The sequence below is a fragment of the Alienimonas sp. DA493 genome (assembly GCF_043951915.1).
Classification (GTDB): Bacteria; Planctomycetota; Planctomycetia; order Planctomycetales; family Planctomycetaceae; genus Alienimonas.
In genome coordinates this window covers 1-57,442 of the sequence record NZ_JBINJD010000002.1, presented here as the reverse complement: position 1 = coordinate 57,442, position 57,442 = coordinate 1, and the positions used below count along the sequence as shown (strand labels likewise).

Below are 57,442 nucleotides of genomic sequence, written 5' to 3'. Positions count from 1 at the left end.
GACGGGCTGCGGGACCTGGCCCGCACGGACCTCTGGCACGGAACGATCGTGTGTTAGCCGCTCTCTTGAACGGAGCGGCTCACCGTCGCGCCTAGACGTCCTCCGCGTCTAGTCTTCGTCGCTGCCGATGACCTGTTCGATCGTGATGCCGAGGCCGCGGATCTTGTTCCGCAGGCTGCCGCGGGTGATGCCCAGCAGCTTGGCGGCCCGGCTCTGGTTGCCGCCGGTGCGGTCGAGGATCCGGGTGACGACGTACCGCTCCATCAATTCGAGGCTGTCAGCGTAGATGTCCTCGGAGTTCTCCGCCAGCGCCGCGTCCAGCAGCGGCCGCAGATCGCTGGGCGGGCCAGTCTCCTTCGGCGGCTCCGGGGCGGGCGTTGGTTGCGGGGACGCTTCGCCGGTCGGCTGACCGTTCGCGGAGGCGGCCGCGGCGTCGGGGGCCGGCGGCGCCGGGGAGGCGGCGGCGTCCGGCGGCGGCGGGGCGGCCGGGGTCTCCGCCGGCCGCTCGGCGGGGCGGCCCGTCGCGGGCGGACCGCTCAACGGGGAGGCCGGTCCGACGGCGCGCCGGTCGCCCCGCACCTCCGCCGGCAGGTCCTTCGGCACGATGACCGGGCCGGTGCTGTGCAGAATTGCCTTCCGCAGGACGCTCTGGAGCTCCCGCACGTTGCCCGGCCAGGCGTAGTTCCGCAGCAGCTCGACGGCCTCCGGGGCGATCCCCTCCAGTTCGGTCTGCCCGAGATCGCGTTTGAAGCGGCTGAGGAAGAACTCGACCAACAGCAGCACGTCCTCGCCGCGCTCCCGCAGCGGAGGGATGTCGATGCTGAACTCGTTGAGCCGGAAGAACAGGTCGCCGCGGAACTGCCCCTCGTCGACCATCTTCTCCAACGGGCGGTTCGTCGCGGCGATCACGCGGACGTCCGTCTTGATGGTCGTGTTCCCGCCGACCCGCTCGAACCGCTGTTCCTGCAACAGGCGGAGCATCTTCGCCTGCATCGGCAACGTGGTGTCGCCGATCTCGTCGAGAAAAATCGTGCCGCCGCTGCACTGCTCGAACTTACCGATCCGCTGCCGGTCGGCGCCGGTGAAAGCGCCCTTCTCGTGACCGAACAGCTCGCTCTCCAGCAGGGCGTCCGGGATGGCGGCGCAGTTGATCGCCATGAACGGCTTATCCTGCCGCTTGCCGTGGTGGTAGATCGCCCGGGCGACCAGCTCCTTGCCGGTGCCGCTCTCCCCGCGGACCAGCACCGTCACGTCCTGGGCGGCGACCAGGCCGATGCTCTTGTAAACCTGCACGGCGCTTTCGGTGCGGCCGACGAACAGGTCCGTCGGCATCTTGTCGCCGGACTGGGCGCTCAGGCCGACCTTGGTGCTCATCAACCGCCGGCTCTCCAGGGCCGTGGTGAGCAGGTCCCGCAACTTGGGCAGGTCCAGCGGCTTGAGCAGGTAGTCGAAGGCTCCCTGCTTCATCGCCTCGATGGCGGTGTCGCTGGTGCCGCCGGCGGTCATGAACAGCACCGGCCGCTTCGGGTCGTCCGCGTGCAGACTGGAGAACAGCTCCGACCCCCGCACGCCCGGCAGCACGAGGTCCAGCAGCACGACGTCCGGCTGTTCGCTTTTCGCGAGGTGCATGCCCTCGCGGGCCGTCAGGGCCGCGGAGACCTCGACCGGCTCTCCGCCGATTTCCAATCCGCTCACCGCTTTCCGCACGAGCAGGGGGACGGTGCGGTCGTCGTCGATGACGAGAAGGCGGGGCACTGGCGGCGGATCGCGGCGGGCGGAAGGGGAACGGGTCGACGATACCCATTTTTGCGGTCGCCCGGCGATCCTGATGATCGCCGAACGGCCAACGTGGTCGATTCCCGGTATCCCCCGACCTCACAGCCGGGCGTTCCACCGCCACCCGCGCCGCCTTCGTACGGGGCGGTCGGCCTGGACCGCCCTCGGCCGGAGTTTTCCCGATTCTAGGAGTCGGACGTCGGCGCCCGACTGTGGTACGGCCGGCACGAACCCCTATGATCCGGTGCGGGCCGTTCCCCACGGGGAGCCGCGGCGTATCCACAGTCCTTTTACATTCCTTTCGCCCGTGGGCGTTTCCAGCATCTCCTCCGAGGGTCCGGCCAATGGCCTGTCCCGCATCTACATCGCGGACGACCATCCCGTTGTCCGGGACGGCTATTCGATGCTGATCCGCCGGGAGCCGGACCTCGACGTGGTCGGGGAGTCCGGCGAAGGGGCCGAAATCCTCCGGCAGATCGACTCCCTTCGGCCGGATCTCTGCCTGCTCGACCTGTCGCTGAAGAGCGGCAACGGGCTGGAACTGTGCAAGCAGATTCGCAGCCGGTTCCCGAACGTGAAGGTGCTCGTCGTCTCCATGCACGACGAAACCCTCTACGCCGAGCGCGTGCTCCGCAGCGGGGCTGGCGGGTACATCTCCAAGGCGGAGGCGACCCACAAGCTGATCTCCGCCGTGCGGCAGGTGCTCTCCGGGGAGGTCTATCTCTCCCAGCGGATGCGGGAACGCACGCTGGCCCGCTCCGCCGGCGACCTCGCCTCGGAAGGCTCGCTGCTGGACAAGCTCTCCGACCGCGAACTGGAAGTCTTCGAGCAGATCGGCCAAGGCCGCACCACCCGCGAGATCGCCGAGAAGCTGAACCTCTCGCCGAAGACGATCGAGAGCTACCGCGAGAACCTCAAGGCGAAGCTGAACCTCGCCAACAGCACCGAACTGACCCGCCACGCCGTCCACTGGGTGCTGGAACGCACCAAGGGCGGCGGCACCACCGACTGACCCGGCGCCCAAGGTCTTCTCGCCGTGAGAGCGGCTTCCCGGCAGGCGTAGCGTCTCGGCCCCTCCAAGGGTCCGGGACGCGGGCGTTTCGTACCGCCACGGCACGCGCGAGCACGTCCCCGTCGGTTCCTGCCGTTACAGCGTGAAGTAGAACGTGGCGAGCATCACCAGCCACGAGACGTCCAGAAACGTCCAGTAGCGTGCGGTGAGCAGCAGGCCGGCGTGATATTCGTGGTCGTACCGGCCGGCGAAGGTGCGGGCGGCGGCGACGAACAGCACGAGCAGCCCGCCGAGGAAGTGGGCCCCGTGCAGAGCCACGAGGATCGTGATCAGCCCGGCCATCGGCAGGGCGACCTGGGCGTTCGGATCGAGATAACTCCCGCCGCCGGGGGCCGCGATCGAGGGGCGTGCGACCGGGCGGTAGTTCTCCAGCAATTGCCCCACCCCGATCGTCTGGGCGACGCCGAACGCCACGCCGCAGACCAGCGCAAACGCGACCAACCCGCGAGCCCACCCGCGCCGCTCCCGCCGCACCGCGTGCACGGCCCCCCGCAGAGAGAACCCGCCGATCAGCACCACAACCGTGCTCACCCAGAACGCCGGCGGCACCGACTCGGCCGGTCGCAGGTCTCGCCCCAGGGCGGCGAACAGATAGAGGATCAGGACCGAGAGGAAGGTGAACCCGAGGTAGCCGAACAGCAATAGGTTCAGCCCCATTCGCGTCCGCCGCTGGGCGGGTCCGGAGGAAGGGACGAAGCTCCAATCCTTCCACCGTAGGCCGGCGAAGCGGTCGCTCACGGGATCGGACCGAAAAAAGGGCGGGACGAACGACAAACCGGCGCCGTCGGCGCCGGTTCACCCGCGAACGCGGCCGCGTGCGGACGGACGGGTCAGCTGGCGGAGGCCGCCGCCTGGTTCGCCCGCCACTCGTCGACTTCGCCGCGGTAGCTCTGCGTGTCGAGGATCGACAGTCCGATGAACAGCGCCACGAAGATCATGCTGAACAGCAGGATCGCCGTGTTCAACGGGTTGTCGTACTTCAGGTGCATGAAGAACGTCGCCACCAGCACGGCCTTGATCGTGGCGATCGTCATCGCCACCAGCACCTCGTAGCTGCCCAACTCAAACGAGCCGAAGTACACCGTCAGCGCCGTCAGGACCAGCAGGGCGGAGAACACCGCGATCAGCATCCACTTCGGCATGACGTGGGCGATCGGGTTGTGCTCGCCGGCGTGCCCGCTGACGAGGTGCGGGTCCAGCGGCTCGGGCGGGGCGTGGGAGGCCATCGGAACGGTGCGGGCGGGACGGGTGCGGGCGGAACGGCGGACGGGCCGGGGGCGAACGGAGCGACGCGGCGGCGCGTCGGTCAGCCGATCAGGTACAGGAGCGGGAACAGGTAGATCCACACGAGGTCGACCAGGTGCCAATACAGGCCCACGAAGTCGACCGGGCCGAAGTAGTCCGGCGTGAAGTCGCCGCGGAAGGCCCGGATCATCAGCCAGGTGAGCACGACCATCCCCGCGAGGATGTGGATCGCGTGCAGACCGGTCATCGCGTAGTAGATGCTGAAGAACTGGCCGATGCCCTCCGGGGCGACCTCTTCCTCGGCCTCCGCCGCGAGCATCTCGTCGGCGGTCTGCACGTGACCGTCGTGATCGTCGCCCGCTTCGTGGTGGCTCTCGGTCTCATGCGAGCCGTGCATGGCGTGGGCGAGGATCAACGACCCTTCCGCCCCGATCAGGAGGCCGACGGCGCACAGCACCCCCGCCGCGAGCCCCACCATCCAGCCGACCGCCTTCAGCTTCCAGCACAGGACCGCCCCGACCAACAGCACGAGCGCCACGATCGCGGAGCCGACGCTGATCTTCCGCAAGGTCACGTCCGTGGCCTCCAGCGCCTCGGCTTCCCGCTCCTCCAGGGTCTTGGGCGACTCCGCCTCCAAGGCGACCTGCTCGGTCACGTCGACGAGCGGCTCCTGATAGCGGGTACCGCTCATCAGCGGCTCCTCGGTCGCCCCGGCCCAGAGGATCTGGAGGTGGGCCTTCTCCGTGTACTCGAAGCTCTTCACCCCGAGGAACAGCGCCGCACAGAACAAGGTCGCGGCGATGCAGCCGGTCAGTCCGATCCGCTGGCCCAGCATCGCGCATCGCACGCCCCAAGCCATCGTCAGACTGCTGAACAGCAGGACGGCGGTGTTGAAGGCGCCGTGCGGCACGCTGAGGTAGCGGTCCGCGTACTCCCAGACTTCCGGGTGCAGCGAGCGATAGACCGCGTACAGGCAGAACAGGCCGCTGAAGAACAGCACTTCCTGCGCGAGGAACAGCCACATGCCGAGCTTGCCGGCGTCGAACTGCTGCCGCCAGCTCTCGAAGTGGTGGGCGTGCCCGTGCGGCGAATGCGGGTCGTGCACGTGGGCGTGGTCCCCGTGGCCGTGGTCGCCGTGCGGATCGGCGTGGGCGGGGTCCAGACCGGGCTCGCCGGTCGGCGGGGCGGGGGCGGCGGCGCTCATGGGCGGATCATAAGAAAGCGGCCCGGCTGCGGAAGCCGCGGCCGGGCCGGAAGGGGCGTCACCCCGCCGCACCCGCGGCGGGGGCTTCGCAAACCGTCAAAACCTCACACCTTCGCGGTTTGCTGCGGCGGACCGTCGTTGGAGAAGTCCTCGATCTGCCGGTAGCTGCGGGTGTCCGGGTCGTAGACCACGCGGTTCAGCGCGTACGGATCGCCGACGGTCGGCGGTTCGTCGAAGTTGTTGTGCGGCGGGGGCGAAGAGCACTGCCACTCGAGCGTCGCGGCGCCCCACGGGTTTGCGGGGGCCTTCGCGCCGCGGAACAGGCTGTGCAGCAACACGCCGGCGGCGATCAGCAGTCCGCCGCCCAGCAGGAAGGCGCCGGCGGTGCTCACCTGGTGCCAGAACTGGAACTCCGGCACGTAGTTGTAGTAGCGCCGCGGCATCCCCTTCGTTCCCAGAATGAACTGCGGGAAGAAGGTCAGGTTGAAGGCCAGGAACACCACCAGGGCGCTGACGCGGCCCCAGAAGTCGTTGTACATCCGCCCCGTCATCTTCGGCCACCAGTAGAACAGGCCGCCGAGGAACGCCACCAGCGTCCCGCCGACCATCACGTAGTGGAAGTGGGAGACGACGAAGTAGCTGTCGTGCAGGTGGATGTCCGTGGCGAGGGCGCCCAAGTGCAGCCCCGTCAGACCGCCGATCGTGAACAGGAAGATGAAGCTCAGGGCGTAGCACATCGGCGTCGCCAGCCAAATGTTCCCCTTGTACATCGTCGCCAGCCAGTTGAAGACCTTGATGGCCGACGGGATCGACACGCTGAAGGTCAGCAGACTGAACACGAAGGCCGCCACAGTGCTCATCCCGGAGGTGAACATATGGTGGCCCCACACGAGGAAGCCGAACAGGGCGATCGCAATCGAGCTGTAGGCGATGAACCGGTAGCCGAAGATGTGCTTGCGGCTGAAGGTGGAGATCAGCTCGCTGATGATCCCGAAGCCCGGCAGGATCATGATGTAAACGGCCGGGTGGCTGTAGAACCAGAAGAAGTGCTGGAACAGCACCGGGTCCCCGCCGTGAGCCGGGTCGAACACGCCGATGCCGAACACCCGCTCGACCAGCACGAGCAACAGCGTGACCGCCAGCACCGGGGTCGCCAGCACCTGGATGATGCTGGTCGCGTAGATCGCCCACAGGAACAGGGGCATCTTGAACCACTCCATCCCCGGCGGCCGCATCGTGTGAACCGTCACGATGAAGTTCAGCCCGGTGAAGATGGAGCTGAACCCGAGGATGAACACCCCCATCAGGGCGGTGATGACGGCGGTGTCCGTCGAGGTCGAATAGGGCACGTAAAACGTCCAGCCCGTATCAAGCGACCCGCTCATCAACGTGATTAGGAAGAAGGTCGCCCCGGCGCACCACAGATAGAAGCTGCCCAGGTTCATCCGGGGGAAGGCGACGTCCTTCGCCCCCAGCATGATCGGCAGGACGAAGTTCCCCATCGCCGCCGGCACCGACGGAATAATGAACAGGAACACCATGATCGCCCCGTGCAGGGTGAAGAAGCGATTATAGGTGTCCGCGTCGACGATCGTCCGAGCCGGCGTCCACAGCTCCGCCCGTACCAGCAGGGCGAAGATGCCGCCCAGCAGGAACGCGCTGAGCACGCCGATCAGGTACATCACCCCGATCCGCTTGTGGTCCAGCGTGACCAGCCAGCTCAGCAGGCCGCGGGAGTGCGTGATGTAGTTGTCTTCCGCGTACCCCGGCGGGCCGGCGGCCGCACGACGCTCCGGCGCAGCGGCCGCGTCGCCGGCGGCGTAATCAGTGGGGGTTTCGACGGCCATGGTCGCGGGGAGGTTGGAAGCGGGGGGTGTGCGGCGGAAGTGGGGGCGGACTATTCGGCGGCCGGCGGGGCGGTCCCGCCCGGGGCGTCGCCGGCGGCGGCGTCGTCCGGGCCGGCGACGTCGTCGAGGTACTTCGCCAGTTCCGCCTGCCCCTTCTCGCTGACGGAGCGGATGTAGGCGGTCAGGGCCATAATCTCGATCTCCTCCAGCTGCCCGCGATAGGCCGGCATCACGTTCTGGTAGCCCTTCACGACGCGGGAGTCCGGCTGGAGGATCGACTCGCGGATGTAGTCGTCGTCGGCGACGGTGGAGGTGCCGTCGGTGAACTCACGCTCCGTGCCCCACAGGTCCTTCCAGGTCGGGCAGTTCAGGTTCACTCCGGTGACGGTGTGACAGGCCGAGCAACCGGCGTCCTTGTAGATCGCCTCGCCGGCGGCCAGCGGGTCTTCCTTGATACTCTCCAGCGCGATGAGCCGTTCCTCGCGCAGCCGGTCCTCGAACTCCTCCAGCGGGACGGCGACCACGCCGCCTTCCTTGATCATGTCGCTGTGGCCTTTGCCGCAGTACTCAGTGCATTCGTAAAGGTACTCGCCCGGTTCGGTGCAGGTGAACCAGACGATGCTGTCGCGGCCGGGGACGATGTCCCACTTCGCGCGAAACGCCGGCACCCAGAAGCTGTGCAGCACGTCCTGCGAGACCATCCGCAGCCGCACCGGCCGGTCCACCGGCACGTACAGCGTGCTGCTCTTAAAGTTCGCGTCCGGGTAGACGAACAGGAAGTTCCACTTCTTGGCGATCACCCGCACCTCGTAGGCGTCGACCGGCGGGGTCCGCTGGTCGAGGTAGCCGGTGAAGCCGAAGCCGAAGATCACGATCACCAGCAGCGTCGGGATGACCGTCCAGGTCAGCTCCAACGGCAGGTTGTGGCTGGGCGTATCGGGGGAAAACGTCTCCACCGGGCGGTGGCGGTAACGCCACATGAACCAGCCCATCGCCCCCACCACCAGGACGAAGAACACGATGCTGATCCACGTGATCAGCCAGAACAGGGAGTCCGTATTTTCCGCGAAAGTCGACGCCTGCGGGCGGAACAACACTCCGTCGCCGGAGTCGTCGGCGAGCGGCGGGAAGAACGGCATCAGCGGGGGTCCGAGACGAAAGGTTTTCGACGGCGACGGGGCGTCAGGGCCGGGCGGGCGGCCCCGGGTGTTATACGGCGGCGGGAGCGTTCACGGGCCCCCCGCTTCGCGCGTCCTCTCGACGCACGCGGGAGTTTTCGCCCGATCCGCCCTCACGATCGCTGGACGCGGCCCGGCTCCGCCGCCACTGCCAGGACAGCCAACCGCCGAAGCCGACGACGAACAGGAAACCGGCGCCCGCCATCAGCATCTCCGCGACGCGGGGCACGTACGCCGCCCGCTCCGGGTCGTAGCGGTAGCAGATCAGCGGGAAGTATTCGGAGGTCGTGCCGAGCGTGCCCTCGCCGGTTTCGATCAGGCCGAGCTTCAGCGTCTCGGGGTCGAAGTCGAGGCGGTGGTGATAGCGGCCGACGCGGCCGGTGGGCGTCAGCAGGATCGCCACGGGGGCGTGGTGATACTCTTTGGTGCTCGGTTCGTACTTGTAGCGGAACCCCACCGCCCGCGCGAGGCGGGCGATCGAGGCGGGCGTTCCGGTCAGGAACGACCAGTTCCCCTTCCCCATCAGCCGCACGTAGCCCCGCCGCCGGCTCTCCGCCACCTCCGGCCCCTCGGAAGGATCGATGCTGACGGTGACGACGCGGTAGTCGTCCCCGGCGGTCACGTCCAATTCGCCCAGCGTTCGCGCCAGGTTCTGCAACTGCATGTCGCAGATCTTGGGACAGCGGGAATAGTTCAGCGTGAGAATGACCGGCCGCGTGCCGTCAAAATAGTCGCCCAACCGCACCCGGTTGCCGGTGTGATCGCGGAAGAGGAGGTCCGCCGGCACCTGATCGCCGAGCTTCTCGTCCACGCCGACCTCGCGCACCTCGAAGGGCACGACGTTCGGGTCCGGCTTGTCCGGCCGGACCGCCTGCGCCGACGCGAGCGCCGGGCAGAGCAGGCCGCACAGGGCGGCGACGGCGAGGGCGAGTGGCCGCGTCAAGCCTCGGCCCCCACGTCGGTCGGTTCGGTTTCGTCGTTCACGCCGGCCCCCTCCAGGGCGCCGTCCCCCTCGGCGGCGGCGTCGCCTGCCGGGGCCTCGTCCGGCGCGGCGTCGTCCGGTACGACGGCGCCGGTGCCGACCCGCGGCTCGCCGGCCTCGTCCGGCACGGTGGGAAGGCTGTGCAGTTCGTCGGCGACCGGTTCGCCGGACAGCTCCTCGACCAGCTCCGTCATCGCCACATCGATCGGCATCGCGGCGGAGTCCGTGGTCGGGTTCCAGCCGTAGCGGTCGATCGCCGCCCGCTGTTCCTGCAGTTCCGCGTCCACGCTCGCCAGCGGAACGTTGATCTGTTTCTCCTGGTATTCGCCGGCCTGCCACTTCTGATACAGGACGCGAGCCCCGGTGATGATCACGAACAGACCGACCGCCGACAGCAGCCCGACCAGAAAGATCGTGCGGATGTTCAGGTCGTTGTAGGCCTGCTTGTCGCCGATGGGGTCGGACATGGTCGATGAACCGCGTGGTCGCGGCGGGTTTCACCCCGCGAGCGGGGCAATCGGGAACTGGGGGAGTGTTCGGGACGGCGCCGGCCGGGTCGAGACGCCCGGATGACGCGGGCGCCCCGGACGGCGATCTGGCGGATCAGGTGTTGTGGAAGGCGAGGGCCTCGTGCAGCCGCGGGTCGCGGTGCGGCACGAGGGCCACGCCGGCGGCCGCCGTCAGCAGCGTGGCGCCGGCGAAGCCGCCCACGCCCACGAAGCAGGCCAGGTCGATCAGGCTCAGCGGCACGCCGATCGCGGCGAGCTGCTCCGCCGAGGCGCCGGCCGCCTCCGCGGCGTGCACCGCGTCGTGCGTCAGCCGGGGCATGATGTAGATGTAAAGGTCCACGGCGTGCATGAACAGGACCCACACGCACCAGAACATCAGAGTGGAGTCCCGCCGCTTCACGTGCCGGCTCATCAGGCCCAGGAACGGGATGATGAAGTGCCCGGTCAGCAGCATCGCCATGAAGAACGACCAGCCGTGCTCGAACCGCACGAGGTAGTACTCCGTCTCCTCGGGGATGTCCGCGTACCAGATCAGCAGGAACTGGCTGAAGCTGACGTAGGCCCAGAACACGATGAACCCGAACAGCAGCTTGCCGAGGTCCTGCTGGTGCTCGACCGTCACGGCCTCCGTCAGCACGCCCCGCTTGCGGAGCAGCAGTACGAAGATCGCCAGGGTGGCGTGCACGCTGACCGCACAGCCGGCGATGATCACCACGCCGTAAATCGTGCTGTACCAGGTCGGCGTCAGGCTCATCAGGAAGTCGATCGCCGCGAACGTGACCGTCAGGAAGGTCAGCGGCAGCCCGGCGACGCTCCAGTTGTGCATCGTTTGCGTCAGACTGACGTCGCCGGTTTCGTCCTGCTTGCGACTCAGCGAGGCCACCTTCCAGCCGAAGAAGCTCCAGACCGCCAGGTAGATCGCGCAGCGGATGAGGAAGAACGTCTTGTTGAGGTAGGGCGACTTGTGTTGCAGCAGTTCGGCGTTCGGGCCGTGCTCCACCAGTTCCGGGTTCGCCCACTCCCACACCCCGGAGCCGTTGAACAGCACGCCGAGCAGCAGCGGGATCGACAGCGGGGCGAACACCCACAGGTTCGCCGCCAGGAACTCCGCCAGTCGCCGGACCGTCACGCTCCAGCCGGCCCGGGTGACGTGCTGGACCATCACGAAGAACAGCCCGCCGAGGCTGATCGTCAGGAAGAACCAGTAGGCCCAGAGGTAGCCGAACAGGAACCGCTTCACCGCGTCCCCGCCGTGCAGCAGGCTGAGCAGCGCCGCCGCCAGCAGACCGACGGCCCCGGCGATCAGCAGCGGCACGCGAAGCTTGCCGGTCAGGTCGCCGAGCCCTTCCCGCAGCTTGGCGGGGTCGACGGCGGGGGCGTGGTGGGCCATGCGGGACGCGGGAGCGAGCGGGGAATACGGGGGTGACGGAGCGCCGCGGGACCGCGGCGGATGGGCTCAGTTGGACTCGGACTCGTCGCCAGCGGGTTCGTCGCCAGCGGACTCTTCGGCGGCGGCTTCCTCGGGGGTCTCGGCGACGGGACTTTCGCTCTCGTTGCGGCCGTCGACGTCCGGCGAGGCCTTGCCGGGGTCCGTCGGGGCCGCGGAACTGCTCGTCTCCGGCACGCCGGCGCTGGCGCCGCGGGGCACGATCGCATCGTCGGCGCCGCCGTCGGTTTCCTTCGAGCCGCCGGAGGCGGCGGTCTCGCCGCCGCCGGCTTCCGCCTCAAGGCGGGCGGCTTCCTTCGCGGCCCGGGCTTCCGCCCGCACGCGGTCGCGGTCCGCCTCGGGCATGTCGGCGATCTGCGCGGCCTGGCTCTTCTGAAGCGCCCGCAGGTACAGGACGACGTTCCAGCGGTCCTTCACGTCGATCTGCGACCCGTACGCCGGCATCTTGCGGACGCCGTTGGCGATCGCGTCGTACAGGAAGCCGTTGGGCCGGTTGCGGACGACGTCGGTGTGCAGGTTCGACGGCGGCGCCCAAGTCGGCTGCTTGAGCGTCGCCGCCCGCTGGGCCACCAGGCCGTTGCCGAACCCGCCCACCCCGTGGCAGGCGGCGCAGTAGATGTTGAACACCAACTGGCCCCGCTGGACGTTCTCCAGCGACGGCTCGATCGGCAGGTCGGTGACGTAGCTCTTGTTTTCGTCGGCCCCTCCGTCGGCGGCGGGCGCGTCGCCGGTCTGCTCCTGCGGGGCGTCGGTCGGGCTGGCGCCGGTGTCGGCGCCGTCCCCGGCGTCCGCGTTCTCCGCCTCGTCCTGCCGGAACGAGGCGAAGGCGAACAGGGCGGCGCTGGCCAGCCGCTGGTCCCGCCCGTCGGGCAGCGCCGGGGCCGGACCGGAGGCCTGGGCCGGCCCGCCGGTCGGATCGACGCCGCGGTACAGGGCGTCGTCCAGGTCGAGTTCGCCGCGGGCGATCGTGCCCTCAACCTGCGGACGCATCGCCCGCTGGTCGGCGAAGAACGGGTTGCGTTCCTGCGGCTTGAACTTCGCCTGCCAGTCCATATCCCCGACCGGGTGGATGCGGGGGGTGCTCCACGGCGTGTTGCGGTGTTCCGCGATCAGGACCGGCGGGATCAGCAGCAGGGCGAACAGAATCAGGGCGACCGTCGGGATCCACGCCGGCGGACGGCGGGGCTCCACGTCCCACACCTCCCGCACCGACGCCGGGCGGGTCGGGGAGAGCAGCTCGCCGGCGGCGGCGAGGTCGAACTTCGGATCCTTCGCGTCCAGCCCGATCACGAACCGGTCGTCGGTCCCGCGGCGAAAGCCCGGCAGCCGCAGGCGGGGGTTGGAGAGCCGCGGCAGGCGGTTCAGGGCCAGCATCCCGAAGAACGCCCCAAAGGCGCTGAACAGGATCGTCAGTTCGAAGGCCACCGGGATGTTCGCCGGCAGGCTCCAGATCGGCTTGCCGCTGATCAGGAAGTTGTACCCCTGCAGGGCGGTGGGGATGCCGACCTCGTTGGCCAACTCCTCGCTGCCGTTGAGGTACCACTGCATCAGGAGGCCGGTGGCGCAGCCGGTCAGGCCGCCGCAGAGCACGATCCAGGGCAGGATCGTGGCCTTGATGCCCATCGCCCGCTCGATCCCGTGGATCGGATACGGGGTGTAGCTGTCCCACTTCGTCATGCCCGCGTCGCGGACGCGCTCGCAGGCGGAGAGCAGCTCCTCCGGCGTGTCGTACTCCGCCACGACGCCTGTCAGCTTCGGGGCGCGGGAGGCGTCCGGCGGGGCGGCGAGGCGGTTGTTGACGTGCGACAGCGCCTTGTAGGCCGGCCCGGAGGGCTGACCCGTGAAGGGGTCGGACAGCGTGTCGGTCCGCTGCATATCGGTCGGTTGGGGGGTTCCGCGAGAGACCATGACGGCTTTCCTAGTAGGCTCCCTCGGTGCGGAAGTCGCCGGCCTGCGGCGGGTTGATCGAATCCTGCCCGGTGTGGGCGCCGGGGGCGTTCAGGTTCTCGTGCTCCGGCTGGGGCATGGTGCTCTTCACCTCCGCGATGGCGCACATCGGCAGGTAGCGGCAGAACAGCAGGAACAGCGTGAAGAACAGCCCGAAGCTGCCGAGCAGCATCATGTAGTCGACGGGCGTGGGGCTGAAGTACTTCCAGGCGCTGGGCAGGTTGCTGCGGTGCAGCGAGGTGATCGTGATCACGAACCGCTCGAACCACATCCCGATGTTCACGAAGATCGAGATCACGAAGATGATCCAGGGCGTCGTCCGCAACTTCTTGCTGTAGAAGAGGAACGGCGTGATCACGTTGCAGGAGACCATGATCCAGTAGCTCCACCAGTACGGGCCCAGGGCCCGGTTGATGAAGGCGTAAGCCTCGTACATGTTCCCGCTGTACCAGGCGACGAAGAACTCCATCGCGTAGGCGTAGCCCACCATGTTGCCGGTCACGATGATGACCTTGCACATGTTTTCCAGGTGGCGGAGCGTCACGATCTCCTTCAGCCCGAACCATTCCCGGGCGGGGATGATGAGGGTCAGCACCATTCCGAATCCGCTGAACACGGCGCCGGCGACGAAGTACGGCGGGAAAATCGTGGTGTGCCAGCCGGCCAGCTGGGAGACCGCGAAGTCGAACGACACGATCGTGTGCACCGAGAGCACCAGCGGCGCCGCCAGGGCGGCCAGCAGCATGTAGGCCTTCTCGTAGCGCCACCAGGCCCGGCTGCTGCCGGTCCAGCCCATCGAGCCGATCCCGTAGGCGAACTGGGCGATCTTGTTCTTCGCCCGGTCCCGCAGCGTGGCGAGGTCGGGGATCATGCCCATGTACCAGAACAGCAGCGACACCGTGAAATAGGTGTTCACCGCGAACACGTCCCACAGCAGAGGCGAGCGGAACTGCGGCCACATCGCCATCTGGTTCGGGTACGGGGCCAGCCAGTACACGACCCAGATGCGGCCCACGTGGATCGCCGGGAAGGTGCCGGCGCAGACGACCGCGAAGATCGTCATCGCCTCCGCGAAGCGGTTGATGCCCGTTCGCCAGTTCTGCCGGAACAGGAACAAAATCGCGGAGATCAGCGTGCCGGCGTGCCCGATGCCGACCCAGAACACGAAGTTCACGATCGGCCAGCCCCAGGCGACCGGGACGTTGTTCCCCCAGACGCCGACGCCGCGGAAGATCAGGAAGGCGATGTTGCCCAGCAGCATCAGCGTGAGCAGCACGCTGACGACGAACGCCGCCGTCCACTGCCACGGGGTGTCCCGCAGGGCCAGGCCGGTGACGCGGTCGGTGATCCAACGCAGCGACTTCCCGCCCGTCACCAGCGGCGCGCGGGCCGGACCGATCCAGGGGGTGTCGTCGCGGAAGGCGGTCGGGTCGGCCGAGGCCATGCTGCGAGGGGGAGGGGAAGGTTGAAAGCGAGAGGGGAAAGGACGGGCGGGCCGCGGCCGGTCAGACCGGGATCACCTTCAGCAACCGGGAGGCGGCGGCGTGGTCGTCGTCGTGCTCGTGGGCGCCGGAGCCGTGCGGATCGTCGTCCGGGGCGTGCGGATCGTGCTCCGAACCCTCCGCCCGATCGCCGTGGCCGCCGTGCTCGTCGTCGTGGCCGTGCCCGCCGCCGTGGTCGTCGTGCAGGACCTCGGACAGGTCCCGGTAGTACGCCTCGGCCTTTTCGAGGTCCGGGTGCGGGTTGCGGATCCGGGCCAGGTAGGCCGTGCGGGGCTTGGTGTTGTATTCGCTGAGCAGCTTGTAGGCCCGGCCGCTCTGGTGCAGCTTCCGGACGCGGCTGTTCTCGTCGTTCAGGTCGCCGAAGACGATGGCGTCCGTCGGGCAGACCTGGCCGCAGGCGACCTGGATCATGCCGTCCTCCAGCGGCGCCCCGACGTTGTCCAGCGGGATCGTCACGTTCTGGATCCGCTGCACGCAGTAGGTGCACTTCTCCATGACGCCGCGGACGCGGACGCTCACCTCGGGGTTCAGCACCATGCCGGTGAGCTGCTTGTTCGCCCCCTCGTACCGCTTGTTGTAGTTGAGGAAGTTGAACCGCCGCACCTTGTAGGGGCAGTTGTTCGAGCAGTACCGCGTGCCGATGCAGCGGTTGTAGACCATCGCGTTGAGGCCCTCCTCGGTGTGCACCGTCGCGGCGACGGGGCAGACCTGCTCGCAGGGGGCGTTCTCGCAGTGAACGCACATCATCGGCTGACTGGCGATCGCCGGGTGCATCCAGGCCTCCGGGTCCGTCACCTCCAGCCCGGCCTCGTCGTCGACGGCCTCCGCCGGGGCTTTGGCGGCCCCGCCGAGGTTCGGGGTGAAGTAGCGGTCCATCCGCAGCCAGTGCATCTCGCGGCCGCGCTTCACCTGATCCTTGCCCACGACCGGCACGTTGTTCTCGGCCTGACAGGCGACGACGCAGGCGTTACAGCCGGTGCACGCCGCCAGGTCGATCGCCATCCCCCAGCTGCGGCCGGTGTACTCGCGACTCTCCCACAGGCTTTCCAGCGGCGGGTGATGGACGAGCTTGTCGGCGAAGTCCGGATGCTCTGCGTACTGCGCCTCGGTGGCCTCGCGGACCAGCATCGGGGTGACGCGAGTGATGTGCTCCATGCCGTTTTCGTCGATGGCATGGTGGTTCTGCGTCGTGACCAGCTCGTGCTCGACCGCCCCCGGGGCGACCTTCACGCCGGCGATCACCTGCGAGTTCGCCCCCTGCTCCGCGGTCCGCCAGAGCGGGTAGGCGTCGAAGCCGATGCCCTCGGCCAGCTGGTCTTCCTCGTCGACGTCCAGGAAGGCGCCGTCTTTGATCCCGACGTTCCCGCCGACGATCCCCGCCGCCGTGCGGCCGTAGCCCAGCGCCAGACCGATGGAGCCCTTCGCCTGCCCGGCCAGGATGTAGACCGGCACGTCAATCGACCCGCCGGGGGTCGTCAGGATCACGCCGTCGCCCTGCTCGAGGCCCAGCTCCGCGGCGTCCACCGGGGAGATCAGGGCCGCGTTGTCCCAGACGAGCTTCGTGAGGAAGTCCGGAGCCTCCTGCAACCAGCCGTTGTTGGCGAACCGGCCGTCGTGCACGCTGCTGGACGGCGTGAGCACCAGCTCGAAGCCGTCCGGCGCCGGGGTGTCCGGCAGGGCGGCGTCGCCGCGGACGGAGGCGGAGACCGGCTCGCCGGCGGAGTTCTCCACGAACCCGCGGTGCACAGCGGTCTTCCAGGCGGACGTGCCGCCGCCGATCCGCTCGTCGAAGGTGGCCCGGGTCAGCTCGTAACCGGTCGCGGCCGGCTCGCCGAGCAGGCGGGCGAGGAACTCGGCGCTGGTCACGCCGCCGAACAGCGGCTGGATGAGCGGCTGCTGGATCGCGTACGTGCCATCCCACAGCCGCACGTCGCCCCACTGCTCGAACGGATGAGCCATCGGCACGTGCCAGCCGCACAGCAGGCTCGTCTCGTCGCGGTACAGGCCCACGCGGACCGACCGCTTCGTCTTGGCGACTGCCTCGGCAAACTCGCAGTCAGCCGGCGCGTCGTAGGCCGGGTTGCCGCCGAGAACGACCAGATTCTCGAACTCGCCGCCCCGCAGCCGCCCGCAGAGCTCCTGAATCGAGACGACGGAGTCGGCGTTCGCCGGGGCGTCGGCCTCGGCGGCGAAGGAGACGCCGTGATTGCCCAACTCCTCGTTGAGCCGGTGCACATAGGCCTGCACCGCCGCCGGCTGGCGGGCGCCGCAGATCACGACACACTTCTTTCCGGAGTTCAGATCGTCGGCGAGAGCCGCGACGAACGGGTCGCTCGCCGTGCCGCCGTCGCGAGCCGCCTGAAGATCCCGCAGGAACGCGGGGATCGCCGTGCTCTTGACCGGCTTGCGGTGATCCGCCGCGGCGCCGGTGACGGAGAACTGACTCTCGATCGCATAGAGCCGGTTCATCGGCCCGTCTTCCGGCCGGCGGCGGGCCGCCCAGCCGCGGTTGTTCGCGGCGGAGTTCGGGTCGTCGCCCAGCGGGTCGGCGTCGATGCTGACAATGACGTCCGCGGCGGCCAGATCGTAGGTCGGCCGCAGAGCCTCGCCGAACGCCTGCCGGGCACCCTCGCGGACGCTGTCGCCAGACAGCGGGGAGTACTCGCACCAGGTCGCCCCGGCGCCGGTCACGCGGTCGCGGAGCCGCTTCAGCGTGGGGGAGCCGGTCGCCTCGCACAGCACCGCGGTGGAGCCGGCGCCGTCGCCCAGCACGCCGCCCAGCGCCGACAGGGCGGCATCAAGGGTGGACGGAGCAGCCTTCGCCCCGACGCCCTTCATCACCGACCCCTGACGGTCCGGGTCGTACAGGCTGAGGATCAACGCCTGATCGAACGCGGAGCTGGAGCCGCGGCCGTTCCGATCCTCCGGATTGCCCTCAACCTTGATCGGGCGGCCGTCCACGCAGCTGACCAGCAGACTGCGGCCGACGCCGTCCAGCTCCCAGGCGGTGGCGAACAACTGCGGCACGCCGGGCAGACGGCCGGCGCTGCGACCGGTCGCCATCGGCATGAACTGCTCATTCTCCCACCGGCAGCCGGTCACGCCGGCCAGCGCCAGCGAGGCCCCCATCACCTGCAACCACCGGCGACGATCGAACCCGACCGGCTCGTCGGCCTGCTCCGGGAACTCGCGGTGCAGAAACGCCTCGAACTCCGGCGTATTCTTCACCTCGTCCAGGCTACGCCAGTAACGGCGACCGCCCTGAGCCGAAGACGAAGCGGCCCCGGCGGCGGGCGACGGGTCGGCGGCGGGACGGGGGGAGGTCATGCGGGGCGGAGCGAGCAGTGAGCGAGGAAACGTTCGATGCCGTCACGCCGGGCCGCCGCGGCGGCCCGGCCGAAGACTACCGGTGACAGGTGGCGCAGTCGGTATTCGGATGCACGTCGCGGGCGTCCTGCCAGGCGTCGACCCAGCGGGTGCGAAAGGCCTCGACCGCCTCCGGCGAGGCGAGATCCGCGTCCTCCACCGGCATGTCGTACAGGCTGGCGAACAAGGTGCGGTAGCTTTCCAGCCCCTCCTTGTTCCAGTCCCAGGCGAGGTTCGTGACCAGCTCCGGCGGCCGCAGAGCGTCCTGCGGGTTGCGGTGACACTCGACGCACCAGCCCATGCTCAGCGGCATGACCTGCTCCACGACCTCCATCCGATCGATCCGGCCGTGGCAGGACACGCAGCTCACGCCGCGATTCACGTGGGCGGAGTGGTTGAAGTAGGCGTAGTCCGGCAGGTCGTGAACCCGCTCCCAGGGAACCGCGGAGCCGGTGGCGATACTCTCCCGCACCGGCTGGAGGCGGGGACTGTTGACGTGAACGGCGACCTTCACCGTCACGCCGTCGACCTGCGTGCCGTTGTGACAGTTCGCACAGACGCTCGTGCTGGGCACGTTGCTGTGGGCGCCCTTGAACACGCCGGTGTGACAGTACCGGCAGTCCAGCTTCATCTGGCCGGCGTGCAGGGCGTGCGAGAACGGCACCGGCTGGGTCGGCTTGTAGCCGGTCAGCAGCGTCTCGGGGGAGCCGCCGTAGAAGACCAGCCCCACCACATAGGCGCCGAGCAGACCGACGACCGCCAGCCCCGGCAGCACGGCCATGTTGACCCAGGCCGGGAAGTAGAACCGACCGTCGTCCGTTTCGGGCGTCCCGTCGGAGATCGTCACCGGATCAACGGGCGACCCTCCGGCCGGGGCCGGGGGAACGGCGGCGTCGTCGGGAGGCGGGGGGCTGCTCACGGGGCGCGGCGGGCAACGGGGGCGGAGCGGCGGGGGCTCTTCCCCCGTCGGGCCGCATCCTAGGGATCGCCGCGAAGTCCCGCGACGCGACCCGCCGCCGCACGGGTGCGTCACGCGGCCGCGGCGCTCCGGCGGGACGCATTGGGCAAGAAAAAAGGGGGATCGGCGGGCCGGACGGCGTTCGCCCGCCCCCGCGATCCCCCGCGCGACTCACCCGTTCGTTATCCCCGTCCCCGTCCGGGCGACGCTCACGGCCGCATCTTCTTGAGCTTCCGCTGCAAGGTGCGGCGCTCGATGCCGAGGATCCGGGCCGTCTGAGAGATGTTGCCGCCGCAGTCGGCGAGCACCTGTTGGATGTACTCCCACTCGTTCTCCGCCAGCGTGGGCGGGTTGTACTCCTTCGGGCCGACCGGCTCCCCCTCCCCGCGGTGCAGGGCGGCGAGAATCTCGTCGGCGTCCGCCGGCTTAGTCACGTAGTTCAGCGCCCCGGCGTGGATCGCGTCGACGGCGTTGGCGATCGAGCCGAACCCGGTCACGACCACGCACTTCGTCTCCGGGGAGAGTTCCCGCAGGCTCCGCACCACGTCCAGCCCGCTGCGGCCGGGCATCTTCAGGTCGACCACCGCCAGCCCGGGCGGCTGGCGCCGCACCTGCTCGATGGCGGCGTCGTAGCCGTCGGCGGTCATCACCCGGTAGCCGCGCTCGCGGATCGCCTCGGCGAGGCGGTCCCGGTACAGGTCGCTGTCGTCCACGATCAGGCAGCAGCCGGGGTCGACGTCCGAGGCGCCCGGGACTCGCCCCGGGACGGCGGCGGTCGGGGGCTGCTGCGCAAACCCGGGCGTCGAGGAGGTGGTCAGAGACATGGCGACGGAGACGAACTGGCGGGGGCTCACGCCGGGCGGCGGGCCGGAAGGAAAATGTGGGCGGTGGTGCCCCGCCCCGGAGCGCTGTCGAAGGTCAGCGATCCGCCGAGCCGTTCGATGACCGCGCGGGCGAGGAACACTCCCAGGCCGGTTCCCCGGCCGGGCTCCTTGGTGGTGAAGAACGGCTCCCCGACGCGGGCCAGCACCGCCGGCGACATTCCGGGGCCGTCGTCACGGATGGCGATCCGCAAACCGTCTGCGTCGTTCACGCCGATCCGGGAGGATTCTACCCCCTGCGGCAGGCCGTCACACCCCCCCGCTCCCCCGGAGACGCGGACCGTCACCGGGCCGCCGTCCGCGGCACAGGCCGCATTGTGCACCAACCCCCGCAACGCCTGGGCCAGCCGGACCAGCGGGACGTGCAGCGTCGGCGGGGCGGCGGGGTCCTCGGCGACGACCCGCACCACGCCCCGCTCCCGCAAACCGGTCAGCGTTTCCTCGATCAGTTCCAGCGGCGTGACCTCCGCCGGCGCCTCCCCGACCGCCTCGCCGGCGTCGGCGCTCATCCGGTCCAGGATCGACCGGCAGGCGTTCACCTCCCCGCGGATCAGCCGCACGTCCCGCAGGTTCTTTTCGTCCGCGTCGGGCGTCGGCTTGCCGTTCGCCGCCCGCTCGATCCGCCGGCTGACCTCCTTCGAGACCACCGCGATCGTCCCCAGCGGGGTGCTCAGTTCGTGGGCGGCGCCGGCGGCGAGCGTGCCGAGCGCCTCCAGCTTCTGGGCCCGGGCCAGTTCCGCCTCGACCGCCCGCACCCGGGCGTCCCGCTGCCGCACGCGGTCCCGCAGCAGCGTGGCGAAGTACACCACCGTCCCGCTGCACGTCAGGAAGGCGACGAACCGGCCGGCCGTCAGCAGGGAGATGCGGCCGACCTCCAGCAGCGGCGGCTGGGCGTGCGGGATGCCCGGCAGCGGGTGGTGGTCGGTTAGGATGAACCCGAACCCGAGCACCGCGACGGCGTCGCAGGCCCACGCCCAGCGGGTCGGCAGCAGAGCCGCGGCGAGGGCGAGGTTCACGAAGTAGAACCCGTAAAACGGGTTGTTCGGCCCGCCGCTGAAGAACAGCAGCGCCGTCAGCAGGGCGACGTCCAGCAGCATCGCCGCCCCCAGCGCCGGCACGAGGCTGCGATCCGGCTCCCCCGGCGGGCCGTGCTCCGGGTGGGCGGTCAGCCAGGCGGCGAGGGCCACGTTCGTCCCGGCCGTCAGCGCCACGACCCACAGCAGCGGGACCGCGTCGAGGCTCAGCCCCAACCCCCAGCAGACCGTCGCGATCGTCACCAGCTGCCCCGCCGCCGCGACCCACCGCAACTGCACGAGCCACGCCGCGGCGTCCGCGTGCGGCCCGGCGTTGGCGTCCCCGGCCCGGGGGCGCCCGGTCAGCGTTCTGAGCCAGCGACGATCCAGGGCGCCGGCGAGCCGTCCGCCGGTCATTCGCCCGCCCCCGTCGTCGCCGCCGCGGACTTCGTTTCGTTGGAGGACTCCCCGGAAGAGGCGTCGAACGCCTCGGCAAGATCCTCACGGAAGGCGGGTTCGGCCCGGGAGCCGCGGTCGTCCTCGTCGTCGCCGTCGTCCTCGGAGGCGTCGTCGTCCGACTCCCCCGCGGCCTTGAGTCGCGCCAGTTCCGCCCGGGCCCGGCGGGCGAGCACGGAGCTGTTCCAGCCGTACTCCTCCGCCTTCGCCAACAGCCGCCGCTGCGAAGCCCCCGGCAGCCGGGCGACGGCGGCGTGACAGCTCCAGGAGAGGTTCGGCCGGCGGTTCTCCCGCGGCACCCGGCGGGCGACGGATTCGTACCGTTGCAGCAGGCTGGCGGAGATCTGCCCCTCGCACACCTGGCTGAACATCTCCCCGAAGCGTTCGTCGCCGGCATTCAGCAGGTCGCCGATCCACCAGGCGGCGCCCTTCTGGCACCAGAGGGCGAACCGCAGCGGCCCGGCGAAGGCCTCCACGGTCGGCCGGCCGGCGATGCGCACCTCCGCCGGCCCAAACCGGAACGGGCCGAGCGGCAGCGTGTCGGGCTCCTGATTCACGGCGGACGGCGGCAGGGGGAGGACGGAAGGACCGGATTCTACCCGTCCGCCGCCGTCCTTCCGCCCTCCGCCTGCTCAATTCCGCCATTGGACGAGGCGACCGCGATGCCGCCGGCCTGCTCCACGACGGGGCTCTTAGCGTGATCGTCCTGCAACAACCCGTGCCGGCGGAGGAGCCACAGCTCCGGGGTGATCTCGTTGACCATTGCGCCCTGGTGGAACAGCCGCACGATCGCCGATTCGCTGACGACCACCGCCACCGCAGCGGTCTCCCGGGTGACGGAGGCCGCCGCCATATGCCGGCTGCCCAGCCCCAGCGGCAGGGAGACGCCGGCGCTGCGGGTGTCGAAGTAGCGGGCCGCGTGGCAGACGGTGCCGTCCTCCTCCACCACGAACCCGCCGTCGAGCTGGGCGAGTTCCTTGATCGTCTCCCGCACGTCGTTGGAGGAGATGTGCCGCACGTCCCGGGGGTGCTCCGAGACCGGGTCGAGGATCAGCGGCCGGCTGACGGTGCGGACGTTGTCGCAGTCGCCGATGGCGAACAGGGTGCCGACGCGGCGCCCCTCCCGCCCTTCCCGGGCGATCTCCACGGCCAGGGTGATGACCGCCGTGAGGGTGTCCGGCGGCACGCCCCGCCCCGGGCAACACAGGCGGGCGATCAGATCGCTCTCGGCGGACATCGCGGCGCCAGGGGAGGGGGACCGAAACCGGAGCCGTGGCTCCGGCGCTGGAAGGAGCGGAGAGGGCGGGATTCGAACCCGCGGTCGGGATGAACCGACGCCGGTTTTCAAGACCGGTGCAATCGACCACTCTGCCACCTCTCCAACACCGGCGGGCTCGAAAAGAGTCGGGGCCGGCGTCGTCGCCGGTGGGAACCGGCGAAATGGATGCTACGACACCCCCCCGCCCCTGCCAATCGCCGGCTCCCGATGTCCGACCCCAGCGCCGCCCCCGCGTCCGACGTTCCCGCCCCGGAGCGGACCTTCCTCGCGGACGTGCTGGCCGGACTCTCCGGCGAGCCCAAATCGCTGCCCTGCAAGTATTTCTACGACGAAACCGGCAGCCGCCTGTTCGAGGCGATCACCGCCCTGCCGGAGTACTACCCCACCCGGACCGAGGCCGCGATCTTCCAGAATCAGGCCGAGCCGATCGCCCGGTTCGTCGGCCCGGAGGCCGTGCTGATCGAGTTCGGCAGCGGGAACAGCGAGAAGACCCGGGTCCTGCTGGACGCCTGCCGGGACCACGTCGGCGGCCTGGCCGCCTACGTGCCGCAGGACATCAGCGGGCCGTTCCTCGAAACCGTCGCCGGACGGCTGCGCGCCGAGTACCCGGACCTGCCGGTGCTCCCGGTGGTCGGGGACTTCACGCAGCCGGTCCCGCTGCCGGAGTTGCCGCCGCACCGCCGCCGCGTCGGGTTTTTCCCGGGCAGCACGATCGGGAACTTCGGCCCCGGGGCGGCCGCCGGGGTGCTGCGGACCTTCCACGACGCGGTCGGCCCCGGCGGGGGGCTGATCCTCGGGGCGGACCTCATCAAGGACGCCGCGACGCTGGAAGCCGCCTACGACGACGCGGCCGGCGTCACGGCGGAGTTCAACCGCAACCTGCTGACCCGCATCAACCGAGAACTAGGGGCCGACTTCCCCGTCGACCGCTTCCGGCACGAGGCCCGCTGGAACGCGAAGCAGAGCCGGGTCGAGATGCACCTCGTCGCCGACGCCGCCCTGTCCGCGACGGTGGCCGGCCGGCGGTTCGACTTCGCCGCGGGCGAATCGATTCACACGGAGAACAGCCACAAGTTCGACCGGCCGATGCTCGACGCCCTCGCCGCGGAGGCGGGCTTCGCGATCGACACGGTCTGGACGGACCCGCGGGAGCTGTTCGCCGTCGCCGCGATGACCGCCCAGTAGATCACCCGTAACGCCGAGCCCCCGCGGGGCCTCGGCGTTACGCGGGCAGGGAAGCGACGGCGCGACAGTTGGGGGTCTCCCACAGTTCCACCCGGGTGCACCGTACGCCCAGCGGGCCGAGCCGGTCCGGGCAGACGCGGGTCAGCAGGTAGTCCGCCAGCGCCTCGGCGGTGGGGTTGAGGGGCAGCGTGAACAGCTTGCAGGGCTCCACCGCCCGCACCGCGGCGATCGCGGTCTCGTCCCCCTCGTACAGCAGGAAGCCGTGATCCCACTCGCGGTCGATCCAACCTTTCAATTCCGCCTTGATCGCGGCGAAATCGACCACCCGGCCGACGTCGTCGAGGGCGTCGGCCGTGACGTGGAACTCCGCGGCGTAGTTGTGCCCGTGCAGGGCGGCGCACTTGCCCTCGTGCCCGAGCAGCCGGTGCCCGGCGCAGAACTCGATCCGGCGGACGACGGTGAGGTGCGCCCCGCTCACGATTGGTAGGAGGAGGACGCGAGGTTCACCGCGTTCCCCTGCCCGACCGGCACCTTGCGGTAGAAGCAGGAGCGCTGCCCGGTGTGACAGGCCCCGCCGCCGGCCTGCTTCACGCGGAGCAGGATGCTGTCCTGATCGCAGTCGGTCAGCAGTTCGACGACGGTCTGCACCTGCCCGCTGGTGGCGCCCTTGTGCCACAGTTCCTGCCGGCTGCGGGACCAGTAGACCGCCTCGCCCTTCTCCAACGTTTGGGCGAGGCTCTCGGCGTTCATGTAGGCCTGCATGAGGATCGTCCCGTCCTCGGCGTCGACGGCGATCGCGGGGATCAGCCCGTCGGCGTCGAACTTGGGGGCGAACGGGGCGTCCGGGGCTTCCAGCTCGGCCTTGGAGCCGCGGGGGGCGAAGGTGGCGGTCATGGCCTCAGTTTACCGCCGAGGCCGTCCGACCGTCAGGGAGCCGGCTCCCTGACGGTCGCAGTTCCGACAGGCTTCGTGCGGACGTCTCTACAACGCAAGGTCCGCTTTTACCGCGGCGAACTGCTCCGCGGCGAAGGTGAGGTCGTCGCGGGTGTGGGCCGCGGAAACCTGCGTCCGAATCCGCGCCTGCCCCTTCGGCACCACCGGGTAGCTGAAGCCGATCGCGTACACGCCGCGCTCCAGCAGCTTGTCGGCGAAGCGGCCGGCGAGGGCGGCGTCGCCGAGCATCACCGGGGTGATCGGGTGCTCGCCGGGCAGCACCGACAGTCCGGTCTTCGCCAGGCTCTCCCGCCAGTGGGCCGTGTTCGCTTCGAGCGTGTCGCGGAGGGACGTGTCCGCTTCGAGCATGTCCAGCACCGTCAGGCTCGCGGCGACGATCGGCGGGGCGACGGCGTTGCTGAACAGGTACGGCCGGCTGCGTTGGCGGAGCAGGTCCACGATTGGTTGCTTCGCCGCCGTATAGCCGCCGCTGGCGCCGCCGAGCGCCTTGCCGAGGGTGCCGGTGGTGACGTCGATCCGGTCCATCACCCCGCAGTGCTCGTGCGTGCCGCGGCCTGTCTGGCCGAGAAAGCCGGTGGCGTGGCAGTCGTCGAACATCACCAGGGCGTCGTACTTGTCCGCCAACTCGCAGACCGCGGCGAGGTCGCAGATCACCCCGTCCATCGAGAACACCCCGTCGGTGGCGATCAGCCGGAACCGGGCGTCCTTCGCCTCCTTCAGTTTCGCTTCCAAGTCCTTCGGGTCGTTGTTCTTGTACCGGAACCGCTGGGCCTTGCACAGCCGGATGCCGTCGATGATCGAGGCATGGTTCAGGCTGTCGGAGATCACGGCGTCCTCCGGGCCGAGCAGCACCTCGAACAGCCCGCCGTTGGCGTCGAAGCAGCTGGGATAGAGGATCGTGTCCTCTGTGCCCAGAAAGCGGGAGAGGCGGGCCTCCAGCTCCTTGTGCTTGTCGTTCGTGCCGCAGATGAACCGGACGCTGGCCATGCCGTAGCCGCGTTCGTCCAGTTCGGCCCGGGCGGCGGCGAGCACCGCCGGGTGATCGGCGAGGCCGAGGTAGTTGTTGGCGCAGAGGTTCAGCACCTTCCCGCCGGGCTCGGCGGTGACGCGGGCGTCCTGCGGGGAGTGCAGAACGCGTTCGTTCTTGTAGGTGCCGGCGTCGCGGATGCCGTCCAGTTCGGCGGCGACGTGATTGAGGAAACGGTCGGACGGGGCGGCGATGGCTAATTTCCTTCGGACAGCAGTTCGGCGACGGTCGGCGTCCAACCGTCGAGCGGCGCGGGCAGGGCGAGGCGATCCTGCTCCCGCAGAAAGGTGGGTTCGTCGTCGGGGTGATAGAGGACGGCGGTGCGACGTAAGGGGTTGAGGACGACGACGCGGTCGGTTCCGACGGCGAGTAAATCGTCCACCTTTTCCAGGACGGAGTGCGGCGTGTCGGCAACGTCCACGACTTCGAACGCCAGTTCCGGTCCGATTGTAGGATAGTCCGTGACGGGACAGCGCCGCCCACGGACCCGCTCATAGCTATAGAGAGCGACTTCGATCTGACGGACGGTATCGGGATCGCGGTGAGTCATGCAGCCGACGTTCAACACGCGCCACTGAGCCAGATCGACTCGTTCGATCAGTTGGCTGAGAACGCGGCCGTGCACTGCCCCGTGCAGGAGCCCCGGCCACGGCTGGACCGTCAGCATTCCGCGGGTGAGGGTCCATCGGCCGTTCCGAGGGTCTTCCATCCGCTGAAAAGCGTCGGCAGTGACTGGCGCAGGGAACGACGCACTCATCGGGATCAGTTCCGTGATCGACCGGCGAAACCGCAAGCGGCTCCGTCAGGCGTCTCTCCAGTCGAGGATCACTTTGCCGCCGCCGGCTTTCATGGCGGCGAAGCCCTCTTCGAACTGATCGTACCGCAGCCGGCTGGTGATGACGGGGGTGACGTCCAGGCCGCTCTGGAGCATCACCGTCATCTGGTACCACGTTTCGTACATTTCGCGGCCGTAGATGCCCTGGATCGTGAGCATATTGAACACGACCGTGTTCCAGTCGATCGCGATCTCCTCGCTGGGGATGCCGAGCATCGCGCACTTGCCGCCGTGGCAGAGGTTCGCCAGCAGGTCGCGGAACGCCGAGGGGTTGCCGGACATTTCGAGCCCGACGTCGAAGCCCTCCTTCATGCCGAGTTCCCGCTGAACGTCGGCGAGTTTTTCCTTCGTCGGGTCGACGACGCGGGTGGCGCCCATCTGCTTCGCCAGGGCCCGGCGCTCCGCGTTGGGATCGGTGGCGACGACGAAGCGGGCGCCGGCGTGTTTGGCCACGGCGACGGCCATGCAGCCGATCGGGCCGCAGCCGGTCACCAGCACGTCCTCGCCCAGCACCTCGAAGTGCAGCGCCGTGTGCACCGCGTTGCCGAGCGGGTCGAAGATCGCGGCGACGTCCGTGTCGATGTCGTCGGCGTGGTGCCAGACGTTCGTCATCGGCAGGCTCAGCCGTTCGGCGAACGCCCCCGGGCGGTTCACCCCCAGCCCGATCGTGTGGGCGCACAGGTGCCGGCGGCCGGCCAGACAGTTCCGGCAGCGCCCGCAGACGACGTGCCCCTCACCGGAGACGATCTCCCCCGGGTGGAAGTCGGTCACGTTGGAGCCGGTGTCCAGCACCTCCCCGACGAACTCGTGCCCGACGACCATCGGCACCGGGATCGTTTTGCGGGCCCAGGCGTCCCACTGGTAGATGTGCAGGTCGGTGCCGCAGACGCCGGTCTTATGGACGCCGATCAGCACGTCGTTCGGGCCGACCTCCGGCTCGGGGACGTCTTCGAGCCACAGCCCCGGTTCGGGCTTGGCTTTCACGAGCGCTTTCAAATCTCCACCGCATTCGGGGTGAGGGGGGTGACGGGCGAGCGGCGAACCGGCATTCTCCGGCCCCTTCCCCGCTCCGTCCACCCGCATCCAGACGCCGGATTACCGCATGGCCCACCGCACCCTGCTCCGCGGCGGCGACGCCGTCCTTCCCGTCGGCTCCGGCTTCGAAACCCGTCGCGTCGACGTGCTGCTGGACGGCGGCACGCTGAAGATCGACCCGCCCGCCGCGGTTCAGGCCGACGAGATCGTCGACTGCACCGGCAAGCTGATCTTTCCCGGGGTGATCGACGATCAGGTGCACCTCCGCGATCCCGGCCTGACGCACAAGGAAGACCTCCGCACCGGCACCCGGGCCGCGGCCGCCGGCGGGGTCACGACCGTGCTGGAGATGCCCAACACCAAGCCCGCCACCGTCACCCGGGCCCTGTGGGAGGCGAAGAACAAGATCGCCGAGGAGAAAGCCCTGGTGAATTGGGGCTTCTACCTGGGCGCCACGCCGGACAACCTCGACGAACTGAAGGCCGCGGATCCCGACGTCACCTGCGGGATCAAGATCTTCATCGGGTCCAGCACCGGCAACCTGCTGGTCGACGCCCAGGAGGCGCTGGAGGCGATCTTCGCCGAGACGACGCTCCCCCTGTGCGCCCACTGCGAGGACGAGGCGACCGTGCGGGCGAACCGCGAGGCCGTGCGGGACCGCCTCGGCGAACCGCCCTGGCCGATCCGGGTGCACAGCGACATCCGCAACGAGGAGGCCGCCGTCGTCAGCGTGCGGCGGGCGATCGATCTGGCGACCCGGCACGACCACCGCTTCCACGTGCTGCACGTCTCCACCGCGGGGGAACTGCGGGAGATCGCCCAGGCCGGCCCGCAGATCACCGCGGAGGTCTGCCCGCATCACCTGTTGTTCGACACCCGCGACTACGACCGTCTCGGCAGTCGGGTGCAGATGAACCCGGCGATCAAAAGCGCCGCCGACCGGGCCGCGATGTGGCAGGCGCTCGCCGACGGGGAGACGATCCAGGTCGTCGCCACCGACCACGCCCCGCACACGCTGGAGGAGAAGGCCGCCGACTACCCGGACTCCCCCTCCGGCCTGCCGGCGCTGGAGAACAGCCTGAGTTTGCTGCTCACCCACGGCCCGGAGCGCGGGGTGACCGTCGAGCGGATCGCCGAGGCGATGTGCGACGCCCCGGCCCGCGTGTGGGGCCTCGTCGGGAAGGGGCGGTTGGCGGACGGCTACGACGCCGACGTCTGCATCGTCAATCCACACGAGAGCTTCACCGTCCGCGACGCGGAGCAGGTCACGAAGAACCGGTGGAGCCCCTGGGACGGCGAGACGCTGACGGGCCGGGTGACGGACACGTTCGTCGGCGGGCGGCGGGTCTTCTCGCGCCGCGGCGGAACGACTACGGTGGACGGCAGCCCCCGGTTCGACGAGGGCGTCCGCGGCCGGGCCGTCCGCTGCGACCACGCCCGCGGCGGCTTCCACGCCACGCCGGACGGCATCGGCCCCGCCTGACCCTGGAGACGGATCGCATGACCCGCAAGCTGCTGGCCGCCGCCTGCGGTCTCGCCGCGGTCGCCGGGTTGGGGCTCACCCTCGCGGCCCAGACCGCGGACGACGCGGCCGTCGTCCGGCTTACGCCGACCAAACGCTACCCCCACGACGCCCGAGCCTTCACGCAGGGCTTCGCCTGGCACGACGGCGTTCTCTACGAGGGCACCGGCCGCCACGGAACCAGCGTGCTGCGAACCGTGGATCTCGAAACCGGCCGCACCAAGGCCTTCCGCAAGCTGGACGACCGGCTGTTCGGCGAGGGCGTCTGCGTGCTGGGGGACGAGGTGTTTCAGCTCACCTGGCAGAGCGGCTGGGCCTTCGTCTACGACCGCGAGACCCTCACCGCGAAGCGGCGCTTTCGCATCGCCGGGGAGGGCTGGGGCCTGACGACCGACGGGAAACGGCTGATCCTCTCCGACGGCAGCAGCGTGCTGCGGTTCCTCGACCCGGCGACCGGGACCGTCACCGGCCGCGTCCGCGTGACCGACCGCGGCCGGCCGGTGGACCAGCTCAACGAACTGGAATGGGTCCGCCGGGCCGACGGCGAACCGGAGGTGCTGGCGAACGTCTGGTACAGCCCGCACATCGCCCGGATCGACCCGGCCACCGGCGAGGTGACCGGCTGGCTGGACGGTTCCGAACTCGTCCGCCTCTCCGGGGTGAACGACCGGGAGAAAGTCCTCAACGGCATCGCCTGGGACGAGCAGGGCGAACGCCTGCTGCTCACCGGCAAACTCTGGCCGGCCGTCTACGAGGTGCCCTGGCCGAAAGCCCCGTAGGGTCCGCTGTGCGGACCGTAGACGAAGCGGCGACGTCATCGGAGACGGTCCGCGCAGCGGACCCTACAGGCACAGTTCCACTTCGAGGAACTTCCACGGGTTGCGGCCGTGTTCGGCGGCGAGGAACCGTAGCGTCTCCCAACGCGTCGAGTGCGTCGGGGCCTCGTAGGCCGGCTCCCCCTCCGGCAGATCGAGCAACAGGTCCTTGCGGATCACCATCGCCCGGATCTTCCGCTGCCGGATCGTCCCGGCGGCCTCGCAGGTGAGGCAGACGAGGTAGGTCTCCCCCCGCACCTGCTGACCGAGGTCCCGCCGCAGCAACCCGGCGGCGAACCGCTCCGACAGCTCGTTCAGCACGGCGTTGAGGTAGAACCAGTAGTCGTTCTGCGGCAACGGGAGGGTCGGGTCGGCCGGCGTCGTGCGGCGGGCCGCGGCGGTCACGGCGTCCCGGGCCGCAGCGTTGAGGAACACGTCGCCGGCGTTCATCTCCGCCAGCGTGCGAATCCGCAGCGTCCGCGGGCCGGGTTCGCCGTCGGCCCCTTTCTCCGCGGGGCCCAGCGAGTTCAGGCTGAAGTTCACCCGGTCGAAGAACTCCCGCTTCCGCCAATCCGCCTTCGCCCGGCGGCGCCCGAAGAACCAGCCGACCAGCGTGAACGCCGCCGCGGTCAGCAGTTCGATCCAGTGGTTCTGCACCCGCTGGAAGACGGCGTCGAGGACCTGATTGAGGGTGTCCATGCCGTAGGGTCCGCTCTGCGGACCGATCGCGAAAGGGATCGCGGTTGGTGAGAGCGCGACGCCCCCAGAGCCCGGTCCGCGGAGCGGCCCCTACTCGTCCCACCCCTGCTGCCCGATCAGCGGGACGAACCGGCAGCCGCACAACACCGTCCGGTCGGTTCCCTCCGCCGTTTTGCGGACCCGCAACAGGTCCTGGGTGAAGCGGTCGCCGACCGGGATCACCAGCCGACCGCCCTCGGCGAGCTGCTCCACCAACGCCGGCGGGACGTCTGGGGCCGCGGCGGTGACGACGATCGCGTCGTACGGCCCGTCCTCCGGCGCCCCGAGGGTGCCGTCGCCGGTGCGGAAGGTCACGTTGTCGATCCCCAACTCCCCCAGCGCCTTGCGGGCCGGCTCGGCGAGTTCGGCAAGCCGTTCGACCGTCACCACCCGCTGGCACAGGTGGGCGAGGATCGCCGCCTGATAGCCGCTGCCGGTGCCGATCTCCAGCACGGTTTCGTCGCCGGTCAGCTCCAGCGCCTCGGTCATCATCGCCACCAGCGACGGCTGGCTGATCGTCTGCCCCTCGCCGATCGGCCGGGCGGCGTCCACCCAGGCGGTCGAGCGCTGCTCCGGCGGCATGAGCCGCGCCCGGTCGACGGCGGCGACCGCGGCGATCACCCGCTCGTCCGTGATGCCGCGTCCGCGGAGCGTCTCCGCGAAGGCGGCGGCTTCGGGGGTCGCAGGTTCGGGGGGCATCGGGACACGACGCTGCGGGGGCGGGCGGGCGTCACGCCAGCTTGGCGCGTTGCCACTGCTTTTCCAACCGCTTTTCGATCACCCCCGGCGGGTGTCCCAGGTCCGGGGCCCACAGGCTGACCCGTAATTCCTCGACCAGCCAGCGGAACGCCGCGACTTTCCCGGGCGGATTCTGGGGGTCGTCGCAGCGCTCCAGCCGCCGCTCCAACCGGGAGCGGTAGGGGGCGAGCCGGTCCTCCCGCTCGCCGTCGCCTTTCAAGTCGCCGCTCTTCAGCAGCTCGAACCGCCGATTCGCCGCCTGGACGTAGCGGGGGAACTCGGTCAGGCGGGGCCAGTCGGTCGTGAGCACGAACCGCGGCGTGGCGAGGGCGTCGATCTGTTCGAGCATGTCCAGCACCGCCTCCTCCCACGCCGGCGGATGCGTGGCGTCCAGCGACGCCTTGACCTGCACCAACGCCGGGACCAGCGCCCCCGCCAGTTCGTTCACCTGCCGTAACGCGGACTCCCTGCGGGCCTCCGCCGCCGACTTCATCTTCGCCCAACCCGCGTCGCTGCGAGGCGGTTCGAAGGCGTGCGGGTCGTCGCCGGGGACCAGCGCCCGGTCGGCGACGAGCAACCGCAACTCGTCGGCCGTCACCCCGCTGCCCTCCAGCGCCGAGGGGCCCGGCCCGGCGACGTAGCCGGCGGGGTCGGCCAGAACCAACAGGCGCCGCAGCCCGCCGCGGGTGAAGTGGGTCGCCTTCTCCACGGAGTCGAACAGCCGCACGGAGACCGTCGTGCCGGCGTCGACTAGTCCCGGGTGCAGCGTTTTGCCGCTGACCTGCACGGACTCCGGCAGTTCGCCGAAGTCCCACTGGGTGAGGCCGTCGCGGTGGAACCGCTGCTCCGGCGGGGCGGCGGGGGCGAGCAGCTTCTTTTCGCTGCGGCCGTCCGCCGGCACGGCGACCGTCGCCGGGCCGCCCTCCGCACCGGTCACCCGCACCGTCATGCGGAGGTGCCGGGGGAGTTCGATCGCCTCCAACAGTTCGACCGGCACCCGCTCCCCGCCGATGCGTTGCAGCACGCGGGAGAGTTCGTGCAGCAGGTCGCCCTCGCCGAAGGTCAGCAGGTCGACGACCTCCTGGGCCGTGTCCGGGACGGGGACGAACCGCGTCCGCAGGTCTTTCGGCAGACCGCGGATCAGGGCGGTCACTTTTTCCGCGAGCAACCCCGGCACCAGCCAGCCGAGGCGGGCGGCGCTCAGCCGGTGGGCGTCCCGGCGGTCGACGTGGACCGTCAGCCCCTCGTCCTCCCCCTCGCCGGCCTCGCCGGGGCGGAGGCGGTATTCAATCTTCGCCTCGGCCCCGGAGAGGTTCAGCGCGTCCGGATACTGCTGCGAATCCGGCTCCGCGGCGCCGGTCCGGATGAACAGCGACCGGTCCATCACCAGCGCGTCCCGCTCCTCCTCGCTCGCCTCCTTCAACCACTTGTTGAGGCGGGGCAGGTCGGTGACGCGGTTGGGCAGCTTCTCGTCGTAGAACTCGAACCGGGCCTGCGGGCCGACGAGCAGGTCCTCGCCGCGGGCCTTCGCCTGGAGTTTCTCTGCTTCGACCTGCATCTGCCGGTTGAAGTACAGAAATTCCGGGCCGCCGCTACCGTCGACCGGGTCGACGCCGGGCAGGTCGTATTCGACCAAGCCGTGCTGGATGAACAGCGTGCGGGCCAGCAGGGCGTCGTACTTCGCCAGCCCGGCGGTGCGGCGGGGGACGACCGGGAGGCCGTACAGCGTGACCTTCTCGTCGCACTGGGCAGCGCCGCTGTCCGGGTTCCAGCGGGGTTCGCTCCACTCGTACTTCAGCACGTGCGGGGCGAGCGGCTCGATCCAGCTCGGGCTGATGCGGGCCGCGGTGCGGGCGTAGCGGCGGCCGGTCTCCACCAGCTCCGCGGCCATCGCCCACTTGGGCTTCTTCTTGAAGATGCCGCTGCCCGGCCAAAGCACGCACTTCACCCCCCCGGCGGCGGTGTACTCCGGCCCGTCGTCCGGCCGGTACATCGCCTTGCCCAGCAGCCCGGCCAGCAGCGCCCGGTGGATCGGGTCGTACTTCTCGCCGTCGTGGGACCGCTTCGGCAGCTTGGCGGACCGGGCCAGGTCCGCCAGTTGCCGGTGCACGTCGCTCCACTCCCGCAGGCGAACGTGATTCAAAAAATTCTGGCGGCAAGCCTTCATCAGCTTGCCGCGGGAGAGCGATTTGCGGCGCTCCTGATACCAGTTCCAGATGTTGAGCAGCGTGAGGAAGTCGCTGTCCGAATCGAGGAACGGCTCGTGGGCGGCGTCCGCGGCGCCCTTCTTGTCGACCGGGCGGTCGCGGGGGTCCTGGATCTCCAGGGCGGAGGCGATCACCAGCACGTCGTGCAGCACGCCCTCGTCCGCCCCGGCGACGACCATCCGGCCGATCCGCGGGTCCACCGGCATCGTGGAGAGCGTGCGGCCGAGGTCGGTCAGGGCGTACTCCTCGTCGAGGGCGCCGATCTCCGTCAGCGTTTCGTAGCCGTCCCGCACGCTGGCCGGGCGGGGCGGGTCGAGCAGCGGGAACTCGTCGATCGTGCCCAGCCGCAGCGTGGCCATCTGCAGGATGACCCCGGCCAGATTGCTCCGCTGAATTTCCGGCGGGGTAAATTCTTCCCGGCTCTCGAAGTCCTCCTCGGAGTACAGCCGCACGCAGACGCCCGGCCCCACCCGGCCGCAGCGCCCGGCCCGCTGGCGGGCGCTGGCCTTCGAGACCGGTTCGATCGGCAACCGCTGCACCCCGGTCCGGGCGGCGTAGCGGCTGATGCGGGCCGTGCCGGTGTCGACCACGTAGCGGATGCCCGGCACCGTCAGGCTGCTCTCGGCGACGTTCGTCGCCACCACGATCCGCCGGCCGCTGGCGGGTTTGAACACCTTTTGCTGTTCCTTCACGGAGAGCCGGCCGTAGAGCGGCAGGATCTCCGTCGGCCCGCCGCCGGGCAGCCGGCGGCCGCGGAGGGCGTCGGACACGTCGCGGATGTCCCGCTCGGTCGGCACGAACACCAGCACGTCGCCGGGGCCCTCCTTGCACACCTCGGCGACGGCGTCGGCGAGGTGGTCCTCCGGGTCGGGCTGGTTGTCGTTCTCGTCCGGCTCCGGCAGCGGCCGGTACCGCATCTCGACCGGGTAGGTGCGGCCGCTGACCTCGATCACCGGGGCCGGTTGGAACTCCTCCGTGCCGGGCTCGCCGCTGCCGAAGAACTCGCTGTAGCGGGCGACGTCGATCGTGGCGCTGGTCACGATCAACCTCAGTTCCGGCCGTTTGGGCAGCAGGCGTTTGATGTAGCCGAGCAGGAAATCGATGTTGAGGCTCCGCTCGTGAGCCTCGTCGACGATGATCGTGTCGTAGCGGTTCAGGAACCGGTCGGACTGCGTTTCCGCCAGCAGGACGCCGTCGGTCATCAGTTTGACCAACGTCTTGTCCGTCGTCTGGTCGGCGAAGCGCACCTTATGAGCGACCGTGGGGTTCGAGACGCCCAGTTCCTCCCCCACCCGGCTGGCCACGCTGCGGGCGGCGATCCGGCGGGGCTGGGTGTGGCCGATCATCCCCGCCACCCCGCGGCCGAGGTCCAGGCAGATCTTCGGCAGCTGGGTGCTTTTGCCGGAGCCGGTTTCGCCGCAGACGACGACCACCTGATTGTCGCGGATCGCCTCCGCCAGTTCGTCCCGCCGCCCCGTTACCGGCAGTTCGCCGGGGTAGCTGACCTGCGGGACGGTCGCCTTCCGTTCGTCGAACCGCTCCCCGCTGCGGGTCGCGTCCCGCTCCAGCCGTTCGAGGCTCTTCGACAGCGGCTTGCCCGTCTTGGACAGGTGCAGAACCGTGTTCAGGCCACGTTCGATCTTGAACCGGTCCGCGACCATCACGCCGGCGTTGAGGCGCTCGACGACGAGGTCGATCCGGCCCTTCACTTCCTCCGGCGGCAGCGTTTCGCCGCCGTGCTCGCCGGCCGATTTCTTCTTGCGATTGCGGCGGCGACGTTTCTTCGGGGGGGCGTCGCTCATCGGACGGGGATTGTCGGGCGAAACAACGAAGCGGCAACCGTCTGTGAGCCCGAAGCGCAAGCGAGGGGAGCGACGCGGATCACGGAATGCAGTGTTGCTCGATTCGCCGCATCCCCCCCTCGCTTGCGCTTCGGGCTCACGGCGGAGCGACGGCAGCTAATGCGAGTGCGGGTGCCCGTGGGGGTGGGTGTGCAGCGGGCCGGCTTCCTCGCCCTCGGCGGCGACCCGGTGGGCGTAGCCGTGGGCGAAGACCTCGACCCCGGCGGCGACGGCCACGCCGAGCAGCAGGGCCGCGGAGAGCTTCAGCCGGTCGTGGGAGTGGAATTCCAATTCCGGCAGCAGGTCCGACAGGGCGATGCACAGGAACGCCCCGGCGGCGAGGGCCATCGCGGTCCCGACGACCAGGTGCTCCGCCGGCGCCGCCCCGGCGAGCAGGTAGAACCCGATCGCCCCCGCCGGGCCGATCGCGGCGAACAGCAGGTTGATCGTGCCCGGGTTCCGCCGGCTCCAGGACCCGCCGGGGGCGGTGCGGGCGAGGGTCATCACGGTGACGGCGTCCAGCGGCTTGTGCAGGGCGATGGCGAGGAACGCCCCCAGCCCCGGCAGCGCCCCCAGACCCAACGCCCCCCCGCCGGAGTGGCCGCCCCGCACCGCCGCGGCGAGCGCCGCCCCGTCGATCAGGGCGTGCACCCCCAGCCCGAACGCCGCCCCGGCCCAGCGGGCGGCGCTGGGGTGCGGGTCGTGGTGCGGGTGCCCGCAGCCCTCCTCGCCCCCCTCGTGCTCCACCACCGAGGGCGGTTCGTGGGAATGAAACGGGGCGAACCGCAGGAGGAAGAACATCCCCAGCAGCCCCGCGGCGACGCCCCACAGGGCCGGCTCGATCCGCCCGAAGCCCGCTGCGGCGTGGGGGATCAGGCCGAACAGGGCCACGCCGAGCATCAACCCGCCGACGCAGCTCATCGCCAACTGGAGCCGCAGGTGGGTCAGCCGCACCCGTCCCGGCAGGGCCCCGCCGGCGACGCTCGCGGCGCCCACGGCGAGCGCGTAGACGCAGAGGACGGCGAACTCGGAGGCGCCCGCCCCGGTCAGGAGGGCCGGGGACACGGCGACGGGGGGCATTGCGGGCGCGACGGCGTCGGGAACGGCCCGACATCATGCGATCCGGCCGGCGCTGCGGCAACGCCGCCCCTGTCGGGAGTTCGCAGCGCCCCTAAAACCCTGCGTTTCCCGCTCTCGTCCCCGACGTATCCGAATCATGCCCGGTTTCCTGATCCTCGGGGCGAGCAGCGACATCGCCGCCGACCTCACCCGCCGCCTGCACGCCGCCGGTCATCAGACGCTGCTGGCCGCCCGCGACGTCGATTCGCTGACGAACCTCGCCGCGGAGACGGACAGCCAAACCGTGCGGTTCGACGCCGCCGACGGCGCCAGCGTGCAGGCCGCGTTCGAGGCGGCCCAGGAACAGTTCGGCCCGTTTCAGCGCGGCGAAGGACGGGGCGGCGGGGGCTTCGCCGGGGCCGCGAACATGGTCGGCTCCTTCCTGATGAAAGCCGCCCACCTCACCACCGACGAGGAGTGGGCCGACACGCTCCGCACGAACCTCGACAGCGCCTTCCACTGCGTGCGGGCCGCCGGGAAGACGCTGCGGGACGGCGGGAGCGTCGTACTGATGGGCTCGGTGGCGGGGCGGATCGGCATTCACTCCCACGAGGCGATCGCCGCCGCGAAGGCCGGCGTCGCCGGGCTGAGCCGCTCCGCCGCGGCGACCTACGCCCACCGCGGCCTGCGGTTCAACTGCGTCAGCCCCGGCCTGACGCAGACGAAGCTGACCCAACGGGTCTGGAAGAGCGAGCCGGCCGCGGAGGCCAGCCGCGACATGCACGCCCTGCACCGCCTTGGCGAGCCCGGCGACGTCGCCGCCGCGGTCGCCTTCCTGCTCGACCCGGCCCACGACTGGATCACCGGCCAGGAGATCGGCGTCGACGGCGGCCTGAGCGCCGTCGTGGTGAAGAACCAGAAGCGGAGTTAGCCGCCCTCTTCAAACACGCGGCGAACGGCCGGCGACGCTCAGCCTATAAGGCAACCCAACTCGCCCGTCCTTGGCAACCCGTTTGAACGGACTCGGGGCGCGAGCAAACCCTGATGAAGTCGCCGTGAAGCCCGCGGGAGGGCCTTGCGGTTTGCCTTCGGTTCGCCAGACTGCCGCGATGCTCAGCGAATCCGGTTGCCGCCAACGCCGTGCCAAGCTCTGGGCGCGGCTGCCCGACTCGATCACCGCGGCGATCGTCGCCGATCCGCGGCACGTCAGCTACCTGACGAACTTCCGGGTGCAGCCGCTCTCCTTCAGCCGGGGGGAGCGGGCGATTCTGCTGCTCGAACGGGACGGCGGCTCCGACGCCCGCGACGGCGCCGGGAAGGCCACCCTCGCCGCGGACAACTTCACCGCGAAGTCCGCCGACGGCGAGGCCTTCTGCGACGACTTCCTGCAAACGCCCTGGTACGACCACGCTCACAGCGTGACGAACCGGGACCACGCCACCTTCGCCGCCCTCGCCAAACGCGGCCCCCTCAGCGGCAAGACGGCGCTGGAAGGGGAATGGTGCCCGGCGCTGGTCGGCGAAATCTGCCGCGACAGCCTCAAGACCGACGCGGTTCTGCACTTCGAGTGCCCGGTCGACGGCAAGCGGCATTCGCTGGGGAATCTGCTCCGCGATCTGCGTCGGCAGAAACTGCCGGACGAGATCGAATGCCTGCTGCAATGCATGAAGGCCGGCGACGCCGGACACGCCAAAGCCTTCGAGGTGATCCGCCCCGGCGTGACGGACCTGGAGGTCTACAACGCCGTCAGCACGGTCTGTAACGAAACCGCCGGCCGGCCGGGCATCGTCTACGGCGACTGGCGCTCCACCCGGCAGGGCCGCGGCAAGGCGGGCGGGTTGCCGGTCGGCGAAAAACTCGAGCAGGGGGACCTGTTCATCCTCGATTACTCCTTCGTCCTGGGCGGTTACCGCAGCGACTTCACGAACACCTACGCCGTCGGCGAGCCGTCGGACCGGCAGCAGGAGCTGTTCAAGGCCTGCCGCTCCGCTCTGAAGGCCGGCGAAGACGTGCTGAAGGCCGGGGCCAAGGCCAGCGCCGTCTACGACGCGTGCAGCGGCGTGCTGGAGGAGGCCGGTTTTGGCAAGCTGTCCCACCACGCCGGCCACGGGCTGGGCATGGGCCACCCGGAACCGCCCATCGAGGTGCCGGAGAGCGACGACGTCCTCCGCGAGAACGACGTCGTGACGCTCGAACCCGGCAGCTACCATGACGACATCGGCGGGGTGCGGGTGGAGCACAACTACCGCATCACCGCCGAGGGCTTCGAGCGGCTCAGCAACCACCGCATCGCCCTCACCCCATGACGGCCGACGCCGGCGATCCCCTCGGGTGGGTCGCGGAGGAGCTGGAACGGCTGGACGCGGAGGGCCTGCGGCGGCCGACGCGCGTCTGCCGCACGCTGCCCGGCGGCCGCGTGGAAATCGACGGTCGCGAACTGTGGAACTTCGGCTCCAACGACTACCTGGGGTTGGCCGCGTCCCCCCTGAGCCCCGACCGTGAGGAAGGGGCCGTTCTGACGGGCGCGGGCGATTCTCCCCCCGACTCTGTCGCGGACGGGTGCGAACGGCCCCTTCCTTACGGTCGGGCCTCGGCGTTACCGTGCGGCGCCACCGCCTCCCCCGCGGTCGTCGGCCGCTCGCCGGAGGTCGCGGAGCTGGAACGCACGATCGCAGAGTTCGAGGGGACCGAAGACGCGGTCGTCTTCCCCACCGGCTACGCGGCGAACCTCGGCACGGTCTCCGCCCTGACCGGCCCCGGCGACGCGGTCTTCCTCGAACGCGACTGCCACGCCTGCCTGGTCGACGGGGCAAGGCTCGGCGGCGGCCGGCTGCGGGTCTGGCGCCGCGGCCCCGGCTGGGCCGGGGGGCTGCCGAAGCTGGAGCGGGAATTGCAGAAAGCGGCGGACGCCCGCCGGCGGTGGATCGTGACCGACGCCGTCTTCAGCATGGACGGGGACGCCGTGCCGCTGCCGGGGCTGCTCGAACTCGCCCGGCGATACGACGCGGCGATCGTCATGGACGAAGCCCACGCAACCGGCGTGTGCGGCCGCGGCGGCCGGGGCTGGTGGGAAGCGTGCGGGACGGAAGTTGAGGACGCGCCGCCGACCGACCCGCGGGTGATTCGCACCGGCACCCTGTCGAAAGCCGTCGGAGCGGCCGGCGGGTTCGTCAGCGGCTCGCAGTCGCTGTGCGACTACCTGCGGCACACCGCCAAGAGCCACATCTTCAGCACCGCCCTGCCGCCGGCCGTGGCCGCAGCGGGGACGGCGAATCTCCGATGGATCGCTTCGCCCGCCGGCGCCGCCGCCCGGGAGCGGTTGGAACGCACCGGCACGCGGCTGACCCGCGCGCTGCGGGACGCGTTCGGCGTCGACCGCCTGCCGGGGACCGAGGGCTGCCCGATCGTGCCGCTCCTGTGCGGAGACCCTAACGCCGCCGTGCGGGCCTCCGCCGCGCTCGCCGAGGCCGGGTTCTTCGTGCCGGCGATTCGGCCGCCGACGGTGCCGCGGGGGACCAGCCGGTTGCGGGTCTCCCTCTCCGCCGCCCACCCCGACGAGGCGGTCGACGACCTCGCCAACGCTCTGATTCACCTCCTGAAAGACGCCGCGTGAGCGACGCCGTTCCTGAGTTCATTCGCGCCGGATTCCCCGACGGGGCGAGCTTTCGCACGTTCACGCCGCCGACCGGCGACGGCCAGTCTTCCTCAAATGGGGGGGGCGCCGCTCGGATGGCGTACGTCGAAGCCGGCGAAGGGTCGCCGGTGCTGTTCGTGCACGGGAACCCGACGTGGTCCTGGATGTACCGCCGGGCGATGGGGGCCGTGGCGGGTTCGCATCGGGCGGTCGCCGTCGATCACGTCGGGATGGGCCGCAGCGACAAGCCGGCGGAGTACCCCTACCGCCTGAATCAGCACGCGGAGAACCTGCTGGCGCTGGTCCGCGAACTCGATTTGCACGACGTGACCCTCGTCGTGCACGACTGGGGCGGGCCGATCGGGCTGCTGGCCGCGGTGCGGGAGCCGGGGCGGTTCTCGAAGCTGGTAATCTCCAACACCGCGGCGTTCCGCAGCGACCGGATGCCGTGGCAGATCGGCCTGGCCCGCTCGCCGATCGGCGGGTTCCTGCTGCGGGGGCCGAACCTGTTCGTCCGCGGCCTGATGCGAGACTGCGTCGTCCATCCGGACCGCATCTCGGCGGACACCCGCCGCGGGTACTTCCAGCCCTACGGCAACTGGGCCGACCGCGTCGCCCTGCACCGCTTCGTGCAGGACGTGCCCACGAAGCCGGGCCACCCCAGCTACAAGCACCTCGTTGAACTGGAGGAGGGCCTGCCGACGCTCGCGGACAAGCCCACGCTGCTGCTCTGGGGCGAGAAGGACTGGTGCTTCGGCCCGCCGTTCCTGGAGGAGTTCCAACAGCGGATGCCCCACGCAACGACCGTCGCCCTGCCGGCCGGGCACCTCGTGATGGAGGACGAGGCGGAGCGGTATTGCGGAGCTCTGGCGGACTTCGCCGGGTGACGCTACCGAGCCCCGACCGTAAGGGAGGGGTCGCTCACCCGCGTCCGCCGTCGCCGGGCGGGTCCCCTCGCTTGGAACGGCCAGAACGGCCCCTCCCTCACGGTCGGGGCTCGGGGTTACGCCGCCGGCGGCTCGATGCCGAAGTCGCGGACGGTAAACAGCGTTTTGAGGGGCACGCCGGCCGCCTCGAAGGCCGCGGCGCCGCCCTGCAGGCGATCGACGATGGCGACCACGCCGCAGACCTCGGCGCCGTAATCCCGCAGGCGTTCGATCGCTTTCAGGCTGGAGCCGCCGGTCGTGACGACGTCCTCGACGACCAAGACGTTCTGCCCGCCCTGCAACGGCCCCTCGACGTAGCGGCCGGTGCCGTGGCCCTTCGCTTCCTTGCGGATCATTGCGCCGACCAGGTCGGTGCGGTCGGACAGGGAGAGGACGCCGCCGATCAGCGGGTCAGCGCCGATGCTCATGCCGCCGACGGCGTCGTAGTCCCAGTCCGCGGCCAGCTCCAGGAAGCCGGCGGCGATCAGCCGCAGCCCCTGCGCGTGCAGGGCGACCTGCTTGCCGTCGAGGTAGTACGAGCTCTTCTGCCCGCTGGCGAGGGTGAAGTCGCCGAACTTCAGCGCCCGTTCGAGGACGAGGGCGTGGAGGGCGTCGCGGTCGTAAGTGACAGACAAAATTCCAAGACCAAGAAATCAAGAACCAAGGGATAACGGGCGGCGGCGGGCCGCCGGACCGCCAAATCAATCTGGTTCTTGATTTCTTGGTCCTTGGGATTCCCCGCGCCGCGGGCTCAATACAGCGACTTGCCGATCGAGTCGAGGATCGTCTGGCTGAACACGCCGGGTTCGTTCACGCCCCACATGCTGCGGACGAGGTCGAAGGAGAGCACGCCGACGAGCAACAACAGCAGGGTGCCGGCGCCCAGCAGGCTGACGGTGACGCCGTCGAACTCCGCCTCCGGGGCCCGGGCGTAGCCGCCGGGGGCGAACTCCGCCCGGCTGGCGCCGCTTTCGAAGTCGTCGTCCTCGAAATCGGCGTCGGACGCTTCGAAGACGTCCATGTCGTCGTCGTCGTCTTCGGCGAGAATCTCCGCGGAGGCCACGCTGCCGGTGGCGTCGTCGGACTCGAACTCGTCGAAGTCCTCCTCCAACTCGAACTGGCTGGTGTTCCCGCCGGCGGGGGCTTCGACCGGATCGTCGAAGTCGTCCTCGTCGTCTTCGAACAGGATGACGGAGGTGTCGGCGCCGCCCTCCTCGTCGTCGGCGACGGAGTAGCCCTCGTCGTCGACGGCTTCCAGGTCCGCCTCGGTGGCGCCGGGCCCGCGGGCGGCGGCGGCGCCCGCCCCGGCGGCGGCGAGGGACTGGGTGGGCGAGGGGGCGTCGTCGTCCTCGTTAAGGAAGTCCAGGGCGATGCCGCTGTCGGCGACGCCGCTGTCGGCCATCACCACGCCGCTGTCGCCGGCCAGGGCGATGCCGCTGTCGTCGCCCAGCAGGATGATGCTGGAGCCGTCCTCCCCGCCGCTGAAGTCGTCCGGGTCGATGGCGCTGGCGGCGTCGGCGGAGTCGGCGTCGGCCAGGGAGGCGTCGCTGTCCTCGGCCAACGCGATGCCGCTGCTCTCGTCCGCCAGGGCGATGCCGCTGTCGTCGTCCTCGTCGGCGAGGCTGAGGCCGCTGTCGTCGTCGCCGCTGACCGTCACGCCGCTGTCGCCCTCCAGGGCGATCCCGCTGTCCAGCGGGCTCTCGAGCATGATGCCGCTGTCGGCGCCGAGGGTGAGCTGGCTGTCCTGATCGAACCCTTCGGACGGGTGGTCGTCGTCCAGCACGTTGGCGCCGACGGCGCTGGAGCCGCCGGGGCGGCGGGCGTCGGAATCGGAGACCAGCGCCACGTCGCTGTCGTCGTCGTCCGCGGCTCCCGCGGCGCTGTCGTCGGCGATCAGTCGCACGTCGCTGTCGCTGCCGTCGCCCAGCAGCACGCTGGACTCGTCGCCGATCAGGCGGACGTCGCTGTCGGAGTCCGACAGGTCGATCGGGCCGCTCCCGGCGTCCTGGGAATCCGTGTCGCGGACGTCGCCCAGGGCGCTGTCGACGGCGAGGCGGACGTCGCTGTCGCTCGCGTCCGTATCGCCGGGGCCGCCGCGGACGATGGTCGGTTCGTCGGCGAGGCCGAGGTCGTCGTCGCCGGCGTCCGCCTCGCCGGGCATGCGGATCTCCAGCGACTCGTCGGAAGCGGCGCCGGCGTCGGCCGGGCCGAAGTCCGGATCGTCCAGCAGGGGAACGTCGGGATCGCTGGAGACCTGCAGGGAGCGGCCGTACTCCTCAATGTCGTCGGCCTTGAACTTCCAGGTGCCGCGATCGGCGAACCCGCGGAGTTCGCCGTCGGCCCGCAGCTTGTTGAGCTTGTCGGCCGGCATCGAGAGACGCTCGGCCGCCTCTTCGAGCGACAGGTACTTCTTGGCGGCCATGCGATCGATCAGACGGTGAGGGGCGGGCGCGTTGAACCCACAGGGGGACGGTCCACGGGGATGGATCAATCTTCACCGCCGGCACGGCCCGTTCAAGCGGTTTCCGCTCCCGGGGACCAGCCGGCCGCCCCCCGAGCGAACCCGACCGGCAGGACCGGCGCCGCCGCGCGGCCCGTCACACGGCGATCCCCCGTCACACGGCGATCTTCTGGAACTTGGTGCGCGTGGGGCCGACGTCGCCGTCCCGCTCTTTCTTCATCCGCTCGTAGAGGTCGTAGTTCCCCTCGAACCAGGTCGTTTTGCTGTCGCCCTCGAAGGCGAGGATGTGCGTGGCGATCCGGTCCAGGAACCAGCGGTCGTGGCTGGAGACCATCACGCAGCCGCGGAAGGTGAGGAGGGCCTCCTCCAGCGACCGCAGCGTGTCCACGTCGAGGTCGTTCGACGGTTCGTCGAGCAGCAGCAGGTTGCCGCCGCTCCGCAGCAACTTGGCGAGGTGCACCCGGTTCCGCTGCCCGCCGGAGAGCGTGCCGACGAGCTGCTGCTGGTCCGGCCCCTTGAAGTTGAACTTACTGGCGTAGGAGCGGGCGTGCATCTTCTGCCCCCCGCCGAGCTCGAGGATGTCGTGCCCGCCGCTGATCTCCTCGTAGACGGTTTTGTTCGGGTCGAGGTCGGCCCGGCTCTGGTCGACGTAGGCGAGCTTCACCTTCTGGCCGATCCGCAGGGTGCCGGCGTCCGGCTCCTCCTGCCCGGTGATCATCCGGAACAGCGTCGTTTTGCCGGTGCCGTTGGCCCCGATGACGCCCACGATGCCGCCCCGCGGCAGGCGGAACGTGAGGTCGTCGTACAGCAGCTTGTCGCCGTAGGCCTTCCGCACGCCCTCGGCCTCCACCACCAACTCGCCCAGCGGCGGGCCGGGGGCGATCTGGATCTCCGCCGTCTCGTCGGCGAGGTCCACCTTGGTGTCCTGCATCTGCTGGAAGCGTTCCAGCCGGGCCTTGTTCTTCGTGGCGCGGGCCTTCGGGGTGCTGCGGACCCACTCCAACTCCTGCTTCATCGTCTTCTGACGCTTCGACTCCTGCTTCTCCTCCAGGGCGAGGCGGGCCTGCTTGGCCTCCAGCCAGGCGGAGTAATTGCCCTCGAACGGCAGGCAGCGGCCGCGTTCGATCTCCAGGATCCAGCCGGCGACGTTATCGAGGAAGTACCGGTCGTGGGTGATCGCCACGACGGTCCCCTTGAACGCCGCGAGGTACTTCTCCAACCAGCTGACGGAGGCGGCGTCGAGGTGGTTCGTCGGTTCGTCCAGCAGGAGGAGGTCCGGCGAGGAGAGCAGCAGCTTGGCGAGGTACACCCGCCGCTTCTCGCCGCCCGACAGCGGTTCGATCAGGACGTCGTCCGGCGGGACGCGGAGGGCATCCTTGGCCATGTCGAGGGTCCGGTCGATCTCCCACAAATTTTCCGCGTCGATCTGGTTCTGGACCTGGTCCAGTTCCTTGAGCGTCTTCTCCATCTCGTCCGGGGGCAGGTCCTCGGCGAGCTTCATGTTCAGGTCGTTGAACCGCTCCAGCACGGCCCGCTTGTCGGCGACGGCCAGCTCGACGGTCTCGGCGACCGTCAGGGAGCCGTCGAGGTCCGGTTCCTGCTTGAAGTAGCCGACCGTGACGTCCTTCATCATCAGACCGGCATCGCCGTCGAAGTCGCGGTCCTCGCCGGCCATGATCCGCAGAAGGGTGCTCTTGCCGGCCCCGTTGACGCCCAGCACGCCGATCTTCGCCCCCGGGTAGAAGGCGAGGCTGACGTCCTTCAAAACCTCTTTGTCGTCGTAAACCTTGGTCAGGTTTTCGATCTGGTAAATGTACTGCTGACTCATACTGTCTCAGAACCGCCCCGCCGTCGGCGGGGGTGAGGAGAGGCTGGGAAAGGCGATGCGGCGGCGCATCGTAGGATCGGGCGCCGAGACCGCAATGCGGTCGGCCCCGCGCGGTCGGTCCGCGAGGAGTCGCCGGGGCGAACGGCCGTTCGGACAGGGAGGCCGCGGCCTACCGCGGCGTGCGTTGGGCGAGCGACAGGGCCAGCGGCGTCTGGGTCGTCTGCACGCCGTCGCCGTTGGGCACCCCCTGCGGATTATACCGGGCGAACTGCCGCTGGGTGTCGGCGCGGATCGCCTGGAACACCTGCGACCACGTTAACGGGCGGTCGAGGTTCGCCTCCACGACCCGCTCCAGGGAGCCGGTGAACAGGGAGCCGGACCGCTTCGGGTAGACCATCGAGAACTCGTCCCTCTCGCTGGAGGTGACGTCCACCACGCCGGTCGACTCGAAGAACAGCGACCGCATCAGCGGCCGGGTCCGGTCGTTCCAGACCCGGGCGGCCGCCGCCGGCTCTTTGCCCGTCCACCGGGTGTAGCAGGTGTCCGAGATAAGCACCGTCAGCCGAGCGTTGTGCTTTTTCAGCGCCGCCAACACGGACGCGCGCCTCAGCTCCGTATTGCCGTGGGGCATGTGGAACAGGTGCCCGGCCCGGTCGGTGTAGAGGCCGTGGCCGGAGTAGTAGAAGAACACCGCGTCGTGGGGAGCGACCTTCAGGGAGCCGATCCGGGCGAGCACGTGCTCCGCCGTCATCCGTTCCCGCCAGGCGGCGGAGCGCTCGGAGAACTCCTCCACCTCGATCAGGGCGTTGTCCACGTTGCTCTCCACGAGCGAGAGCACGTTCAGGCGGTCGGCTTCGCAGTCGACGCCGATCGACTTGTCGAACTCGTCCGTGATCGCCAGCACGTGCAACCGCGGCGTTCGCCAGATCGCGTCGACGATCGCCTGCGCCGCCGGCGGACTGTGCGTGCAGTTGGGGTCGTCGACCAGGCACTGGGCGAGCTTCATCCCGCACCCGCACGGGCAGGCCGTCTCCCGCAGTTTGACGACGGCCTCGTTGGTGCGGGTCGTTCCCAGGTGATCCGTCTTCACCCGGGGGAAGGCCATGGCCGTCCGCCAGTCCGGCCGGTCCGGCGACTGTCCGAGGCACTCCGCCGCGGTCGGCCCCAGCGCCCCCCACGAGGCCGCGGCGAGCAGGAACGCGAGACGCTTCGACATGACGGCGCCTGGGGACGGGGAGCCGCCCCGCCCGACCTCACCTCAAACGCCGCGGCGCGGCCTGTCAACAAGCCGTCGCACGACGGGGAGCGGAAAGCGCAAACCGCCCGGCGGGGCCCGGACGGTTCGGTCCCCCGCGGCCTCAGTCCGCCGCCAGCGCGCGGCTGATGCGGACGGTTTCGTCCACCAGTTCGATCACCCGCCGGGCGACGTCGTCGTTGGTGACGCCCCACTCCTCCTCGGCGACCTCCCCGAACGCCTCGCCGAGCGCGTAGACGAACCGCGGCACGACGATGCAGCGGAAGTCCAGCATCAGGCTGTTCGTCAGCCCCATGGCGCTCATGTAGCTGCCGTGCCCGCCGGCGGCGAGCAGCAGGCCGACCGTCTTGCCGGTCCAGGCGGCGCCGGTCAGTTCGACGAGGTTCTTCGCCGCCGCGTTGACGTCGTAGTTGTACACGGGAGCGGCGAACAGCACCGCCTGGGCCTCGGCGACGAGTTTCGCGGCCCGGACGGTGTTCGGGTGGCCGTAGGCCTCGGCCCCGTCGCACATCGGCAGCGGGTCGGCCCGCAGGTCCAGCGTCTCGACCGTCTCCCCCCGCTCCGTCAGACGGGCCGCACAGGCCGCGGCGAGCAACCGGCTGCGACTGGTCGGGCTGAGACTGGCGGAAACGACGAGGTACACGGGGCGCGACGGGGAGACGGTGGAACGACGGAGTTGGCCGATCCTAACGCCCCCGGCACGAATACCAGCCCGCAGCGCAAGCTCCGGTCGCGAGTCGAACTGCGGCACGCAGTCGAACGACGAAGAGGACCGGCGACGCGTGGCCGATGCTTGCGCATCCGGCTGGTACGAGGTCCGGCCGCCCCGCGCTCAGCCGAAGCGACCGGTCACGTAGCTGTTCGTCTCTTCCAGCTTCGGGTTGGTGAAGATCGACTCCGTCGGCCCGTACTCCATCAGCCGGCCGAGGTACATGAAGGCCGTGTATTCGCTGATGCGGCTGGCCTGCTGCATGTTGTGGGTGACGATCAGCACGCTGTATTCGCCCTTCAGGCGCTGGATCAGGTCCTCCACCTTGCCGGTGGCGATCGGGTCCAATGCCGAACAGGGTTCGTCCAGCAGCAGCACCTCCGGCTCCGCGGCGATGGCCCGGGCGATGCACAGGCGCTGTTGCTGACCGCCGGACATGCCCAGGGCCGACTCCTGCAGGCGGTCCTTCACCTCGTCCCACAACGCGGCGCCGCGGAGGCTGCGTTCGCAGACCTCGTCCAGCACCCGGCGGTCCCGCTCGCCGTCGATCCGCAGGGGATAGACGACGTTTTCGTAGATGCTCATCGGGAACGGGTTGGGCTTCTGGAAGACCATCCCCATCCGCTTGCGGAGTTCGATGACGTCCACGCTGCGGTCGTAGATGCTGTCGCCGTTGAGGGTCATGTCGCCCTCGATCCGGACGATGTCCAATAAATCGTTCATCCGGTTCACGCACCGCAGCAGGGTGCTCTTGCCGCAACCGGACGGGCCGATCATCGCCGTCACCTGCCCCTTCGGCACGTCGAGGCTGACGTCGAACAGCGCCTGCTTCGCCCCGTACCACAGTTTGAGGTTTTGCACCCGCAGGACGTGCTCCTCGTCGGCCAGTTCGGGGTGGACCTCCGCCGGGACGACCTCCCCGCGGGCGATCGCCGCCATGCGGTCCGAGGGCGGCTCCGCGGGCGGGGCGCCGGCGAGGATCACGTCGTCCGGGTTGCCGGGCGATCCCGCGGTCGAGCGGGCGGCGCGGGCGTTCGGCGGGGCGAGCGGATGGGCGACCAAGGAATCAACGTCGAGGGAGGAAGGTGATCCCCGCCGCACGCGGGCGGCGAGGAGGCAATCGACAACGACAGTTTAGAAGGAGGCGGAGACGTAACGCCGCCGCAATCGGGCCCGCAGCCACATCGCCGCGAGGTTCAGCGCCGCGACCAACGCAATCAGGAGCAGCATGGTCGTGTAGACCATCGGCCGGGCGGCGTCGCCGTCCGGGGCCTGGAAGCCGAGGTCGTAGATGTGAAAGCCCAGGTGCATGAAGCTGCGGGAGGGGTGCACGAAGGGCGGGTCGAAGTCCACCGGCAGGGCCGGGGCGGTGTTCACGGCGCCGACCAGCATCAGCGGGGCGACCTCCCCCGCCCCGCGGGCCACCGCGAGGATCGTGCCCGTCAGAATGCCCGGCAGCGCCCGGGGCAGCACGATGCGGCGGATCGTCTGCCATTTGCTCGCCCCGCAGGCGTAACTGCCCTCCCGCATGCTGTTGGGCACCGCGGAGAGCGCCTCCTCCGTCGCCACGATCACCACCGGCAAGGTCAGCAGGGCGAGGGTCAGCGACGCCCACAGCAGCCCGCCCTTGCCGAACGTCGGGTCCGGCAGGCGTTCGGCGTAGAACAGTTGGTCCACGCCGCCGCCGATCAGGTAGCAGAAGAACCCCAGCCCGAAGACGCCGAACACGATGCTCGGCACCCCGGCGAGGTTGTTCACCGCGACCCGCACCGCGGACACCACCACCCCCTGCGTGGCGTACTCCCGCAGGTACAGCGCCGCCAGCACGCCGAAGGGGACCACAGCGAGGGTCATCACGAGCGTCATCGTGACGGTGCCCCAGATCGCCGGCCAGACGCCGCCGGCGGTGCCGGCCTGCCGGGGTTCCTCGCTGAGGAACTCCCACCACCGCGACAGATACACGCCCAGCCGTCCCCACCAAGAGAGGGCGTTCGCCCGGTAGCCGCGGACGACGTCGGCCGTTTCGATCTCCACCTCCCGGCCCTCGGCGGTCCGCATAACGAGGCGCTCCGCGGCGTTCTCGGCGGCCAGCTTCGCCATCTCCTGTTCCCGCGGGGCGTTCTGCAGGGCGTTCCGCCGCCGGGCCGCGGCGTAGGCGGCGACCGCCGACCGCAGCGGCTCCGGCTTCGCCGCCAGTTCGGTCCCCAGCCGTTCCCGCTCCGCACGGGGGAGGTTCGGCCGGGCGAGCGATTCCGCCAGGGAGCGGCCGAGTTCGCCGGTCCGCATCTCCGCGGAGCGGACCCGCAGCCGGGCCTCGTTGAGGCTCCGCCCTTCGTCGCTGATGGCCTCCTCCAGTTCCTGCCGCCGTTCGTTCCGCTCCAGCGCCGCGGGGCGGAGCCGCTCGAACGCCGCCCAGGCCGCCTCCGGCCCCTCGAACGCGCCCTCCGGCGAGACGAGCCGCACCGGTTCGCCGAGGAACCGGCCCTCGTTGGCCCGCTCCAGCACGACGGCCCACGGCGGTTCGGCCCGCGATCCGGGGGCGACCTCGAAGGCGTTGACGTAGGTGAAGGTCGAGCCGGTCTCCCGGCGGTTGTCCGTGCGGAGCAGCACGCGGACGGCCTCGATCGTGTCTTCGCCCTCCGGAAACGCGGCGAGGGCCGCCGCCCGAGCTTCGGTCGGCAGCAGGGCGACGGACGCCCGCCGCAGTTCGAACGTCTCCGTGCCGTACGGCTCGCCCAGCAACACGTCGCCGTTGCGGAGCGTCACCCGCACCAATTCCCCGGGCCAGAAGGTGCCGACGCCGTTCCACAGGATCAGGCCCAGCAGGCCGAAGATCATCGTCAGGCAGATGATCAGCGCCGCCCCGGACAGCCAGACCGCCGGTTCGCCCCCGGCGACCACGCTGCGCGCCGGCCCGCCCCGCACGCGGCGGGCGGGCAAAGCGGCGGGGGCGGGGCGGTCGCTCATGAAGGGCTTTCGTTAGCCGTCCTCTTCAAGAGGACGGCTAACCACAGTGAGGGGGGGGTCAAATCTGCGAGACGCGTTTGCGGAACCGCAGCCGGACCGTCTCCGCGGCGGTGTTGACGACGAACGTCATTGCAAACAGCAGCAGGGCGGCGAGGAACAGCGTGCGGTAGTGCGTGGTCCCGCGGGCCGCCTCGGGGATCTCCGTGGCGATGTTCACCGCCAGCGTGCGGAAGCCGTTGAAGGGGTTCACCTCCGTGATCGCCGTGCCGCCGGCGGCCATCAGCACGATCATCGTCTCCCCAACGGCCCGGCCCAGACCGACCATCAACGCGCTGAACAGCCCGCTCATCGCCGCGGGCACCACCACGCGCACGGTCGTCTGCCAGGTCGTCGCCCCGGCGCCGAGGCTGGCGCTGCGGAGGCTGTCCGGCACGCTGCTGAGGGCGTCGTCCGCCAGCGTGTAGACGATCGGGATGATCGTGAAGGCCATCGCGAAACCCACCACCACGGCGTTCCGCTGCTGGTAGGTGTCGACGATCTCTCCCCGCGGGTCCCAGGGCGAACCGGCGATCAGGTTGCCCGCCGCCGACAGCCCCCACGCCGCGCCCCAGGCCAGCCCCAGCGTCAGCGCCACGCTGCCGAGGAACGTGGCCACCCGAAGCCAGGCGAACCGCCCCCGCTTCCAGCCCCGCGCCCGCCGCACGATCTTCGGCGTCGCCCCGTACGCGGAGCCCAGCCCCACCGCCAGCGCGGCCAGCGGCAGGGTGAGGAACATCCAGGCCCCCACCGGCGTGCCCGCCCGGCCGTCGAGCCAGAACTTCACGTCGCCGGCGAACAGGGCCTCCTCCACCACCGGGGCGGCCGCGCTCGCGGCCCAGACCCCCAGGGGCAGGCACGCCGCCACCGCCGCCAATCGCCAGCGGCGATACCGCAGGGTGAGCGGCTGCGGCAGAGCCTGCCAGACGTACGCCCCCAGCAGCACGGCAACCGGCACCGTCACGATCCCGCACATCGCCGCCACCAGATATCGCTCCACGAACGGTGCGAACGCCACCGCGGCGAGGAATCCCAGCACGACGCTCGGCAGGCCGGCCATCACCTCGACGGCGGGCTTCACCTTCGCCCGCACCGGCTTCGAGAGGTACTCGCCGGTGTAGATCGCCGCCAGAATCCCCAGCGGGGCGGCGAACAGCATGCTGTAGAAGGTCGCCTTGAGCGTGCCGAAGATCAGCGGCCACATGCCGTACTTCGGTTCGAAGCCGACGCCGGCGCCGGTGCTCTGCCACTTCGCCTCCGGGCCGGGGCCGCCCTCGTACCAGACCGGCAGGAACAGGCTCGCCAGCGTGGCGTCCGCCGCCCCGGCCTGGAACGCCGCCCGGCTCAACCCGACGTCGCCCCCGCCGCCGGAAAGGGCGTAGAGGAAGGACCGGTCCGACCGCGGCGTGATCGTCACCGCCGCGGCGGGGCGCTCCAGTTCCGTCTCGCCGACCACGTTCTCCACGGTCGTCTGCACCACGCGGGCGGTGCCGTCGGCGTAAGCGATCGCGGCCAGCCGGTCGACCGGACTGGGGCCGATCGCCGTCACCGCCGCCGGGCCGTCGGGATAATTCTTGGCGGCCGTGAGCGACCGGGCCCCGCCGGCGGCGGCGCCGCGGGAGGGAAACCAACCGGTCGTCACGCCGGCGTCGTCGCCGACCAGCAGCGTGCCGCGGCCGACGGCCCATTCCAGCGCCGTCAGGGTGCGCCCCTCGTCGACCAGCCGCAGCGTCTCGGAGAACTTCGGATTGCGGGCGTTGCGGGTGTTGAACCGCACCGCCCGGCCGTCCGGCCAGGCGGCGAGGGCCTCGGAGGCCCGGGCGGCGATCCGCACGAACGTCGGCGGCCCGTCCGGCAGGTCGGCGCTGCCGGGGATCGTCAGCGGAGCCACGTCCCGGGCCGTCAGCTTCGAGCCGGAGCGGCGGAACGGCAGGAACTTCAGCCCCTCCCCCTCCACCCAGCCGGCGACCGCCGGGCCGCTGCGGGACTCGTACACGCCCAGCGCCCGCACCGGGCCGTCGCCCAGCGAATAGGCCTCTTCGTCCAGCGCCGCGACGACGGTCTGCACGCGGAACCGGCCGCCGCGGGTCGCCTCGGCGACGGCGCCGACCGCATCGTCGCCCTCCGCCGGCACGGGCGTCGTTTCGCCCTCGGCGAGCTTGCGGGCCTCCGCCGGCAGGGAGGCGGCCGGACGAAACGCCGAATCGAACCGCATTTCGCCCAGGCGCACGGTCCCGTCCGCGAAACCCACGGCGACCATCGCCCCGTCCGGGGCGGCGGTGACGGCGGTCGGGGCCTGCTCGGCGAGCCGCTTCGCCCCCAGCCGCTCGCCGGTGCGGGCGTCCAGGGCGACGACCGTGCCGTCGGCGGCGACGGTCGCGGCGGCCACGGCGAATTCGTCCACGGCGAACCGCACCGGCGCCTCGCCGGCCGCGACCGTGGCCGCTCCCCCGGCGGCGTCCGGCGCCGGTTCGTCCCCCGGCAGGACGCCGTCGGCCGGCTCGATCACCGGGGCGTCGGCGGTCGCGGTGCGGGGCGTGTCGCCGCCGGTCAGCGTGGTGGGGGTTTCGAGGTCGCCCGGGGTGAACAGCGGGACGACCTGCCAAACAAGCACCAGCCCGACGCCGAAGATCGCCAGAATCGTGCCGACCCCGCCCACGGAGATCAGCGCGGACGCCAACCGGTCCGCCCAACGGACGGAGGCTTTCGTCTTACGGTTCCGCCGACGCCCCGTGAAAGAGGTGCCGGCGGCGGGATCGGACTGTGTCATACCAGCGGGCGCCGACAGGTCAGTTGTCGGCGTCTTCGGAGGACGCGGAGGCGACGGGAATGGCGGCGCCTTCCAGTTGGGCGGCGGCTTCCTCCGCCGACACGGGGAAGTACCCCGCCTGCACGACCTTTTGTTGGCCCTGCTTGCTGAAGACGTACTTCAGGAACTCCGTCGGCAGGGGCTCCAAATCGGCGTCCGGCTTCTTGTTTACGTAAATCAGCAGGAAACGGGCGAGGGGGTAGTCGCCGGTATCGGCGTTCTCGACGCTGGGCTCGAAGTATTCGCCGCCTTCCTCGGCCGCCAACGGCAGAGCCCGCACGCCGGCGGTCGAACCGCCCACGCCGCTGTAGCCGATGCCGGCCGGGTCGTCGCTGACCGCCTGCACGACGCCGGCGGTGCCGGGCTGCTCCTTCACGGCGTCGCTGAAGTCGCCGTCGCCCAGCGCCACCTCCTTGAAGTAGCCGTAGGTCCCGGAGGCGCTGTTCCGACCGTAAAGGCTGATCGGCCGCTCGGCCAGCGGACCCTCCACGCCGACCTCGCCCCACTGCTCGATCCGCTCCGGCCGACCGAGGTTCCGGTTGGCGCTGAAGATCGCGTCGACTTCCGGCAGGGTCAGCCCCTCGACCGGGTTGTCCTTGTGCACGAACACCGCCAGCAGGTCGCGGCTGGTGCGAATCTCCGTGGGCGGGTAGCCGAACTTCTGCTCGAAGGCCTGAATCTCGCTGTCCTTCATCGGCCGGCTCATCACGCCGATCAGGGCGGAGCCCTCGATCAGCGCCGTCGGGGCGGAGCTGCTCCCCTTGCTTTCGATTTCGAAGTCCACCCCGGGGTACTCCTCACGGAAGCCCTCGGCCCAGTAGTCCATCACGGCCCGCATGGTGTCGGAGCCCTTGGAGATGATCGTCCCGCTGACCGCGGCGCCGCGCTCGTAGTCCGGCAGATTCGGATCGACCGGCACGGCGTCGCCGGCCGGCGCCGCGGCGGGGGCGCCGGGCGCCGGGGCGGTCTCGGCGGAGCCGGTCGCGGGATCGACGGCCGTCACGGTCGTCTCCGGCGTGCCCTCGAGGGCGTCGGTGTCGGAGGAGCAGCCGAGGGCCGTCAGACCGACCAGCGACAGGGCGAGCAGAAAACGAAGCGGCGGGCGCGACATCGGGCGGAAGCACGGGGTGGGGGTTGAACGCCTCAGACCCTACCCGCGTCCGGCGAACCGCGGCACGGTCCTCGGCGAAGATTATGTGAAGACGCCGCCGCCGCCTCCCCCAGACCGCCCGACCGGTCCCCGCCCGATCTCCCGCCCCGCCGCCGATTGCCGCCCCGGCCGGCTTGACCGCGGAGATCGCCGGGACACAATGCAGGCCCAATCGCATCACCCCGCCGGACGGCCCTCCCCCGGGAGGCGGTCGCGGCGGGAGCCGGGAGCTCCCCCGGGTGCGGCGGGCGCGTCGTGAACCGGGTCAGGCCTTAACCGGAGCAGCCCTAAGTGTCGTGTCCGGGTGTGCCCGGGGGCGCGTTCCCCCCTCTTTCCGCAGCGTTGCGCCCTCTGTTCGCAGCGTCGCGCAGGCGTTGACGGCGATCCGCGGACGCTGGGCGTCCCTGCGGCCGGCGCCTATCCTTGGGATATGGCCCCGCCCGTTCCCCCCGATGCTCATCCCGCAGGCGAAGTCGCCGCCGGGTCCGACCAACCGATCCCCGTCGCCGAAGGCGTGCTGATCACCCCGGCCGGGGAGGTGAGCGTCGACGAGGGCCTCACCGAGATCCTGCTGGACCTCGCGGAGACGCTGGAAGAGCGCACCGGCCGGCCGGTGGACGTGGAGCACGTCGTCGCCGCGGTCGTGCTGGCGAACCGGGCGGGCAAAATCGGGTCCGACCGACGGCTGCGGACCGGCGACGACCTGTTGCTGATGGCGTTGGCGCCGCAGATCGAGGCGGTCTTCACCCGCTACGGCGGGCTCGTGGCGGAGCCGGGGGCGGACGAGGACGCCGCCGACGAACCCGCCCCCGCCGCGAACGCCCCCCCCGCCCCCGACGAGGCCGCAGACCGAACATGAGCGACTCCGCCCCCGGGTCCGCCGCCGCCGCCGACGAGGCCGCGGAAGCCGCCGCCACCCCGCCCGGGCCGGAACTGCGCATCGGTCGCATCACCGTCTTCCCCATCAAGAGTCTGGACGGCGTCGAGGTGGACGCCGCCGCGGTGCTGCCCAGCGGGGCGCTGGCTTGGGACCGCCGCTTCGCCCTGTTCGGGCCGGACGGCGCCGTGGTCAACGGCAAGCGGGAGCCGCGGGTGCATCGGGTGGCGGCGGAGTTCGACCTCAGCGGGGAGTGCGTCACGGTCGGGCCGCGGGCGACGGGGAACGGCGAGGCGGGCCAACCGGGACCGGGTTCGCGAACCTTCTCCCTGCACGACGACCGGGAGGAGCTGGAGGCGTTCCTGTCCCGGATGCTCGCCCGGCCGGTGCGGCTGCGGGAGGATCAACGCACCGGGTTCCCGGACGACCTCGACGCCCCCGGGCCGACGGTCATCACCGCGGCGACGGTCGCCACGGTCGCCGGCTGGTTCGATCTGCCCCCGGACGAGGTTCGCCGCCGGTTCCGGACGAACTTCGAACTGACCGCCCAGGGCACCGGCACCGCGGAGCCGTTCGCCGAGGACCGGCTGGTCCCGGAGCCGGGGGAGGAGATTGAGTTCTGGGCCGGCGAGGGCCGGTTCGTCGGCGCCCGGGCCTGCCAGCGGTGCGTGGTGCCGACCCGCGACAGCCGCACCGGGGCGGCGCTGCGGGGGTTCCAGAAGGAGTTCGCGGACCTGCGGCGCCGCAACCTGCCGCCGTACGCTCCGAAGTCGGGGTTCGACCACTTCTTCCGTTTGGCGGTGAATACGCGGCCGCTGGGCCGCAGCCGGGGCGGGGGCAACGGCGGGGTCGTGCGGGTGGGCGACGCGGTGCGGATCATCGGTCCGCGGCCGGAAATGGAGCCGGCGGAACGCTCGGGAGCGGAGGAACCGGAGAGCCGGCGGAGCGGCAGAACCGGCAGTTCCGGGAGCCGCTCGCGCCGGCGACGTTGACTTTTCGCCACGCCCCCGACGCCGGCGCCGCGGCGCGGGTAGGCTCCCGGGCCGTCAGAATTCCGCTGGAACGCTCACCACAGTGAGTGTCAAGCGGGGTACACTTCGCACGGCGCAGATCGTTTCAAATATACACCGCCCCGCGAAAGGAGGCCGCCATGCTGGTTCTGAGCCGCAAGAAGGACGAGAAGATCATGATCGGAGAGGACGTCACCCTGATGGTGATCGAGATCCGCGGCGACAAGGTCCGGCTGGGCATCGACGCGCCGAAAGACGTTTCTGTGCACCGCGAAGAGGTGTTCAACGCGATCCGCCGCGAGCGCGACGTGGCCGGCGCCGACGTCTGAGTCGCCCGCCGCGATTTGCCCGTTGCCCGACGCCCCGCCGCCCCCGGCCGGGGCGTTTTTACGTGCGCGGTCCCGAACCGGGACGGACCGACGCCGTCGCGGGGGGCGTCCCCGGAGGGGCGACGCCCCGCCGGCCGTAGCGTGAGGGAGTCTCCCCCCTCACCGCCGCCCCGCCCCGTGTCCGACGCCGCCTCCGACTCCCGCTCCGGCGACGACCGCTGCCGCGTCGCCCTGTTGCTGATTGACTTCGTCAACGATCTGGACTTCCCCGAGGGGGAGAACCTCCGCCCGCACGCCGAGGCCGCCGCGGAGCGGGCGGCCGACCTCAAGCGGAGGGCTCGGGCCGCCGACGTGCCGACGATTTACGTCAACGACAACTTCGGCCGCTGGCGGAGCAACTTCGCCGCCACCCTCGATCACGCCACGCGCGGGGGCAGCCGCGGCAAACGGCTCACCGAGACCGTCGCCCCGGACGAGGAGGATTACTTCGTCCTCAAACCGCGGCACAGCGGGTTCTACCGGACCGTGCTGCAGGAACTGCTGAGCGATCTGGGAGCGGACACGCTGGTCCTGACCGGGATCGCGGGGAACATCTGCGTGCTGATGACCGCCCACGACGCGCTGCTGCGGAACTACCGGGTGGTCGTCCCGCGGGACGCCTGCGCCTCGAACTCCCCGGAACTGAACGAGGCGGCGTTGGAACAGATGCGGCTCGTCTGCAAAGCGGACGTGCCGGACGCCGCCGAGGTGGATTTCGAAGAGCTGAAGCGCCGCGACCCGGACGAGTGCGAGTCCGTCTAGCGCGAGAACGGTCGGAGCGTCCCAGACGCTTC

At 70.4% G+C, this 57,442-nt stretch carries 48 protein-coding genes, 1 tRNA gene and 1 other RNA gene (1 of these 50 cut by a window edge); 14 read left to right on the top strand and 36 right to left on the bottom strand.

The genetic code is table 11. The features are described from left to right. Nucleotides 1-57: the 3' end of a hypothetical protein gene (locus ACG2DA_RS00685; RefSeq protein ID WP_395253526.1), read on the top strand. It extends 615 nt beyond the left edge of the window; 57 of the gene's 672 nt are visible here — the last part of the coding sequence; the start codon falls outside the window, past its left edge; its stop codon occupies nt 55-57. Between the two features lie 51 nt (nt 58-108). Here ACG2DA_RS00685 and ACG2DA_RS00680 read toward each other — a convergent pair whose 3' ends face one another. After that, entirely contained in the window at nt 109-1,755 is a 1,647-nt protein-coding gene (locus ACG2DA_RS00680) for a sigma-54-dependent transcriptional regulator (RefSeq protein ID WP_395253525.1), read from the bottom strand. Nucleotides 1,756-2,083: 328 nt separating this feature from the next. On the opposite strand from ACG2DA_RS00680, the gene ACG2DA_RS00675 reads away from it, so the two are divergent. Continuing rightward, on the top strand, nt 2,084-2,788 hold the full coding sequence (locus tag ACG2DA_RS00675) for a response regulator (protein WP_395253524.1): 705 nt from the start codon (nt 2,084-2,086) through the stop codon (nt 2,786-2,788). 135 nt (nt 2,789-2,923) lie between these two features. On the opposite strand, the gene ACG2DA_RS00670 is transcribed toward ACG2DA_RS00675, so the two are convergent. From ACG2DA_RS00670 to ACG2DA_RS00590, 17 genes are all read right to left on the bottom strand, one after another. Beyond that, nucleotides 2,924-3,586, bottom strand: a complete 663-nt coding sequence (locus ACG2DA_RS00670; RefSeq protein ID WP_395253523.1) for a heme-copper oxidase subunit III — start codon at nt 3,584-3,586, stop codon at nt 2,924-2,926. Between the two features lie 92 nt (nt 3,587-3,678). Continuing rightward, complete coding sequence (locus tag ACG2DA_RS00665; protein WP_395253522.1) at nt 3,679-4,074, bottom strand: cytochrome C oxidase subunit IV family protein; 396 nt, start codon at nt 4,072-4,074, stop codon at nt 3,679-3,681. An 80-nt stretch (nt 4,075-4,154) separates the two neighbouring features. Next, complete coding sequence (locus tag ACG2DA_RS00660) at nt 4,155-5,297, bottom strand: cytochrome c oxidase subunit 3 (RefSeq protein ID WP_395253521.1); 1,143 nt, start codon at nt 5,295-5,297, stop codon at nt 4,155-4,157. A gap of 104 nt (nt 5,298-5,401) precedes the next feature. Next, entirely contained in the window at nt 5,402-7,144 is a 1,743-nt protein-coding gene (gene ctaD / locus ACG2DA_RS00655; protein WP_395253520.1) for a cytochrome c oxidase subunit I, read from the bottom strand. Nucleotides 7,145-7,194: 50 nt separating this feature from the next. Continuing rightward, the gene (gene coxB / locus ACG2DA_RS00650; RefSeq protein WP_395253519.1) at nt 7,195-8,283 is read right to left on the bottom strand and encodes a cytochrome c oxidase subunit II; all 1,089 of its coding nucleotides are present in this window, start codon (nt 8,281-8,283) and stop codon (nt 7,195-7,197) included. A gap of 70 nt (nt 8,284-8,353) precedes the next feature. Next, nucleotides 8,354-9,265 (bottom strand): SCO family protein, encoded by a 912-nt coding sequence (locus ACG2DA_RS00645; RefSeq protein WP_395253518.1) that lies wholly within the window; start codon nt 9,263-9,265, stop codon nt 8,354-8,356. Continuing rightward, entirely contained in the window at nt 9,262-9,771 is a 510-nt protein-coding gene (locus tag ACG2DA_RS00640) for a hypothetical protein (RefSeq protein ID WP_395253517.1), read from the bottom strand. The genes ACG2DA_RS00645 and ACG2DA_RS00640 overlap by 4 nt, the downstream gene beginning before the upstream one ends. Before the next feature lie 136 nt (nt 9,772-9,907). Further along, nucleotides 9,908-11,203: a quinol:cytochrome C oxidoreductase gene (locus ACG2DA_RS00635; RefSeq protein ID WP_395253516.1), complete on the bottom strand. Its 1,296-nt coding sequence runs from the start codon at nt 11,201-11,203 to the stop codon at nt 9,908-9,910. A gap of 66 nt (nt 11,204-11,269) precedes the next feature. Next, entirely contained in the window at nt 11,270-13,168 is a 1,899-nt protein-coding gene (locus tag ACG2DA_RS00630) for a quinol:electron acceptor oxidoreductase subunit ActD (protein WP_395253515.1), read from the bottom strand. Nucleotides 13,169-13,178: 10 nt separating this feature from the next. Beyond that, nucleotides 13,179-14,651 (bottom strand): NrfD/PsrC family molybdoenzyme membrane anchor subunit, encoded by a 1,473-nt coding sequence (gene nrfD, locus ACG2DA_RS00625; RefSeq protein ID WP_395253514.1) that lies wholly within the window; start codon nt 14,649-14,651, stop codon nt 13,179-13,181. A gap of 61 nt (nt 14,652-14,712) precedes the next feature. Then, nucleotides 14,713-18,036 carry a TAT-variant-translocated molybdopterin oxidoreductase gene (locus ACG2DA_RS00620; RefSeq protein ID WP_395253513.1) on the bottom strand — a complete coding sequence of 1,108 codons (3,324 nt, stop codon included), beginning with the start codon at nt 18,034-18,036 and terminating at the stop codon, nt 14,713-14,715. Between the two features lie 76 nt (nt 18,037-18,112). Continuing rightward, entirely contained in the window at nt 18,113-18,856 is a 744-nt protein-coding gene (locus ACG2DA_RS00615; protein ID WP_395253542.1) for a cytochrome c3 family protein, read from the bottom strand. A gap of 386 nt (nt 18,857-19,242) precedes the next feature. Further along, nucleotides 19,243-19,857, bottom strand: coding sequence for a response regulator transcription factor (locus tag ACG2DA_RS00610; RefSeq protein WP_395253512.1), 615 nt, complete (start codon nt 19,855-19,857; stop codon nt 19,243-19,245). 26 nt (nt 19,858-19,883) lie between these two features. Beyond that, a complete protein-coding gene (locus ACG2DA_RS00605) occupies nt 19,884-21,344 on the bottom strand; it encodes an ATP-binding protein (RefSeq protein WP_395253511.1) in 1,461 nt (486 codons plus the stop codon). Beyond that, on the bottom strand, nt 21,341-21,940 hold the full coding sequence (locus ACG2DA_RS00600) for a hypothetical protein (protein ID WP_395253510.1): 600 nt from the start codon (nt 21,938-21,940) through the stop codon (nt 21,341-21,343). The genes ACG2DA_RS00605 and ACG2DA_RS00600 overlap by 4 nt, the downstream gene beginning before the upstream one ends. Nucleotides 21,941-21,978: 38 nt before the next feature. Continuing rightward, nucleotides 21,979-22,620: a DNA integrity scanning protein DisA nucleotide-binding domain protein gene (locus ACG2DA_RS00595; protein ID WP_395253509.1), complete on the bottom strand. Its 642-nt coding sequence runs from the start codon at nt 22,618-22,620 to the stop codon at nt 21,979-21,981. Nucleotides 22,621-22,677: 57 nt separating this feature from the next. Then, a tRNA-Ser gene (locus ACG2DA_RS00590) sits at nt 22,678-22,764 on the bottom strand. Between the two features lie 105 nt (nt 22,765-22,869). On the opposite strand from ACG2DA_RS00590, the gene egtD reads away from it, so the two are divergent. Beyond that, entirely contained in the window at nt 22,870-23,847 is a 978-nt protein-coding gene (gene egtD, locus ACG2DA_RS00585; protein WP_395253508.1) for an L-histidine N(alpha)-methyltransferase, read from the top strand. A 37-nt stretch (nt 23,848-23,884) separates the two neighbouring features. On the opposite strand, the gene ACG2DA_RS00580 is transcribed toward egtD, so the two are convergent. The 5 genes from ACG2DA_RS00580 to tdh all read right to left on the bottom strand — a co-directional run bounded on the left by ACG2DA_RS00580 (nt 23,885) and on the right by tdh (nt 27,659). After that, nucleotides 23,885-24,325 carry a 6-pyruvoyl trahydropterin synthase family protein gene (locus ACG2DA_RS00580; RefSeq protein ID WP_395253507.1) on the bottom strand — a complete coding sequence of 147 codons (441 nt, stop codon included), beginning with the start codon at nt 24,323-24,325 and terminating at the stop codon, nt 23,885-23,887. After that, nucleotides 24,322-24,741, bottom strand: a complete 420-nt coding sequence (gene hisI, locus ACG2DA_RS00575) for a phosphoribosyl-AMP cyclohydrolase (protein WP_395253506.1) — start codon at nt 24,739-24,741, stop codon at nt 24,322-24,324. The genes ACG2DA_RS00580 and hisI overlap by 4 nt, the downstream gene beginning before the upstream one ends. Before the next feature lie 87 nt (nt 24,742-24,828). Further along, nucleotides 24,829-26,022 carry a glycine C-acetyltransferase gene (locus ACG2DA_RS00570; RefSeq protein WP_395253541.1) on the bottom strand — a complete coding sequence of 398 codons (1,194 nt, stop codon included), beginning with the start codon at nt 26,020-26,022 and terminating at the stop codon, nt 24,829-24,831. A gap of 2 nt (nt 26,023-26,024) precedes the next feature. Further along, complete coding sequence (locus ACG2DA_RS00565) at nt 26,025-26,537, bottom strand: Uma2 family endonuclease (protein ID WP_395253505.1); 513 nt, start codon at nt 26,535-26,537, stop codon at nt 26,025-26,027. A gap of 93 nt (nt 26,538-26,630) precedes the next feature. Beyond that, entirely contained in the window at nt 26,631-27,659 is a 1,029-nt protein-coding gene (gene tdh, locus ACG2DA_RS00560; protein WP_395253504.1) for an L-threonine 3-dehydrogenase, read from the bottom strand. A gap of 106 nt (nt 27,660-27,765) precedes the next feature. Between tdh and ACG2DA_RS00555 the strand changes: the two genes are divergently transcribed. Both ACG2DA_RS00555 and ACG2DA_RS00550 read left to right on the top strand, forming a co-directional pair. Then, entirely contained in the window at nt 27,766-29,181 is a 1,416-nt protein-coding gene (locus ACG2DA_RS00555) for a dihydroorotase (RefSeq protein WP_395253503.1), read from the top strand. A gap of 17 nt (nt 29,182-29,198) precedes the next feature. Beyond that, nucleotides 29,199-29,999: a glutaminyl-peptide cyclotransferase gene (locus ACG2DA_RS00550; protein ID WP_395253502.1), complete on the top strand. Its 801-nt coding sequence runs from the start codon at nt 29,199-29,201 to the stop codon at nt 29,997-29,999. A gap of 63 nt (nt 30,000-30,062) precedes the next feature. Here ACG2DA_RS00550 and ACG2DA_RS00545 read toward each other — a convergent pair whose 3' ends face one another. The 4 genes from ACG2DA_RS00545 to ACG2DA_RS00530 form a co-directional block, all read right to left on the bottom strand. Next, nucleotides 30,063-30,734 carry a hypothetical protein gene (locus tag ACG2DA_RS00545; RefSeq protein WP_395253500.1) on the bottom strand — a complete coding sequence of 224 codons (672 nt, stop codon included), beginning with the start codon at nt 30,732-30,734 and terminating at the stop codon, nt 30,063-30,065. A gap of 90 nt (nt 30,735-30,824) precedes the next feature. Beyond that, nucleotides 30,825-31,472: a protein-L-isoaspartate(D-aspartate) O-methyltransferase gene (locus ACG2DA_RS00540; RefSeq protein WP_395253499.1), complete on the bottom strand. Its 648-nt coding sequence runs from the start codon at nt 31,470-31,472 to the stop codon at nt 30,825-30,827. 31 nt (nt 31,473-31,503) lie between these two features. Next, nucleotides 31,504-35,520, bottom strand: coding sequence for an ATP-dependent RNA helicase HrpA (gene hrpA, locus ACG2DA_RS00535; protein ID WP_395253498.1), 4,017 nt, complete (start codon nt 35,518-35,520; stop codon nt 31,504-31,506). Between the two features lie 156 nt (nt 35,521-35,676). Beyond that, entirely contained in the window at nt 35,677-36,624 is a 948-nt protein-coding gene (locus ACG2DA_RS00530; RefSeq protein WP_395253497.1) for a ZIP family metal transporter, read from the bottom strand. Nucleotides 36,625-36,775: 151 nt separating this feature from the next. Between ACG2DA_RS00530 and ACG2DA_RS00525 the strand changes: the two genes are divergently transcribed. The 4 genes from ACG2DA_RS00525 (at nt 36,776) to ACG2DA_RS00510 (ending at nt 41,139) form a co-directional block, all read left to right on the top strand. Beyond that, a complete protein-coding gene (locus ACG2DA_RS00525; RefSeq protein WP_395253496.1) occupies nt 36,776-37,549 on the top strand; it encodes an SDR family NAD(P)-dependent oxidoreductase in 774 nt (257 codons plus the stop codon). A 178-nt stretch (nt 37,550-37,727) separates the two neighbouring features. Further along, nucleotides 37,728-38,924, top strand: a complete 1,197-nt coding sequence (locus ACG2DA_RS00520; protein WP_395253495.1) for a M24 family metallopeptidase — start codon at nt 37,728-37,730, stop codon at nt 38,922-38,924. Further along, on the top strand, nt 38,921-40,231 hold the full coding sequence (locus tag ACG2DA_RS00515; protein ID WP_395253494.1) for an aminotransferase class I/II-fold pyridoxal phosphate-dependent enzyme: 1,311 nt from the start codon (nt 38,921-38,923) through the stop codon (nt 40,229-40,231). Before ACG2DA_RS00520 ends, ACG2DA_RS00515 begins: the two co-directional genes overlap by 4 nt. Nucleotides 40,232-40,347: 116 nt before the next feature. After that, on the top strand, nt 40,348-41,139 hold the full coding sequence (locus ACG2DA_RS00510) for an alpha/beta fold hydrolase (protein WP_395253493.1): 792 nt from the start codon (nt 40,348-40,350) through the stop codon (nt 41,137-41,139). 116 nt (nt 41,140-41,255) lie between these two features. Here the strand turns inward: ACG2DA_RS00510 and pyrE are convergent, their stop codons facing one another. The 9 genes from pyrE to ACG2DA_RS00465 all read right to left on the bottom strand — a co-directional run bounded on the left by pyrE (nt 41,256) and on the right by ACG2DA_RS00465 (nt 54,354). Beyond that, nucleotides 41,256-41,813, bottom strand: a complete 558-nt coding sequence (gene pyrE, locus ACG2DA_RS00505; RefSeq protein WP_395253492.1) for an orotate phosphoribosyltransferase — start codon at nt 41,811-41,813, stop codon at nt 41,256-41,258. A 116-nt stretch (nt 41,814-41,929) separates the two neighbouring features. After that, the gene (locus ACG2DA_RS00500; RefSeq protein WP_395253491.1) at nt 41,930-43,600 is read right to left on the bottom strand and encodes a helix-turn-helix domain-containing protein; all 1,671 of its coding nucleotides are present in this window, start codon (nt 43,598-43,600) and stop codon (nt 41,930-41,932) included. Between the two features lie 193 nt (nt 43,601-43,793). Continuing rightward, entirely contained in the window at nt 43,794-45,467 is a 1,674-nt protein-coding gene (ettA, locus tag ACG2DA_RS00495; protein ID WP_395253490.1) for an energy-dependent translational throttle protein EttA, read from the bottom strand. A 169-nt stretch (nt 45,468-45,636) separates the two neighbouring features. Further along, nucleotides 45,637-46,683, bottom strand: coding sequence for a caspase family protein (locus tag ACG2DA_RS00490; protein WP_395253489.1), 1,047 nt, complete (start codon nt 46,681-46,683; stop codon nt 45,637-45,639). A gap of 142 nt (nt 46,684-46,825) precedes the next feature. Continuing rightward, nucleotides 46,826-47,365: an NADPH-dependent FMN reductase gene (locus ACG2DA_RS00485; RefSeq protein ID WP_395253488.1), complete on the bottom strand. Its 540-nt coding sequence runs from the start codon at nt 47,363-47,365 to the stop codon at nt 46,826-46,828. Between the two features lie 189 nt (nt 47,366-47,554). Then, nucleotides 47,555-48,370, bottom strand: coding sequence for a phosphate ABC transporter ATP-binding protein PstB (gene pstB, locus ACG2DA_RS00480; RefSeq protein WP_395253540.1), 816 nt, complete (start codon nt 48,368-48,370; stop codon nt 47,555-47,557). A 195-nt stretch (nt 48,371-48,565) separates the two neighbouring features. Next, the gene (pstA, locus tag ACG2DA_RS00475; RefSeq protein WP_395253487.1) at nt 48,566-50,398 is read right to left on the bottom strand and encodes a phosphate ABC transporter permease PstA; all 1,833 of its coding nucleotides are present in this window, start codon (nt 50,396-50,398) and stop codon (nt 48,566-48,568) included. Nucleotides 50,399-50,456: 58 nt separating this feature from the next. Then, nucleotides 50,457-53,114 (bottom strand): ABC transporter permease subunit, encoded by a 2,658-nt coding sequence (locus tag ACG2DA_RS00470; RefSeq protein ID WP_395253486.1) that lies wholly within the window; start codon nt 53,112-53,114, stop codon nt 50,457-50,459. A gap of 109 nt (nt 53,115-53,223) precedes the next feature. Then, nucleotides 53,224-54,354: a PstS family phosphate ABC transporter substrate-binding protein gene (locus ACG2DA_RS00465; RefSeq protein WP_395253485.1), complete on the bottom strand. Its 1,131-nt coding sequence runs from the start codon at nt 54,352-54,354 to the stop codon at nt 53,224-53,226. A gap of 267 nt (nt 54,355-54,621) precedes the next feature. Here ACG2DA_RS00465 and ffs point away from each other — a divergent pair. From ffs to ACG2DA_RS00440, 5 genes are all read left to right on the top strand, one after another. Next, nucleotides 54,622-54,717, top strand: an RNA gene (gene ffs, locus ACG2DA_RS00460) — signal recognition particle sRNA small type. Between the two features lie 190 nt (nt 54,718-54,907). Next, a complete protein-coding gene (locus ACG2DA_RS00455) occupies nt 54,908-55,252 on the top strand; it encodes a hypothetical protein (RefSeq protein WP_395253484.1) in 345 nt (114 codons plus the stop codon). Continuing rightward, nucleotides 55,249-56,262, top strand: a complete 1,014-nt coding sequence (locus ACG2DA_RS00450) for an MOSC domain-containing protein (protein WP_395253483.1) — start codon at nt 55,249-55,251, stop codon at nt 56,260-56,262. The genes ACG2DA_RS00455 and ACG2DA_RS00450 overlap by 4 nt, the downstream gene beginning before the upstream one ends. Nucleotides 56,263-56,420: 158 nt before the next feature. After that, entirely contained in the window at nt 56,421-56,609 is a 189-nt protein-coding gene (gene csrA, locus ACG2DA_RS00445) for a carbon storage regulator CsrA (protein WP_145359739.1), read from the top strand. Nucleotides 56,610-56,786: 177 nt separating this feature from the next. After that, nucleotides 56,787-57,410 carry a cysteine hydrolase family protein gene (locus tag ACG2DA_RS00440; protein WP_395253482.1) on the top strand — a complete coding sequence of 208 codons (624 nt, stop codon included), beginning with the start codon at nt 56,787-56,789 and terminating at the stop codon, nt 57,408-57,410. Nucleotides 57,411-57,442 lie beyond the last annotated feature (32 nt).

Coding starts and splice junctions, on each gene's coding strand:
- csrA (WP_145359739.1), top strand. CDS start 56,421: ATGCTGGTTCTGAGCCGCAAGAAGGACGAGAAGATCATGATCGGAGAG.
- ACG2DA_RS00605 (WP_395253511.1), bottom strand. CDS start 21,344: ATGACCGGCGGACGGCTCGCCGGCGCCCTGGATCGTCGCTGGCTCAGA.
- ettA (WP_395253490.1), bottom strand. CDS start 45,467: ATGAGTCAGCAGTACATTTACCAGATCGAAAACCTGACCAAGGTTTAC.
- coxB (WP_395253519.1), bottom strand. CDS start 8,283: ATGCCGTTCTTCCCGCCGCTCGCCGACGACTCCGGCGACGGAGTGTTG.
- ACG2DA_RS00450 (WP_395253483.1), top strand. CDS start 55,249: ATGAGCGACTCCGCCCCCGGGTCCGCCGCCGCCGCCGACGAGGCCGCG.
- ACG2DA_RS00665 (WP_395253522.1), bottom strand. CDS start 4,074: ATGGCCTCCCACGCCCCGCCCGAGCCGCTGGACCCGCACCTCGTCAGC.
- hrpA (WP_395253498.1), bottom strand. CDS start 35,520: ATGAGCGACGCCCCCCCGAAGAAACGTCGCCGCCGCAATCGCAAGAAG.
- ACG2DA_RS00630 (WP_395253515.1), bottom strand. CDS start 13,168: ATGGTCTCTCGCGGAACCCCCCAACCGACCGATATGCAGCGGACCGAC.
- hisI (WP_395253506.1), bottom strand. CDS start 24,741: ATGACCGCCACCTTCGCCCCCCGCGGCTCCAAGGCCGAGCTGGAAGCC.
- pstB (WP_395253540.1), bottom strand. CDS start 48,370: ATGGCGGCGATCGCCCGCGGGGAGGTCGTCCCGGCGGAGGTCCACCCC.
- ACG2DA_RS00620 (WP_395253513.1), bottom strand. CDS start 18,036: ATGACCTCCCCCCGTCCCGCCGCCGACCCGTCGCCCGCCGCCGGGGCC.
- ACG2DA_RS00595 (WP_395253509.1), bottom strand. CDS start 22,620: ATGTCCGCCGAGAGCGATCTGATCGCCCGCCTGTGTTGCCCGGGGCGG.
- pstA (WP_395253487.1), bottom strand. CDS start 50,398: ATGAGCGACCGCCCCGCCCCCGCCGCTTTGCCCGCCCGCCGCGTGCGG.
- ACG2DA_RS00565 (WP_395253505.1), bottom strand. CDS start 26,537: ATGGAAGACCCTCGGAACGGCCGATGGACCCTCACCCGCGGAATGCTG.
- ACG2DA_RS00545 (WP_395253500.1), bottom strand. CDS start 30,734: ATGGACACCCTCAATCAGGTCCTCGACGCCGTCTTCCAGCGGGTGCAG.
- ACG2DA_RS00540 (WP_395253499.1), bottom strand. CDS start 31,472: ATGCCCCCCGAACCTGCGACCCCCGAAGCCGCCGCCTTCGCGGAGACG.
- ACG2DA_RS00555 (WP_395253503.1), top strand. CDS start 27,766: ATGGCCCACCGCACCCTGCTCCGCGGCGGCGACGCCGTCCTTCCCGTC.
- ACG2DA_RS00660 (WP_395253521.1), bottom strand. CDS start 5,297: ATGAGCGCCGCCGCCCCCGCCCCGCCGACCGGCGAGCCCGGTCTGGAC.
- ctaD (WP_395253520.1), bottom strand. CDS start 7,144: ATGGCCGTCGAAACCCCCACTGATTACGCCGCCGGCGACGCGGCCGCT.
- ACG2DA_RS00610 (WP_395253512.1), bottom strand. CDS start 19,857: ATGTCTCTGACCACCTCCTCGACGCCCGGGTTTGCGCAGCAGCCCCCG.
- ACG2DA_RS00500 (WP_395253491.1), bottom strand. CDS start 43,600: ATGGCCGCCAAGAAGTACCTGTCGCTCGAAGAGGCGGCCGAGCGTCTC.
- ACG2DA_RS00515 (WP_395253494.1), top strand. CDS start 38,921: ATGACGGCCGACGCCGGCGATCCCCTCGGGTGGGTCGCGGAGGAGCTG.
- ACG2DA_RS00525 (WP_395253496.1), top strand. CDS start 36,776: ATGCCCGGTTTCCTGATCCTCGGGGCGAGCAGCGACATCGCCGCCGAC.
- egtD (WP_395253508.1), top strand. CDS start 22,870: ATGTCCGACCCCAGCGCCGCCCCCGCGTCCGACGTTCCCGCCCCGGAG.
- ACG2DA_RS00510 (WP_395253493.1), top strand. CDS start 40,348: ATGGCGTACGTCGAAGCCGGCGAAGGGTCGCCGGTGCTGTTCGTGCAC.
- ACG2DA_RS00640 (WP_395253517.1), bottom strand. CDS start 9,771: ATGTCCGACCCCATCGGCGACAAGCAGGCCTACAACGACCTGAACATC.
- ACG2DA_RS00635 (WP_395253516.1), bottom strand. CDS start 11,203: ATGGCCCACCACGCCCCCGCCGTCGACCCCGCCAAGCTGCGGGAAGGG.
- ACG2DA_RS00490 (WP_395253489.1), bottom strand. CDS start 46,683: ATGTCGAAGCGTCTCGCGTTCCTGCTCGCCGCGGCCTCGTGGGGGGCG.
- ACG2DA_RS00465 (WP_395253485.1), bottom strand. CDS start 54,354: ATGTCGCGCCCGCCGCTTCGTTTTCTGCTCGCCCTGTCGCTGGTCGGT.
- ACG2DA_RS00615 (WP_395253542.1), bottom strand. CDS start 18,856: ATGGCCGTGCTGCCGGGGCTGGCGGTCGTCGGTCTGCTCGGCGCCTAT.
- nrfD (WP_395253514.1), bottom strand. CDS start 14,651: ATGGCCTCGGCCGACCCGACCGCCTTCCGCGACGACACCCCCTGGATC.
- ACG2DA_RS00550 (WP_395253502.1), top strand. CDS start 29,199: ATGACCCGCAAGCTGCTGGCCGCCGCCTGCGGTCTCGCCGCGGTCGCC.
- ACG2DA_RS00520 (WP_395253495.1), top strand. CDS start 37,728: ATGCTCAGCGAATCCGGTTGCCGCCAACGCCGTGCCAAGCTCTGGGCG.